Raw genomic sequence first — 56,231 nt, 5'->3', positions numbered from 1 at the left:
CGGCGTCCTCGAGGAAGGCGACGAGATCGGGCAGATCGGGCTGCCGGTGGGCCGCGGCCCGGAACGCGCCCAGGATGCGGGCGGCGTCACCGATCGCCTCCAGGCCCTTGCCGCGCACGTCGCCGATGAGGACACGGGTGCCGTGCGTGGTGCGGGCCGTCGCGTACAGGTCTCCGCCGATCTGCGCCTCGGCCTCGGCCGCCAGGTAGAGGGAGGCCAGCCGCAGCGGGCCGATCCGGTGCGGAAGCGGCCGCAGTACGACCTCCTGAGCCGCCTGGGCCACCGACCGGAGCTGGATCAACTGCCGTTCGTGACGTTCTCGCAGGTGCGCGAGGAAGGTCACGAGTACCGAGATCAGGGCCAGGGCGAGCACCTGGAGGGCGTGGTTGAGGTCGGTGAGGCTGGTGCGCGCCATGGCGACCGTCATCTGGGCGAGTACGGCGATGGCACCGACCATCGCCGTCGTGCGGGGACCGGCGAAGGACGCCGTGATCGCGGGTGCCGCGACGAGGAAGGGGCCGAGGTGGACGTCCGGAGGCGCGAGGATGTCCTCGACGGTCACGACCGCGATCAGGACGAGCGGCAGCACGAGCCGTCTGCTCGACGCCGTCTGCGACCAGACCGCGTCTCCCGCGCGCCGGCTGTGATCCATGGGTCCTGCCTCCACCGATGAGGCGCACGTGCCGGCTCAGCAGCGTTTCGCGTTGCGTGTCGCTCGCCCCGGGGGCCCGAAGCGGTTCCTTACGGCCTGCGGATGGGGGGCCTCAGGCGACTGCGTGGACGTTGCGTTTGGCCGCGGCCGCGACGTGGACCCCGGTGATCTTGACGATCTCGTGCCAGAACGGCTTGGCCGTCAGATAGGCACCGAGCGCGGACATCGCCCCCAGCGAGACGTCGACGCTGAGGCGTCCCCGGTCCCCCCAGTAGACGTCCCGCAAGTCGAGCAGCAGGGCGAACTCGTCGCAGATGAGTGCGGTGCCGCACCCGTACGCCGTGGCGACCACGGGGTGCCCGATGGCCCGCTCGTCACCGCGGACGGCGATCAGCCCCACGCCGGCCAGTGCGGCGATCCCGAAGTTGTAGTGGTGCAGGTGCTCCCCGCCGACGGACATGTTGCCCCACGGAAGCCATCCACCGCGGATGCCATGGGTGATGGTCCTGACGGTGCCGAACGTGATCCCGAACGACACCCAGGTCATCAGCAGGGACCTCTGCACCGGGGTCAGATGCGTCTGCGCGGTCTGCCGCCACCGGCGCACGAGCTGCCGTCCTCCCCGGTCACGGCGCTCCGCTGTACTCGTCCCCATGGCTGACGACCTTCCCTTCCGCCGGGGGTGCGTGGGCATCGGGTCCCGGACCCACGGGTACCTCATCACGGGTGCCGACGCGCCAGGCGTCGGCTTCCCTCGGGACGCTTCGGCCGGCGTGCGGCCCCTGCCGCTCGCCGCCCGCGGTGCTACACCCGCATCGATGACGGGACGTGCCGCGGTTCGGCCAGCAGGCCGAAGATGGCCAGTACGGAGATGGCCATGGTGGTGAGCGACCACCAAGGGAAGGTGGGCAGGAACATCATCTGGGCCACCAGGCAGAACGAGGCCAGTGCGATGCCCGTGCGCCGCGCACCCCTGGAGCCCACCATCACGCCGATGCTGGCGAGGATCTGCGCGATGCCGACGAGGATCCAGATCCATCCCCAGACGGTGTAATTGAAGATGAGCAGGCGGTTGCCGTGGTCGGCGACCGTCTCGTAGTAGCCGTGGTCCAGGATCGCGACGAACCCGTTCAGCAGATCGAAGAGCCCGGCGATCATCAGCAGGATCGCGGCGAACGCCACCCAGTGCGAACGCTCCATGGGCGGCACGGCCTCGTCCCGCGAGGGGGTGTGTTGCTGCATGAGATCCATTCAGCGGCGGAACCGCGCGGGCCGCAATCAGTGCTGACCCGTTGGTGGGGCCGCCGCAGGTGATCGGAGCGGCCGGCGGCGTACGTGCACGACGCGACGGTGTCGCGGGGGTGACCGGCTCGCGCCGAGCACGCCGGTGCGTCTCGGTCGGCACGCACCCGATCCGCGGGCCGCTGGTCCACGGACCCGGCTCAGAGAGTGATCAGTCGTATGAGGAGCGCCGCCGCCGTCCCCGCAGTGAGGACCGATCCCACGACGGTGAACACCAGGTCCACCGTCGTGGCGTCCCAGCCCCGGATCTCGAACCGACGGGGCTTGTCCGGATCGTAGGTGACCGTGACGAGAGCCCCGACCCCGAACGGCGCGTTGACGGAGGCGCGGCCGAACCTGGAGGGGTACTCGCACGCGCGGCCGTCCCGGGTCGTCCATGCGGCGACGGGATGGTGGAACCTGGCGCCGTCCTCACCCCGCATGATCTCGTGCCGAACGATCCGCCCCTGCGCCGTGACACCCACGCGGCGGAGGATCCCGGCGCGGCGCAGTCCGTAAGCGCCGATGCCGAGAAAGGCCACGCCGATCAGCAGCGGGATGAGCGAGAAGAGCCATGCGCGTTCCATGTCTGGTGCGACGCGCCTGCGAGGCCGCCGGTTGCGCACGGGCCTGCGGAGATCATCCGTCCCCGTTCCGGCCGAGGGGACGAGCGGCACCCGACGGCCGGACCGAGACGCTCTCAGAGAACCTCGTCCAGGTGGACGGGCGGTTCCGACGGGCCCTTGACCTCAGTGAACCCGATGGTCCGGGACCTCACGGTGAGGCTGGTGACACGGAAGCTGTGCAGCCCGAGGTCGAAGGCGACTTCCGAGGCGTGGGTGAGGAATGCGCTGTCGCGATCGGCCATGAAGTGGCCCTTCTGCACGGCGGAGAGCTGTTCCGGACTGCGTCGTCAGCCGGCCCGGCCGGCTCCGGGACGGGCCCTCCACTCGCGGCGCAGGACGAAGCCGCGGAGCACCGCGATGGCGAGGAACGCCACTCCGAAGGCGGCCCGTTGCCACTCGCCGACCAGGACGAACCAGTACAGGGCGAGGCCCGCGAAGAAGAGGCAGACCGCGATGACGAGGGGCTCGCGGATGTAGAACGGCAGCACCCGCAGGACCAGGTTGATCAACATGGGGCAAGTCGAGCAGGCGCAGACCGGGCGCGCAGTGGTGGAAGCCACAGTTCCGGAGACGGGACGCGGCAACCCGGCCGGGCGGGGGACGCAGGATGGTCCTCGCGTCTCCCTCGTAGCGGATTCGGCCCGATGGTCCGCGGGCAACCGGAGGTCGGGGAGAAGGAGGCCTGGATGGCGCAGAGTTCGCGTTCGCAGAGCGTCCCGGCGTGGGTCAGGCCGGGCGCCCGTTGGGTCCAGTGGGTCGGCTGGCCGCTGCTCTGCCTGAGCGTGCTCGTTCTCGGGGTGCGCATCGCCGTCGGTGACCGTGCAGGAAGCATCGCGGTGGCCGCCTTCCAGGTTCTGCTGTGGGCGTTCCTCCTGATGCGAAACCGCTCGGCCCGTCGCAAGGGAAGGGACAGTCCCTGACGGCGGCTCCCGGGCTGTCGCCCGCTCGGTCGCCGACGCTCGGCACGGGCCGTCCGCACCGAGCCGTCCCCGCCCGGAGCGCATGCTCAGACCAGAACCGCGCCGGAGGACGCCCGTGAGGGCCGGCCCCCGTGAGGGCCGGCCCCGTGTGCTCTACTCCTCTGTCGTGAGCGGCGGGCCGACGCGGATGCTGGTGACACAGCCCAGGTCCTGCCGGTACTCCACGCCGCCCTGTTGGTAGTAGTAGCGGCAGCCCGTCAGGTCACCGGTGATCTTTCCGGTGACCCGGACCCTGACCGCCCAGAAGATGTCCCCGGTGTCGTGCGCCGCCACACGCGAAGGCCGGCCGGAGTGGTCGCGCAGCGTGGTCAGGTCCGGGATCCCGGGCGACCCGCCGACCGGCGAGGCGCCCAGGGGGTGTCCCTCGGTCTCCTGGTGACTGAACGCCCGGTACTCCTTCACCTGCAGTCCCGCGGGGACATGTGTGATCTCCCCCCGCAGGAGGGTGAGCGGACGCGCGGACACGTTCTCGGCCGGGGGCAGTGCGACCCAGTACTCCTTGCCGATCCGAGCGTGCGGACTCGTCACTTCGAGTGCGCCGGCGTCGTCGGCCAGCAGCGTCCCGGCCGGGTGGGCTTGCGCGGTGTCGCCGGAGACGGACCACAGCACCAGTCCGGTCGCGGCCGCGGCGGCCGCCACGGCCAGCCCGAGGGCAACGAGCCGTCGCCTACTTGGAGTAGAAGACTCCGGCCTTGCCGCTGCTGATCGAGTCATTCTTCCCCCAGACCCAGTGCTTGCCGGACCTGGTCCCGGCGGTGATCTTCTGCTTGTGGTTCGAGTCGTAGCCGGTCTTGGCCCCCAGGGACACGCCGTAGAAGCTCACGGCGCCACCGAACTTGACGCTCTTCCCCCGGGACAGCTGCGCATGGTCACCGGGGTTGAGGTAGTTGCGGTACGCCTTCCTGGACCGGTTGAAGTTCGCCGAACCGTCCTTGCCGGAGACGTCCTTGCCCACCTTGCCGAGCGCTCCGCCGGCGGGGGCCTTGTAGCGCTTGGGCTCGATCTTGTACCAGGTGGAGCGGACGCTGCCGGAGCAGATGTACTGGTTCTTGACCTTCACGTACTCGATCGGGACCTTGTACTGCTTGGCGTAGTGGGGGCCCTTGTTGGTGTATCCGACGGCGATGCTGACGCTGTGCGAGAGCTCCTTGGAAGCACCGAGGTTCCAGTTGCCGTTGCTCTTGACGGCGGTCTCGACGCTGGTGCTCATCGAGGACTCGTACTCGAAGGTGGCCTTGGCGTCCCAGCCCGCGTGGGCCTCGCCGACGACCGTGTACTTGATCTTCGAGGACACGGGGATGCGGATGGTGTCGCAGCTGCCCGAGGCCATGGGCGTGACGGGCGGACGGACGGCCTCGGCACCGACGTCCCTGCCGTCCACCGCATAGGGGTTGTAGTCGGCGGCCAGGAGACTGCTGTCGCTCTGCCACTCGGGGTCCTCACCACCCGGCACGGCAGGGCTGTCCTCGATCCGGGCCGCGTAGCTCTGCGACTCCGTCGAGGCGGCGAACCCGTCCTTGAGACCGCCCGCCGAGTCGACCGTGTTGGGGATCAGCTTGACGCGGTGTCCGTTGTCCGGGCCGGAGATGCTGGCATCGACGGCGGCCTGCCCGGTCATCGCGCTGAGGCCGTCGAAGCCGAGCATCCGCACCCCGCTGCTGGTGGTGCCCATGGCGACGGCCTGGAGGTTGAGGATGCCGTTGTTCCCGTCCGCGGCCTGCTGCGCGGCGGGCGGCAGCGTCTGCGGGAGGGTGAGCGACCAGGAACCGTCCGCGGCGGTGGTCGTGGTGCCGACGACGGTCTCCTTCACCTCACCTGTGGCATCGCTGTTCGCGTCGGGTGCGGTGACGGTGACCGGGAGGCCGGGTGCGGGCTGCCCGTTGCCCAGCGTGAAGGTGCCGGTCACCGTCCGGGAAGGCGGCGCGACGGAGTCGTCCGCGGCCGGTGCATCCGTCAGAACGTCGCCGGTGTCGTCCGGGGCACCGCCGAAGGAGGGCGCGGCGTCGGGGTCGGGCACGCCGAGGCAGGGGCCGGCGTCCGCCGTGATGTCGCCGACGATCCCGGACCGGACGTCGTCGTCGGCCTGCGTCCAGGGGCCGGTGGTGTACTTGCGGATCTGCCCGGTGGTGTCGGGGTCCGTGGTGACGGACTGGGTGTTCACGGCACCGCCGCCGGGGCTCCAGGCCCGGCTGACGTCGGTCAGCCCGGTGGCGATGTCGACCCGGCCCCACAGTTTCACGGCGGTGCCCGTCGAGCTGGGCAACGGGACGACCACCGTCTGCCTGATCGCTCCGTCCTTGAGCCACTGGACGGCGGAGTTGACCATCCACACGTCGTCTGCGCCGGCGAGTTCGGCGACGACGGACGAGCGGACTCCGTCGGCGACCTTGGTGAGTGTTCCGTTGCCGGTGGCGGGGTCGGACTGCTTGTAGACGTCGAGGGCGCCGTCGGCGGTCAGGACGAGGAACAGGGTGCCGTTGGTCAGGATCCGCTTGGCCGTGTGCCAGTCGAGGGAGTGGGTCCTGACCGGGGTGAGGAGGCTTCCGCCGGTGGCGGTCTCGTCCCGGTAGACCTTGACCTGACCGGTGGCGGTGGCCTCGTAGAGGATGCCCTGGCCGCCCCCCGTCGCGACCTTGCTGGTCATGGGCAGGTTAGCCGTGTGGAGGGTGTCCAGCAGGGCGGCGTCCGCGCTCTTCGGCCCCCAGTCCATGTACTTGTGGAGGACGCGCTTGGACGCGATGTTGTTGCTGTTGGCGGGCTCGAACACGTACGTCGGTACGGAGAAGGCGGTGCATTCGGCCTCGTCCGCGGCGGCGGCCGACGGGGCGGAGGCGACCGCCTGCGGAACGACGACGAGACCGGCGAGCAGAGCCGCGCCCGAGAGGACGTTCATCGGGCTGCGTCTGAGACGTCGGTGCGACGCAATGGGCATGGTGATCCCCCTGTGAACTGCGGTTTTGGTCGTTGGAGAGTCAATCACGCGGCCCACGCACCGAAGTTGATCATGCGGAAGCGAGCCCTCCACATGATCATCGGCCGCACCGGTTCGTCCGGCTACGGGATGATCTGTGCGCACGCTTTTCAGAGGTTCTTCTGAGGTCGGCGCCGCCTTCGCTCCCGGCACGTCACACGGCGCAGGGCGATCACCCCACGGGCCCTACGTCGACACAGCAGAGACCTCGACGGTCACGGACGGGAGATTTGCCCCGGCCCCGGCGTCACACCCCGTCGTCCGGCGCGGGCGGATGCGGCGGGGTGCCGAGGCGACGGGCCAGGAAGGGTTCCTGAGCCAGCACCGCACCCGCGCTGATCCCGACGGCGACGGCCACGCACACGACGATCAGCCAGGAGAGCAGCACGAACACCGATCCCGCGGAGCCGTACTCGGCCAGGGCCCGGTTCAGGGCCCGCGGCATGTAGAAGTGGGCGGTCACGGACAGGCCAGTGACGGCCCCCGCCGTGAGGACGGCACCCGGCATGAGAGCGGCCCAGCCGACGAGACCGCCCAGCAGGACGTGCGGTGTCCACCACCAGAGAGCCGTCAGGCAGACCAGCGTGACCGGCACTCCCAGCCATGCCCCGAGACCGAAGCCGTTGCGCAGCGGTCCCTGGACGAGCAGCGTGCCGACCCAGACGGCGATCCAGACGATCCACCGCCACGCGGCGATCCGCACCCCGGACCGCGGGAACATCCAGGCGCGCTTGCACAGCCGCTGCATCGCACGGCTGACCGAGGTGGCGGACAGCAGCACCATCAGAGCGCCGATCACGCCGGTCGCCTGCCGCAGACCGTCGTCCGGAGGATGGAACGCCTGCTCGAGCTGCGCCTTGGCGTTCCCGGTCAGGCCGAAGACCGCACTCACCGAGGCCACGAGCTCGTCCTGGACCGCCTGCGGGGCGTAGGCACTGACCACGAACAGCAGCGGGATCGCGGTCAGGAAGCACTCGGAGGCCAGGCGGGTGGCGGAGTCGAGGATGTTCACCTCGATCATGCGGTCCACGAGTCGCGTCATGACGGGCAGCCGCGATTCGAGCCGGGCGTGGAGAGCCTTGGCCCGTTCGGTCAGCTCGCCGGTCCGGGCACCCCACCACGAGGCGCGCAGCAGCAGCGGGCGGCGCCCTCGCCCACCGGACCCGCGTTCGTGCGGAGTCACTCGTCGACGCGGACGGCGCACGGCCCCGACACCGGTTTCCCGTCCTTCGGTCGGCCCCGCGCGGAGGTCTCCATGAACTGCTCCTCTCCGGGGTCCAGCGTGGCCGACGGCGCGTACCTCGGCATGTCGCCCGGCGCCGAGGACGGCCGAATGCCGTCTGCCGGACCGTGGCCGCTGGGCAAGAACGCGTCCGCATTGATCAGTTGACCGGTGCCCGGTCCCGGACGTGTCCCGTGGCGACGGGCGCACGGCGCCGGACATGCGGCCCGCCACGTCCGGTGCTGCAATGACTGTGGGGCCTTGCTCCGGTGCGCCGGGTGCGCCGCCGTGCGGCCGAGACGGCAGGCGGCCGGTCCCCAACCGCTGCAGAGGAGTGGCCGTGAACGAGGATCTTCAGGAACTGGGCCCCGTCGACTACCTGGTCGTCGAATTTCCCGGAAGCCGCATGACGGGTGAGGGTCTCCCCCTCCTCGTCGACCTGGTCGAACGCGGCATCATCCGCATTCTCGACCTCGTCTTCGTCCGCAAGGACGCATACGGCTCGGTGACGGGGATGGAGCTGCGCGAACTCGGGGACGCCATGGATCTGACCGTGTTCGAGGGAGCCTCCTCGGGGCTGCTCGACCAGGGCGACCTGGACGAAGCCGGCGCGGCGCTGGAACCCGGCAATTCGGCAGCCGTCATCGTCTACGAGAACACCTGGGCGGGCCCGCTCGCCGCGGCGCTGCGGCGGGGTGGCGCGCAGATGGTCGCCAGCGGCCGGATCCCCGTCCCGGATCTGCTCGCCGCCCTGGAGGCGGCCGATGCGACGGCTTCGTAGGACGGGGTCCGCCCTCGTCCGGCATACGGCCGGGGTGCCCTCGGCGCCCCGGTGACCGCAGTACTACGTGGGAGCTGATCGAACATGCCCGGACTTCTGCGCGGTGTCGCTCGCACCGCAGTCATCTCCGGCACCGCCACCGCGGTGTCCAACCGCGTGTCGCGAAGGCAGGCCGGCCGGTGGGCCCAGCAGGGCTACGCACAGCAAGAGCCGTCCCAGGCGGCCCCGCCTCCCCCTGCCCCGGCACAGCCCGTCGAGGACGACATGAGCAGCAAGATCGACCAGCTCAAGGAGCTGGCCGAGCTGAAGAAGACGGGCGTGCTCACCGAAACGGAGTTCGAGGCGCAGAAGCGCCGGATCCTGGAGTAGCGCCCCCGGGGGCTCCCCCGGGGGCGAATGCCCTCCTGGCCTGAGCTTTCGAAGGCCGAAGCCTCCTTCCTCGAATTCCTCGAAGGACGGAGGCCGGAGGACGGAGGCCGGGACGGAAAGAAGAAGCGGCGCGCTGAGACTGCGCGTCGCTTCTTCCTGTGCGGGTTCGGTGCGGGCAGCCGTCGCCCCAGGACCACTCCACGCGAGGGGACCGGGCCGTCACTCCGCCCGTGCCTTCACACGTCCGCTCTTGACCGCGTCGAGCAGGGCCTTGTGGTCGCGTTCGTTCTGGTCGGCGTAGCTCTCGGCGAACCGGGCCAGGGCCTGATCGAACGTGTCGCTGCCGCCCAGGTAGGCGGCCATGGCGATGCGGTCCCCCGAACGGGCGTGGGCCCGGGCGAGCGTCGCTCCGCAGAGTTCGCCGAAGAGCTTCATCCCGCGCGGCACCATCAGGGACGGCTCGACGACGAACTTCCAGTCCCGCAGCTGGCGTACGTAGAAGTCCCGTTCACGGTTGTCGATGCCCTGCACGCGTTCCCAGCCCAGGAAGATGTCGCTCGCGGCCTGCATCAGCCGCTGTCCGGCGACCACCCGTTCGCCTTCGGTGGCGAGCCGGTTGTCCCCGACGTGCTCGGCCAGTACCGAGACATCGGCCTCCTTGGCCTGGAGGAAGAGCGGATCGTCACCGTCCCGGCCGAGCAGCAGCACGATCCAGCAACGAGTACCGACACTGCCGACGCCCACCACCTTGCGCGCGACGTCGACGACGGTGAACCGGTCGAGCAGATACCGGCGGTCGGTCTGCAGGCTCCCGCGGTAGCGGGTGAGCAGCGTCCGGATGCTCGCCTCGAGTGCGTTCCGCTCCAGCTCCGGCAGCAGGTCGGCGAGGGGCGTGACGACGGGCGGCGCGGCGGCGATCCGGCGCTCGCCGTCGACGACATGGGTCAGTTTCTCGAAGGCCTGGACACTGTCGTGCGTACGTGCCTTGGCCAGCGACTGTTCCAGGCGCTTGCGTCCCCGCTCGTGCAGTCGCCCCGAGGCCAGCTCCGTGAGCTGGTCGGCGTCGGACCGGGCGTACCAGACGTCGAGCGTGCGCATCCCGGCGAAACGGCGCATGTTCTGGCGATAGGACCTCACCGCGGAGAGCACGATCGCCCTGCGGTGGGCATCCGAGAAGTCGTTCTCGCGGCAGGCGATGACCAGGCTCGCCGCGAGCCTCTTCACATCCCATTCCCAGGGGCCGGGCAGGGTCTCGTCGAAGTCGTTGATGTCGAAGAGCAGACGCCGCTCGGGGGAGGCCAGCAGCCGGAAGTTGAGCATGTGGGCGTCTCCGCACAGCTGCGCGCGGAGGCCGGAGTCGATGGTCGTGGCCAGATCACTCGCCATGATGGCGGCGGCGCCCCGGTAGAAGCGGAAGGGAGACTCCGACATCCGTCCGTAGCGGAGCGGGACGAGTTCCGGCAGCCGGGTCGCGGACTGCTTCTCGATCACGTCGACCGGGTCCGGCCTGTACCGGGAGGGGGAGAACTCGGCGTGCGCGGACCGCGGGGCGCGTGCTCTCGCCGCCTTGCCGCGGGCCGCCCGCTCGAGCGGCGAGAGCTGCACCTGCCGCGTGGTCGTCATCGGCTTGTGCTTCATCGTCGGCCTCCTGAGCGGGGTGGCGTCGGGGCCCGCGGCGCGCATACGGGGTGGGCGTCCGGGCCCTGGCAGCCGCGCCCCTGGTCGGCCGACGGTGCCGCCTCACCTGATCGGACTAGTTCCAATCTGTACTCTCCGGATGCTCTTCGCACCTCGGGGGCGTCGGCGACCGATCACCGCCGAACGCGGCCCGCACCGCGGACGATCCCACCGGTCCTGGTGAACCCCGGGCGTGTCGCGCCGCTACGGGCAATAGTGGAGGCGCGTACAAGGAGATCCTCTTACTCCATGCCGAGGGAGGCGCGTTGGCCGGCCAGGGCGGCGGTTCGCAGGTGGTGGTCGTCATGGGCCCCTCCGCATCCGGGAAGTCCACGGTCGCCCGGCGACTCGCCGAAGAGCTCGGCGTGCCGTTCATGGAGGGCGACGACCTCCATCCGGCCGCCAATCGCGCCAAGATGGCGGCAGGCCACCCCCTGAACGACGCCGACAGACGCCCCTGGATCGCCGCGCTCTCGGCCTGGATCCGGTCCGCGGCGAGGGCAGACGGCGGCGTCGCGACGTGCTCCGCGCTCAAGCGGGCCTACCGGGACCAGTTCCGGAGCACCGGAGCGAACGTCTGGTTCGTCTTCCTGAAGGTCGATCCCGAGGTGGCCGCGCAGCGGATCGCGCAGCGGAAGGGCCACTTCATGCCGCCGGAGCTCATCCGTTCCCAGTACGCCGCTCTGGAGCCGCTGCAGGGCGACGAGCCGGGCGTCACGATCGACGCCTCCGGGAGCGCCGCAGAGGTCGCCGACACCGTGCTGCGGGCGGTGACGGAGCAGGGCCGCTGAGCCGCCCACGCGCTCCGTGATTCCCGGGTACGCCAGTGCCCGTGCGACTTCACCGCGCCGCGCCGAAGTCGCCCCTTTAGGCTGATTGGGCGCGTTCCGCGCAATGCGGCTGAAAGGTGCGCCCTATGGACGAGTACCCGCTCATCGAGAATCACGGCCTGCTCGGCGATCTGCAGACCGCCGCCCTGGTGACGACCGATGGAACCGTCGACTGGATGTGCCTCCCGCGCTTCGACTCCCCCAGCGTCTTCGGCGCGCTCCTCGACAAGGACAAGGGCGGGCACTGCACGGTACGGCCGCGAGCGGAGACCCACGCCACCAAGCAGCTCTACCTCCCCGACACGGCGATCCTGGTCACCCGGTTCATGACCGAGGCGGGCGCCGGCGAGGTGCTCGACTTCATGCCGGTGACCGGCAGGACCGCCACGGACCGGCATCAACTGATCCGCATGGTGCGCTGTGTGCGCGGAACCATGACGTTCGACATCGAGGTGGCTCCGCGGTTCGACTACGGACGCCGGCCCCACAGCCTGCACGCCACCGAGCACGGCGCCGTGTTCGAGGTGGGCGGCGAGGCGGCGCTCACGGTGCACGCCATCCGCGAGCCGGACGACGACAGGCTGCTGGAACTCCTGCTGGACCGGCAGGACGACCTCCATTTCACGCTGACCCTCCAGGCGGGTCAGCAGCGCGGACTCATGCTCGAGTCCGCCGCCGACGGCCCGCCGCGCCAGATACGTCTGGCGGAGTACCAGGAGATCTTCGACAGCAACGTCACGTTCTGGCGCTCATGGCTGGCACAGTCCCAGTACACGGGGCGCTGGCGGGAGACCGTGGAACGCTCCGCGATCACGCTGAAACTGATGACCTACGCTCCCAGCGGCGCGCTGGTGGCGGCCCCCACGGCGGCACTCCCGGAGCAGCTGGGCGGCGAACGCAACTGGGACTACCGCTTCACCTGGATCCGCGACGCGTCCTTCTCCGTGTACGCGCTGCTGGGACTGGGCTTCACCGAGGAGGCGCAGGCCTTCATCAACTGGCTGAGCGACCGGGTCCGAGAACGGGCGGGCAGCGAGGGCGACTCGGGCCCCCTCAACATCATGTACAAGGTCGACGGCTCGTCCGACCTGGACGAACAGCTCCTCGAACACTGGGAGGGCTACGCGGGTTCCGCGCCGGTGCGCATCGGCAACGGCGCCGCCACCCAGCTCCAACTGGACATCTACGGCGAGGCGCTGGACAGCATCTACTTCGCGCACGGACACGGCATCCAGGCGGGCCACCACGGATGGAACTCACTCCTCACGAATCTCGACTGGCTCGTCGACCACTGGGACCAGGGAGAGGAAGGACTCTGGGAGACCCGCGGCGGCCGCCAGGACTTCACCTACGGACGGGTGATGTCCTGGGTGGCGTTCGACCGTGCCCTGCGGCTCGCCGAGGCGTACGGCCGGCCCGCCGGGACGGCACGCTGGCAGGCCGCCCGGGACCAGATCTACGAGCAGATCATGTCCCAGGGCTGGAGCGACCGACGGCAGGCCTTCGTCCAGCACTACGGGAGCGACGTGCTCGACTCCTCCCTGCTGCGCATGGCGACGGTCGGATTCGTCACCCCGGGCGATCCGATCTGGGCCTCGACCCTGGACGCCATGGAGGACGAACTGGTCAGTGACAGCCTGGTCTACCGGTACGACCCCGCGGCCTCGCCCGACGGCCTGCGCGGCTCCGAGGGCACCTTCTCGCTGTGCACGTTCATGTACGTCGACGCCCTCGCCCGCGCGGGACGCACCGAGAAGGCCCGGCTGACGTTCGAGAAGATGATGGGGTACGCCAACCACCTGGGCCTGTACTCGGAGGAGATCGACCTGACGGGGCGCCAACTGGGGAACTTCCCGCAGGCGTTCACCCACCTCGCCCTCATCGACGCGGCACTCACCCTGAACGCGGCACTCGACCGGCAGTGAGTGCCGGCGGACTCGGCGTCGTACCCGGTCCGACGGCCGCACGTGTTCGAACAGCGGGCCCCACCACGGTGGGCCCCGAGACCACGAGGATCACGCCGAGCATGCTGGCCACGGCCGAGGGCACGCCGAACAGAGCCGTCCCGAGGGTCCCGACGACCCCCGGGTGGGCGAGCGCCACGGTCAGTGCCGGCCCAAGCAGGATGTCGTTCTCGCTCACCGCCCGCCCGCCGGCCGGTCAGTGCTCGTCAACGGCACCACCGCGCCTCAGATCGGCATCGGTCAGGGTTTCCAGTTCGCCCTGGGTGTCCAGCCGGTAGAGCAGGGCGACCGCGGGGAAGACCAGCACCGCCGCGACGAGCGTGACCAGGGCCAGCCAGCGCAGGGTGGTGTCCGCGCCCGCTCCCTCGGCCACGGTCAGGGACGTCGGCACGAGGTACGGGCGCTGGGCCATGCCCCAGGCGATGACGGCCGAGGCGACCACACCGACAGCGGCGACCCGGGACCACAAACCGGAGGAACGGATCAGCGCCCACGCGGTGGCGCACGAGGCCAGCACCGCGAGGACGACGAAGACGAGACCGACTCCGTGCGTGAGCCCGTGCCAGACGTGGGGCGCGTCCCCGTGGGTGACGAAGAGCGTGATCACCGCGAGGACGGCGACCGCGGCCAGAGCACCCAGCGCCCGCGCCCGGAAGTACACCGCGAGATCCGGTGCCTCGAACCGCCGGGCGTCCGCCGCGAGGAACACCGCGCCGAGCAGTGCCGTCGTCGTGACCGCGAGCAGACCGAACAGCACCGAGGTGGGGTTGGCCCAGGCGTCCGCCGAGGCCTCGGTGCCCTTGGACACCCGGCCCGACGCCACTCCCCCGGCCGCGGCGCCGAAGAAGAACGGCGTCAGCAGCGAGGAGACGGCGAACACGGCGCCGTACAGCCGTCTGCCGGACAACCGGCGAGCGGCCTTGCGGAGGGCGAAGCCGGCGCCGCGCAGCACCACGCCCACCGTCGCCAGTGCCAGCGGCAGCCACATCGCGGTGAACACCTGTTGGAAGAAGACCGGGAACCCGGTCCACATGACGACGAGGACGAAGATCAGCCACACGTTGTTCACCTCCCACACGGGAGCCATCGCGTGGTCGATCAGCCACCGGGGCCGGCGGCCGCGGCGCGCGCCCCCCGCGGTCAGGTCCCAGAAGCCGGCACCGTAGTCGGTGCCGCCCGCGCAGGCGTACGCCGCGATGGCCAGCAGCAGGACGACGGCGATGATCCCGGCCATCAGGAACGGCCTCCCGCGCCGGGAGGAGTCGTGCCGCCGCCCGCGCCCGCCGCGTCCCCGGACAGCGCCGCGGAGCGCGGCCCGTACGGGCTGTCGGTCTCGGGCGGGTCCTTGTGCCCCGCGCCGGCGTCGGCCTCGTCGGCCAGTCTCCAGCGTCTGCTCATCTTCAGCAGCGCGACGAGGAAAGCGCCGAAGACGAAGACGTAGACGGCCACGACCAGGCCGAACATGATCCACAGGCCACTGGAGCGCGTCGCCGTCACCGCGTCGGCCACCCGCATGTTCTGGTAGACGATCCACGGCTGGCGCCCCACCTCGGTGGTGATCCAGCCGCATTCGACGGCGACGACGGAGGCGACGCCGGCGACCGCCGCGCACCTGTAGAACCAGGGCGACGCGGGCAGCCTCCGGCGGCGCCAGAGCACCACGGCGTACCACAGGGCGAGCACGATCAGGACCGATCCGATGCCCACCATGATGTCGAACGTCCAGTGGGCGATGGTCGCCTGAGTGGGCGTCGGCCGATCGGCCGCCGGGACCGACGTCAGGCCGGTCACCTTGGTGTCGGGGTGGAACCCGGCCAGAATCGAGTCGAGTTGGGGGATCTTGATGCCGCCGGACACGCTGCCGTCCGGATGCAGCCGGCCGAAGAGGTACTCCGGGACATGCGTGTCCGTCTTCCAGACGATCTCCATGGCGGCGAACTTCACCGGCTGCTTCTGGAAGACCTGCCGGGCGATGGAGTCGCCGAGCATGAACTGCACGGGCGTGCACAGCGCCGCGACCGAGAACGGGACGGCGAACCCGAGCCGGTGGTAGCGGTCCCGGCGGCCGCGGAGCCAGCCGGCCGCGTAGACGCCGGCCACGACATAGCCCGCCGTCACGAGCATCGCCACGACGAAGTGCCAGTACTGCGGCCCGAACATCGGCGTGAAGATCGCCTTCCAGATGTTCACGTCGACGGGGTTGCCCGCGGCGTCGAGTTTGAAGCCCCGGGGGGTGTTCATCCAGGAGTTCGCCGCCAGGATCCCGAAGGCACCCAGCAGGGCGGCGGCGGGCAGGGGCAGCCCCAACAGGAAGTGGGTGCGGGCGGGAAGCCGCCGCCAGCCGTAGAGGTAGATGGCGATCAGTACGGCCTCCAGGAAGAAGGCCCACGCCTCGACACCGAACCCGATGCCGAAGACGTCACCCCATCTGCCCATCAGCCCCGGCCACAGGAGCCCGAACTCGAAGGAGAGCACCGTGCCCGTGACGACCCCGATCGCGAACTGGATCGCCATGACCGCGGACCACCGGCGGGCGAGCAGCAGGGCCGTCGCGTCCCCGCGGCGCAGACCGTAACCGTGCATGATCAGCGTGATCAGCGGCAGCGCCACGCCCAGCGGTACGAGGATGATGTGGGAAGCGAGGGTGAAGGCCATCAGGGACCTGGCCGGAAGCATCTGTGCGGGCGCGTCCGCCAGGATCTGGACGGTGGTGTGCATGCGTTGCTCTCCCGAGGCCGACGCGGACGAGGTGGGTCAGCCGCCGGTGGCGAACCCGGGGAAGAGCGTCATTCCGCCGTCCACGTAGAGCGTGGTGCCGACGACGTAGTCCATGAGGTCGGAGGCGAGGCCGACCGCCGCGTGGGCGATGTCCTCGGGGTCGCCGACCCGGTCGTAGGGGATAAGGCGCAGGAGGTCCTCGCGGGCTTCCGGTGTCTCCCACGCGTCCCGGTTGATGGGGGTCATGATGGCGCCCGGAGCGATCGCGTTCACGCGGATCTTGTGCGGGGCGAGTTCCTGCGCCAGCGTCTCCATCATCATCTGCACACCGCCCTTGGAGGCGGCGTAGTTGACGTGCCCGGCCCACGGGATGATCTGGTGCACGGAGCTCATGCAGATGATCTTGCCGGCTGCGCGGGAGACCTCCGGGACGACTCCGCGCCGCATGAACTCCTTGGCCGCCTCGCGGGCGCACAGGAACTGCCCTGTCAGGTTGACGTCCAGGACCTTCTGCCACTGGGCGAGCGTCATCTCGGTGAAGGGCGAGTCGCGCTGCAGCCCGGCGTTCGCGACCAGGAGGTCGATCGTGCCGAACTCCTGGACCATGCGGTCCATCATGGCGACGACCTGGCCCTCGTCGGAGACGTCCGCCTCGATGGCCAGCGCACGCACGCCGAAGGAGGCGATCTCCTCGACCACCTTGTCGGCTTCCGCGCCTCCCGCCACGTAGTTCACGACGACGTCGGCACCCGCACGCCCGAGCGCGATGGCCGTGGCCTTGCCGATGCCCGAGTTGGCGCCGGTCACCAGTGCCTTCTGGCCCTTGAGGAGCTGCGGGGGGATCACGCTCTTGGACGCTTCGCCGGGGGAACCCACAATGACTCTTCCTCCACTGGATGTTCCGATGCGGCCCGGGCCTGGGCCCGGACATTCACCGGCCACACAATCACCGCCGGCGCCGGGCGCCGCGCGGGCGCACGGCGCGTTACGCCGAACAGTGGGGGATTTCGCTCGCTCGGAGGCCCGCCGTCGCGGCGTCCCGGCGTCCGGCTCTCAGCTCAGGCGCTCCACCAGGTGGTCGCCCACGCGAAGGGCGTTCGCCATGGCCGTGAGGGACGGATTGACCGCCCCGATGCTCGGGAAGAAGCTGGTGTCGACCACGTACAGGTTGTCGACGTCGTGTGCCTTGCAGTCGACGTCCAGGGCCGACGTCGCGGGGTCGGTGCCGAACCGTACGGTGCCCGCCTGGTGGGCGGTGGCGCCGATGGGCATGCCCTTGTGCAGGTAGATGCTGTGGGGCAGCAGATGGTGCTCGTGCATGCCCAGCCGGCCGAGCATCTTCTGCAACTTGTGCTGCAGGCGCTTGAGTCCTGCCGTGTTGTTGTCCTCGTCGAGTGCGAGGTGGATGCGGCCGTCGCCGTCGAGCGTGACCCGGTTTCCGGGCTGCGGGAGGTCCTCCCCGCACAGCCAGAAGTCGACGGCGTGGTGGGCGAGGACCTCGAAGGGCATGTCCGGTGCCACCGCACCGGCCCAGCGCGGCGCCTCGCCGTGGATCTGTTCGGCGTCCGACTTGCCGAGCATCTGGATGCCGCCGAGGGGGTAGTCCCAGTCGTCCGCGCCGAGATACCAGTCGTGCAGGGCCAACGTCTTCTGGAACTGGGTGTCGTTGGGCTCCTTCGAGACCGCCATCAGCGCGAGGTTGTTGTGCCGCATGTAGTGACGGCCGACGACGTCCGAGCTGTTGGCCAGGCCGGTGGGGTGCCGCTCGTTCGCCGAAGCGAGCAGCAGGGCTGCGGAGTTGACGGCGCCGCAGGCCACGACGACGACGTCCGCCGCGAAGCGGACCTCCGCGTCGTCCGGGAGTTGGGCCACGACGGCCGTGACCTCGCGGCCCGTCGCGTCGGTCTCCAGCCGGGTCACCCGGGCGTTGGTGATCATCTCCACGTTCGGGTGGCGCAACGCCGGTTCCACGCAGATCACCTGGGCGTCGGACTTGCCGCGGACGAGGCAGGGGAACCCGTCGACCCGGTTGCAGCGGATGCAGGCGCTGAAGTGGTCGACGCGCCCGTTCTCGTCCTGGGTGAGGTCGACCCCGATGGGCAGGTGGAAGGGGTGCAGGCCCTGCTTCTCCAAGTCGTCGCTCAACTGCTGGATGCGCGGCTCGTGTTGGACCGGCGGGTAGGCGTACTGCGCGCTGTACGGGCCGCCCCACGGGTCCTCGCCGTGCCGGCCGTGCACCCGGTAGAGGTGCTCGGCCTGTGTGTAGTACGGCTCCAAGTCCTCGTAGCGGATCGGCCAGGCGGGAGAGAGGCCGCCGTGGTGGCGCAGTTCCCCGAAGTCCTCGGGGCGGAGCCGGAACAGGGCCGCGCCGTAGAACTTGGTGTTGCCGCCGACGTAGTAGTTGACCTCGGGCGGGAACTCGTTGCCGTGCCGGTCGAGCCAGAACTCCGGGGCACGGTACTTGCCTCGCACGAACACGGCCGTCGAGTCCCAGTTGTCCCGCTCACGCGGCAGGAAGTCGCCCCGTTCCAGGATCAGCACCCGCTTGCCGGACGGGGCGATCCGGTGAGCGAGGGTGCCCCCGCCCGCGCCGGTCCCGATGATGATCACGTCGTACCGGGTGGAGTCTGGCATCACGGCCACCGTCCTCGCTCGTGCGATCCCCAACCGGTGCCGGAGACCTGCTTCAGCCGCTCCCCCGTTCGAACGTATACGCCCCGGGCCTGGGCGGCACCCGGAGCGGCGGGCGGTCCGGATGCCGTCACAGGACGGCGATCGGGTTGACCGGGCTGCCGGTGGCCGCGGGCAGCCTCAGGGGCGCGACCACGCACAGGAAGCTCCAGCGGTCCAGCTCCGCGCACACCGGCGCGAGTTCCTCGAAGTCCAGGTAGTCCATGAGGTGCAAGCCCAGGGCGTTGACGGCGAGCACGTGCACGGGGAACGCCACTCCGGGCACCGCGCTGGGTGCCGTGTCGTTGTTGCCGTCCGACCCCAGCGCGGCCACGTGGCGCTCGGCCAGCAGATTCATCGCCTCCGGATGCAGGCCCGCCCGCGCCGTCGCCGCGTGCCAGGCGCCCAGACGCAGGCGCCGACGGCGGTGCCCGACGCGCACGAACAGCATGTCGCCGGGTCCGCAGGTGACCCCCTGCTCGGCCTCGGCGGCCAGCAGGTCCTCCGTGGTGACGTGCTGACCGGGTTCGAGCCAGGGCACGCCCTTCAGCCGGGGGATGTCGAGCAGGACACCCCGGCCGACGAGGCCGTCCCGTACCAGGTCCAGGGTCAGCGCGCGGGCACCCTCGGACGTCACGGAGCCGGCCGGGACGCCTCCGTGGAGCTCGCCCTCGTACACCACGTGGCACAGGGCGTCGAGGTGGCTGTCGGCGTCACCGTGCACGTTCATGGCGAACCGGTCGCGGGCGAAGTGCAGCCCGTGCGGGTCGAGTTCACCGTGCGCCGGTTCGGTCATCGCGTGGCGGGCCGGGTCCGGGTTGTCCGGTCCCGGAGTCGTCTCGATCGGGGCGGCCATCGAGACGGTGCGCCCGTACCGGACGTGAGCGGCGGCGGCCACCACCCGTTCGGGGGCGAGCCGCCGAAGAGGTCCCTGCCCGGCCTCCGCCCCGGCCGGGGTCTGCCCGCGGAGCCGTTGGTACAGGGCCTCGAAGGCCGTGTCGGGCATCACCTCCCGCGGCGCACCGGGCGACGGTTCGGAGTTCGTCGGGTCGGTGCTCGGGTCCGCGCTCACGACGGTGCGGGCCTCGACCGGTGGCGGGGACGCTGTTCGCACGGCCCGGGTCGGCATGTCGGCCGCTCGGGCGGCCTTGCGTGATCCGTCACGGGAACTCCTCAGCACAGCCGGACCTTCCCTCAGTGTCGATCGGAGGCGGCTTCGGCGCATCCCGGTGGCGGCGGGGGCCGTGCGCTTCCGGGTTGCCGGCGCCCGGAGCCGTGCGCGGCCAGGTCCACCCGGCACCGACGCTCGGTGCGGCCCGGGCCATCGACGTGACCAGCCCCGTCACCCTCCCCCGGGGGCCGGAAACCAGGGGGCGACGCCGGCTTCCGATTGCCGCTCGGGCGTTCTCCCCTGCGTCCTGCCAAGGGACTTGGGCTCGAACTCCGTGTCCGCGCCGGCGCTCGGCACCGCTCCTCCGCCACTGCGGCCGGACCGTCGGCCGCGGGCGGGAGCCGGATCACCGAAGACCCGGCTACCGCCCGCACCCGCCCCCGCCGGCCCGTCCGAGCCCGGGATGACTCCCGCGCACCCCGGGGCGGCCGGTGAGGACCCGCCGGGGTGAGGACGGCGTGTGAAGGGGAGCCACGCCGTCCTCACGGTGCCGCCGTCCGCCTCCCGCGACGGGCCGCCTCACCGGCGAACCGACCCGGAGTTCTCGGCGTCCGGACGACAGGGCGCATTTATGCATCCCTTGACAGTTTGCGCCGCGCTCGTCGGGCCGGGAGCCCCCGTGCGCGGATTGCTACAAAAACAACCGTCACCCCTGTGCGCCCCTCCGTGGAGCCGACAGCGATGATGATCCGTGAAGGGCAATGAGGGGGGACACGTTCATGCGCAGATCCACGGGTATCGCCCACCGCGGCTTCGTGACAGCTGTCGCCGTGCTGGTCACCGTGCTCACGGCGGCCGGGTGCAGCGCGGACTCCGATGCGGCCGGATCCGGCGGCAAGGGATCCGCGCACACCACGGACCCCGGTGGCGACGGCCCCTCGAAAGCCGCAGGATCCACTCCGACCTGGGAGTTCGAGCACATCGCGGACTTCCATGGAAAGCTCTCCGATGTCGCCGCCCTGGCCGCGGACGACATCTGGGCGGTCGCGACCGAGACCACGGGGGCGTCCTCCGTCTACATGCTGCACTACGACGGGGAGCGCTGGGCGCGCGAGCCCCTGCCCGTGGACCTCCCCGCAAGCGCCTCCCCGCCGACTCTCGAGGAGATCGGAACCGAAGCCCTGTGGCTGCGACCGCTGACCACCGGGGACGGCACCGCGCAGGACGCTTGGGCGAAGTGGGACGGCACCCGCTGGTCCGCCGTGCCCGACCCTCCGCAGGGCAACGTCGGAGAACTGGAGGCCGATGCCCCGGACGACATCTGGACCCTGAGCGGCGAGCAGACCGCCGAGCACTGGGACGGCACCCGGTGGACCACGACCCGGCTGCCGTACCGAGCCGCCGACATCGCCGTGGTGGGAACGGACGACGTCTGGGCCGTCGGCAGCCGGGCGACCGGACCGGGGACCGAACTGAGCTACGGCGAGCGGTACAGCCAGCCCGCCTCCATGCACTGGGACGGCACGTCCTGGAGGGCCGTCGACACTCCGCAGGCCCGCTTCGACCCCCTCCCGGCGGAACCGAGCGCCGGGCTCGGCCAGGTCTTCGTGTCGGACGACGGGACGGTGCGGGCCTACGGCAGCAACACCTTCAACCACGGCGAGGTCGAGGTCGAACCGGCGGACGAGTTCATCCAGTTGCGCTGGGACGGCGCGAAGTGGGTTGACGAGGAGCCCGCCCCCGGCGGGTGCGCCGACCGGCGGCCGGTGGCCCGGGACGGCAAGAGCCTGTTCCTCGAAGGCAACTGGTACCTGGCCGACGACGGCCGCTGCGTCAAGATCGGGCGCCACCGTCTGCCCGTCTCGACCGGCGCCCGCAAGGAATCGCACCAGTCCTTGTGGCTGGAGGAGATCCACCCGGTACCCGGCACCGACGCGTGGCTCGGCGCGGGACACGTCCAGGTCAACCAGTCCGGCAGCCCCTTCGACGCGCCCGTCGTCGTCCGCCTGGAACGCAGGTCCTGACGTCCTCGTACGACCGCCGCCCGCTCTTCGTGCCCACGTCCGGGGGCCGCCGGGCGGCGAGGCGAGGGGGCCTGTCGCTGCACAGGACACGGACCGTGCCGGGGCCCGCCGCGGGGGGCGGTCCTGCGACCGCTAGATTCGACCGTCATGCGATCACGTGAGTACGACCTCGACTTCCGCGACCGGGCCGGGCGGATACGCGCCTGGGGCATCGGCCTGCTCGCCCTGGCGGGGCTGCTGTGGGCGTGGTGCGCGGTGCTGGTGCTGGCACCGTACGAGGTCGACAGAAAGCCCGACGACAAGTTCCCCGCCGAGTGCGAGTCGCGGCTGTTGACCGATCGCGGCACGGCCAACGACGGCCTGCAGCACTACGACTACTGCCAGAACGAACGCGACTGGCCCGAGGCGCTCGCGGTGCTCGGCCTCTCCGTCCCGGTGTCGGTGGTCGGCGTCGCACTGTTCACGACCGGCAGCCTGAGCCGGCGCATGAGTGCCCACAGTGAGGCGATGCGCGAGCTGGACCGGATCGCCGAGGCGCGGCAGCCGTAGCCCGCGGCGCCCCGGGGCGAGTGGACCGCGGTTCAGAGCCGTGCCGTGAGTGTGCCTCCTCGGACGGCGTCGGCTAGGCGGCGGGGAGACGGCCGCAGAGCCAGTTGCCGGGGTCCGTCGGTTCGTCGCTGGTCCAGAACTGCCGCCACAGGGAGGCGAATTCGGCGCGGTCGAGGTGACCGGTGCCCTGCGGGTCCAGCCGCTCGAAGACTCCCGTCAGATCGACGGGCCGGCCGTTCCAGGTCTCGACGAGCCTGCGGTGCTCCTCCGGAGAGATCCGGCCGTCCTTGTCGGCGTCCACCGCGTCGAAGAGAGTGTCGGCGGTCGCGGTGACGGCGTCGTCCATGGCGGGCAACCGGTCCACGACGGCGAGCAGTTCGCCCATGTCGACCGTGCCGTCCCCGTTGGCGTCCCCGGTCTCCAGTAGGGCCGCCCACCAGCCCATCAGCAACGTCTCCACCCGTGCGCGCAGGTGCGTACCCGGTTCGACCCCCGGCAGCCGGCTCCAGCGGGCGACGAGGGCCGTGAAGTCGCCCTCGCGCAGGTAGCCGTCACGGTCCGCGTCGAACGCCGCGAACATCCCCTTGAGTTTGCGCTCCTGAAACGCGCTGGCCACGAGCGGCCTCCCTCGACGCCGAACCGAACCCACGTACCGCCCCCACGGCCGCCGACGCGTGCCCCTGCCCCGTCGGCACCTCTGCGGACAGCGGGTAACTATAGGTCGCGCCGGGCCTCGGGCCCCATGAGCACATGTGCACGAAGGGTCACCCTGTCCCGGCCGCGGGAACGTCGAGCGGCGGGCGGCACGGCACCCGTACGGCGGATGGTCAGGGAGAGCAGCGCGGCGGCGCCGCACGCGGCGCCGAGCGCCGTTCCGCGCAGCGGAGTAGCCAATGCCCGCGCCCGCCGGGCCCTCGCGGGTGGAGCCGACCGGGCTCCACCCGCCGTCACGCCGGTCAGACGAGGACGTTCTTGTAGAAGAGGTTGGAACGGCGGTCGCCGGACTCGCCGGAGGCGAAGCCGAGGAACAGGCGCACCTCACCGGCGACCGTCTGGTACACGGCCAGGCCTTCCGGCTCGCGGAAGGTCAGGGTGGAGCCCGCCTGGGTGAGGACCGGGCCCTGGGCGATCTTTCCGGTGTTCATGTCGATGGCGGTGACCTCGGAGTCGACGATGTTCCCGTTCGCCTCGTAGCTGGTGCCCGTGAGCACGTAGAGGTACTGGCCGTACGCGGTGTAGCCCTGGAAGACCGACGACGCCGTGTCCAGGGTCGGCATGACGAAACGGGCCAGCGGGCTGCCGAAGTCACCGGCCGCGGCCGCCGACAGCGAGTGCACGGAGATGTACCGGTCGCCGTCGAGGAGGTAGCGCACGATCAGCCTGTTGTTCACCGGGTCGGTCGCGCAGGTGTAGGAGGTCGCCCCCGCCACGGGGGTGTACTTGGTCAGCGCGGAGGAACCGGCCGTGAGCGTCGTACCGCTGGTGAACTTGAAGCGGGCCAGGCGCGTTCCGTAGCCGCTACTGCTCGTGTCGGTCTCCGTCCACAGGTACGTCGCGGTGCCGACCGCCTGGGCGCCTATGGACACCCCGTGACCGAAGCCGGTGAGGTGCATGTAGCCGACCTGGTTGCCGTCGAAGTCGAGCTGGGTGACACACAGGTCACCGGCCGTCTCCGACGTACCGTCGCGGCGCTGGACCACGAACAGGCGCCGGTTGACGTTGTCGAAGACGAAGCCCTGCTGCACGGTGCTGTCGTGCAGGGTCTTGCTGCGGAACAGGTCGTACGACGGCTGCGTGAGGTCGAAGCGCGAGGACGCCGGCACCGCGGCGGAGGCCGCGCCCGCTCCCATACCCAGCCCCAGTGCGGCCAGGCCCAGACCGCCCCCCGCGCGCAGCAGGTTGCGGCGGCTCGGGAACCCTGTGGTGCCGTGGGACGGCGTCGATGAGGACATGTCTTCTCCTTGACTGCGCAATGGCAAAGCGGATCTGAACCTATGACAGGTGTCCGCCGCCGAGATCATCGGGTCCCGCGCTGCGCGGCCGGCGCTCGGAGCAAGTCCCGTCCGGACACCCTTGGTTGCACCGAATCGGGGCCTCTTGACGTCGCCGACGCGATGCGGGGCGAGCCGTTTGGCGGTGAAGACCGCCGATGCGGGGCTGAGTTCAGGGCTCCTCGTGCCGCACGAGATGGGCACTGGCGGTGCAACGGATGCGCTTGGTGCGGCCACCGCCGGCAAGGACCTCGACGGCCTCGGCGCTCACCCCGGCAGCCGCCTTGAGTGGGAGCCAGTCGGCACCCCCTGCACCGCCGGTCCCGCCCCTCGTCATTCAGCTGCGTGGCTCACTTCGGCGAGTTGACCGGGAGCAGGTGCCCTGAGGGCCGCTCCGCGGGGCCGGGGTGTGGGAGATGGTGGTCTTCGGCGCAGCGTTCGTGGGTGGACCGACGTGGGCATCCGGTCAGCCGCGTGGGCGGAACTCCGGGGTCGTCGGCGGCCGGCCGGTGAGGTTGGTGATCATTTCGGCGCACAGGTCGCGGAGCTTCACATTGCGATGCTGGGAGGCCGAGCGCAGGATGTGGAAGGCCTCGGCAGCCGTGCACCGGCGCTGGCCCATGATGACGCCGAGGGCTTGGTCGATGACGCTGCGGGACTGCATGGCCGTTTGCAGTTGGTCATTGAACTCCTGCGCTTCGCTGATGCGTTGGGCCACCGCGATACCGCCGGTGGCCTGGGCCGCCAGGGAGCGCAGCGCGGTGAGGTCCTTGTCCTCGAAGGCGTCGGGCGGGCCGCCGTACAGGTTGAGGGCCCCGGAGGAGTCCGTGTGGGCCGCGATCGGCAGGGACAGCGACGAGCGGATGCCGCAGGCGGCGGCGTAGGCGGGGTAGTCGCCCCAGCGGTCCTCCCGCAGCATGTCGTCGACGGCGATCTCCTGGCCCGTGCGCAGGGCCTGCAGACAGGGGCCGTCGTCCTGGCCGTACTGCTTCTCGTCCAGCTTCGGTGCCGTGGGCCCCGCGGTGACCACGGTGATGGGCCGGCCCTCTCCCTCCAGCGTCACCCCGATGCCCTCGGCCCCGGACAGTTCCATGGCGGCGTCGGCGAGCGTCTGCAGGAACGCTTCCAGGGAGTCCGTCTCCAGCAGCCACCGGGTGATGTGGCTGCTGTCGTACGCGTCGTCGGCGTTCATCGTCTGTTCCTCCACGGAAGGCCCGCGGCCCCCTTCGGGTCGGTGTCCGGTGACCCGGTCGACGACGGGGTGCCCCGCTCGCCGGAACACCTCCGGTGCGGGCGCCGCCGACACGAGGTGCGTCACTGCCGGACGGCGCCGGTTCTCTGGTCTTCCGCGAGTACCACGTCGGGGCCGCGCGGAACCTCTCCGATGCACCGGTGGCCTCCGGTCCTCGGGGTCCGGGCGCGGGCGGGGCGCCCGTACCGCCCGAGCGTGCCCCACCGCACCGCCGCCCGGACCGTGCGACCGAGCCGTGCCGGGCGGACACGCCGGGTTCGCACGCCGGGCCCGGTGCGCCGTGCACCGCCCTCGCACGACGGCGTGCCGACCGTTTCCCACGGGCGTAACGTCCATTAGGGGCGAGAGACCGGGTACGTCCGGGGTAGGTGGAGCAGGAGGGGGACTCGCGGCCGTGTCCGCGGTCCCGCCCGGGAAGCCGTCCCGCGATGCTGGAGGTGCTTGTGACCGGCGCGGGTGATCCGGGCGCCGCCGCGGGTGCGCTGGATGCCGAGTTCGCGGAGACGGTGCGCCGGACGGGCGCGACCGTCGGCGCGCTGTACCTGCTCGCCCCGGACGAGCGGTCGCTGCGGCTGGACGCCCTGTGCGGAGCACCGGCGGAGTTCGCCGCGCCGTGGGCCCGGGTGTCCCTGGCCGCGCCGGCGCCGGTGGCCGCAGCCGTCCGGGAAGGGCGGATGGTGTGGGTGGGGAGCCAGGAGGAGATGGCCCGCTCGTATCCGCGTACCGCGATGGTGCTGCCCCACCCCCTGGTGCTGGCCGCCGCCCCGGTCACCGGAGCGCGGCGATGGGGGGCGCTGCTCCTGATGTGGCCCGCCGGACGGCCGCCGTACATGACTGCCCGCGAGCGGGGCCACATCGCCTCCAGATGCCGGCGTCTGGCCCGGCTGCTGGAGGAGTCGGCCGAGCGGGGCGGGCCTCCCGTCCACGACCAGGGCCCCCGGGTCGTCCCGGCCGCCGACGGCCGCCGGCCCGCGGACCCGGGGACGGCCGCCGCCGACTTCGTGGAGCGCCTGCCGGGCGGAAGCTGCTCCCTGGACCTGGAGGGCCGCTTCGTGTACCTCAGCTCCGGCGCCTGCGACCTGCTGGGCCGTGAGGCCGGGCGGCTGCTGGGCACCCTGCCCTGGCAGTCCCTGCGCTGGCTCGACGACCCCGCCTACGAGGACCGCTACCGTGCCGCGGTGCTCAGCCGCGAGCCGATGTCGTTCACCGCGTGCCGCCCGCCGGACCAGTGGCTCGACTTCCATCTCTATCCGGACGCCAGCGGCATCAGCGTCCGCATCGTGCCCAGCGGTGCCCCCGGCCCGCCGCTGCCGGGGTCCACCAGGCCCACGCGCACCGTCGCCCCGTCCCGGGCGGGCCACCTCTACCAGCTCACCCACCTGGCCGCCGCGCTGACCGAGGTCGTCGGCGTCCAGGACGTCATCGATCTGGTCGCCGACCAGATCATGCCCGCCTTCGGCGCGCAGGGCCTGGTGCTGTCCACCGCCGACGCCGGACGGCTGCGCATCACCGGCTACCGCGGCTACCCCGCCGCCACCATCGAGCGCCTGGACGGGCTGCCCCTGGACACCGACTTCACTCCGGCCGGTCGGGCGCTCAGCGACGGCGTCCCCGCGTTCTTCGCCAGCGCCCAGGAGATGCAGCGGCTGTATCCCGAGGCGCCGATGGTCAGTGGGAAACAGGCCTGGGCCTTCCTGCCCCTGATCATCTCGGGCCGCCCCGTGGGCTGCTGCATCCTGTCCTACGACCAGCCCCGCGCGTTCCCGGCCGAGGAACGCGCCGTCCTCACCTCGCTCGCCGGACTGGTCGCCCAGGCCCTGGACCGGGCCCGCCTGTACGACACCAAGCACGAGCTCGCCCACGGCCTCCAGCAGGCCCTGCTCCCCCGCGCCCTTCCCCGGTTCACGGATCTGCGGGTCGCCGCCCGCTATCTGCCCGCGACCCGTGGCATGGACATCGGCGGGGACTTCTACGACCTGCTCCGGCTCGGGGACAGCGCCGCCGCGGCCGTCATCGGCGACGTCCAGGGCCACAACGTCGCCGCCGCCGCGCTGATGGGCCAGGTCCGCACCGGCGTCTACGCCCACGCCACCCTCGGCACGTCACCCGACCAGGTCCTCGCGAGGACCAACCGGCTCCTCACGGACCTGTCCCCCGACCTGTTGACCAGTTGCCTCTACGCCCACCTCGACCTGGCCCGGCGCCGCGTGACGCTGGCCAGCGCGGGCCATCCGCCGCCCCTGCTGCGCCTGCCGGGCGGCGAGACGCGGCCCGTCGTCGTCCCACCCGGGCCGCTCCTGGGGATCGACCCCGACGCCGCGTTCCCGGTCACCGAGATCCCGCTCACCGCGGGCATGATGCTCGTCCTCTACACCGACGGCCTCGTCGAGACGCCCGGGGTCGACCCCGACGAGTCCCTCGACCGGCTCGCCCGGCACCTCGCCGACGCCGACGACCGGGATCTGGACGTCCTCATCGACGACCTGCTGAGGAAGACCCGCACCACCGCGCAGCGCACCGACGACATCGCGCTCCTCGTACTGCAGGACACGTCGGACCGCTGACGGCCGAGGCCCGCCACCGCCGCCCGGCTCGCGGGAGTCCGTGGCGCCCCGGGCAGCACATCCGGTGGCCGGGCCCCCCGTACAGTGGAAGGTGCGGTTTCGCCCTGTCCGACCGGTAACGTCCCGCACTCCCCGATCCGGAGCGTCCATGCACCACCCGCCCAGCACCCCGGACGACGGCTCCGACACCCTGTTCGGGCTCGACGCCCTCCGTCCCGCGCCCGCCGCGGCGCCGGGCGACGGCCGGCCGTCCTTCCGGGACTCCCCCACGGCACGGCGCCTGCTCCCCGTGCGCGAGATCCACGCCGAACCCGCGGCGGCAGCCTCTGCGCGCGGCCGGCAGATCATCGCGCGGTTCCCCGAGGCACGCGTCGTCGAGGTGGAGTCCCACTGGCGTATCGCCGGGCTGCACGGCAACGAGGGAAACGTGGCGCGCTGGGTGCGCGTCAAGGGCGAGACCCTCGTCCTCGGTGAGCGCAAGTCGCCGAGCACGCGCCCCAACGGCCGGTCCGCCGACTGGATCGCCCCCGGCGCCTCCAACGGCTGCGCCATGGCGTGCGCCTACTGCTACGTCCCGCGCCGCAAGGGATACGCCAACCCGGTCACCGTTTTCACCAACATCGACCGGATCATCGTCCACATCGGCCGACACATCGCCCGCCAGGGGCCCAAGGCCGAGCCGAACCAGTGCGACCCCGACGCCTGGGTGTACGACATCGGCGAGAACGGCGACTGCTCGGTGGACGCTCTGATCTGCGACAACACCGCTGATCTGGTGCACGCCTTCCGGCAGTGGCCGACGGCCAAGGCGTCCTTCGCCACCAAGTTCGTCAACCCGGACCTGCTGGCACTGGACCCGCGCGGTCGCACCCGCATCCGCTTCTCCGTGATGCCCCCGGAGGACTCCCGGCTGCTGGACGTGCGCACCTCACCGGTCGCCGAACGGATCGCCGCCGCAGCGGACTTCCTGGACGCGGGCTACGAGGTGCACTTCAACCTCTCGCCCGTCGTGATCCGGCCCGGCTGGGAGGAGGCCTGGGCCGACCTCCTGCGGCACCTCGACGACGTCCTGCCGGACCGGGTGAAGAACCAGGCCGCGGCCGAGGTGATCATGTTGACGCACAACCGCGAGCTGCACGAGGTCAACCAGGGCTGGCACCCCCGTGCCGAGGACGTCCTGTGGCGGCCGGACCTGCAGGAGGCCAAGCGCTCCGAGAACGGCGCGGCGAACGTCCGTTACGCGGGGTTCGTCAAGGCGCGGGCGGTGGATCGCCTCCGTGACCTCGTCGCGGCCCGGGCTCCCTGGCTGCGGATCCGGTACGCCTTCTGAGCCCCGCTCCGCCCTCGCCGTCGCGCCGTCGCGCCCGGGGCAGCGAGCGGTTCCCGCCCCCACATGCACGGCCGGACGGCCCCTGGCCGTCCGGCTGTGGCCGCTCTCATGCGTGCGGCGGTGCCCACACCCGTTCCGCGTACTCCAGGAAGTTGCGTCCGAGGATCTTCTCGATGCGCTCGGAGCGATAGCCGCGCTTCTCCAGGAGGCGGACGAGATCGCGGAACTGGTCCACTCCCCGCAGGTCGAGGACGAAGGGGAGCGTGTCGCTGCGCTCCCCCGCCGCTCCGACGCCGGCCTGCCGGCGCAGGGCCACGTGCTCGGCGAGGTGAGCGCGGTAGGCGTCCAGGTCGTCGATCGACGTGATGGGGCCGTCGGTGCCGATGCCGACGTGGTCCTCGCCGCACACGTTGACCGCGTGGTCGATGTGCTCGACCACGTCGGCCGCGGTGGCGTGACCGGAGAGGCTGAGGAAGGGCATGAAGTAGATGCCCACGAAGCCACCGCGGGAGGCGACCAGGCGCAGTTCCTCGTCGGTCTTGTTGCGGGGCAGGTCGGCCAGGGCACGGCAGCCGGTGTGGTTGATCGACACCGGGCTGCGCGAGATCGCCGCGGCCTCCAGGCAGGTCCGTTCCCCGCTGTGCGAGAGATCGACCATGAGGTGGTGGTCGTTGAGGGTCTCGACCACACGGCGGCCGAAGTCGCTCAGGCCCCGGTTGGCCGGCGCCATCGATCCGTCGCCGATGTGATTGGCCTGGTTGTAGGTGAGTTGGACGATCCGCACGCCCAGCTCGGCAAAGGTGGCGACGCGGCCCGGGTCGTCACCGACGGCGACGGCGTTCTGGAAACCGTAGATGACTCCGATCCTGCCGTCGCGCCTGGCCCGGTGGACGTCGGCGACCGTCCGGATCTTGGTGAGGTGCTCGGCGTTGTCCCGGATGATCGCGTCCCACACGGCGATCTCGTGCAGGGTGTGCTCGTACGGGGGCAGGTCGCCCATGGTGTAGCCGAGGGTCACGTTGACGGCGGTGAGGCCGGAAGCGCGGGCGTCGGCCAGGGTCCGGGCGTCGATGGTGAGTTGCTCGCTGGTGGCGTTGAGCTGCGCGGCGGCCTCGGCCGACCGGGCGGCGTTGGGGTTGTCGAGCTGCCCCAGCGCGTTGATGATCATGGGCATGGACGTCATCGGCCCTCCTCGGCCTCGTCGTGGCGGCGCAGCCCGTCCGCGGGTACGGGCCGCTCGAACTCGCTGCGGGCGAAGCGGCGGCCGCGTTTGACGGTCGTCGTGACACTGCGCAGATGGTCGATGTCGTCCAGCGGATTGTCCTGCAGGACCACGAAGTTGGCGAGCTTGCCCGGTTCCACGCTGCCCATGACGTCCTCGGCACCGGCGCTGCGGGCACCGATCAGCGTGGCCGACCGCAGCACGTGTTCCGGAGACATGCCGCAGTGGTCGACCAGGAACGCGAGCTCCTCGTACAGCGCCGGGAACGGGGCTTCGGGGTCGGTCTCGTAGTCCGTGCCGGTGGCGATGTCCACGCCAGCCCGGTACGCCTGCGCGGTGAGGCGGGCCGCGAGTTCACTGTTGGCGCGGGCCCGCTCGGCGGCTTCGGGGCCGTCGCCGGCCAGGGCGTCGCTCGCCCACATTGCGGTGGTCGCGTCGAGGACGGTGCCGCGCCGGCGCATCAGGGCGAAGAGTTCCTCGACGAGCGGGTCGTCACCGCCGGCGAATCGCTTGTGGTCGACCGGCGGCTTCGTCTTGTAGCTCGTCAACCGCCCCTCCGCTCCCGCGAAGGCGAGCAGGGTCACGTGCGAGACGCTGTCCACGCCGGCCAGGACGACCTGCCGGGGCGAGGCGGGGAACACGGTCGCGTGGGCCCAGACCGGGATGCCCTGACGGTGGGCCTCCTCGGTGATCGCTGCGACGGCTGCGGCGTCGAGGTCCGCGTAGACCTTGATCGCGGCCGCGTGGGTGCCGCGCGCCACGGCGACGGCCAGGCGCAGGTCCGTGTCGTCGGTGACGGCCTGCATCCACGGCACCGCGCCCGGGGTCTCCCCCTGCGAGACCTGGTGGGTGCGCGGGTCGTCGAAGAAACTCGGGCCCGCCATGAGCGCGGCGTAGCGGATGTCGGGCCCGGGGATCTCTCCGACGAGGGTGGCCCTGGCGAGGTCGCCCACCTGCCGCAGGTCGTCCGCCATGTCGCGGATCGCGGTGACGCCGCTGTAGACGAGCCTGCGCAGTACGGCCTCGGCCGCGGGGCGGTCGGGAGGCGTCGCGATGTGCTGGTGGGAGTCGATGAGACCCGGGACGACGAAGCGTCCGCCGAGGTCGATCACGGTGGCGTCGGCGGGCAGTCCGGCCGCGATCTCGGCGTCGTCGCCGACCGCCCGGATCCACGCGCCGTCGGTGACGATCGTCGTCGACGGCCGCAGCGGGCCACCGTGCCCGTCGAACAGCGTGGCGCCGCGGTACACCACGACGGCGCCCTCCGGCGGGGGCGCGTGCGGCGGGCCCGGTTCGACCGGTGCCTCGTGGATCATCTTCACCTCGGAGGGGCTTGTTACGCTCTACGTAACATCTGTATCGTCACTGGAAACCGAGGCCACCGTACGCTGGCCACCCCCGGCGCCACAAGGAGTGGTCCGACGTGCCCGAAGCACCCCGATCAGCGGTGGACAAGGCGCTCGACCTGGTCGAGGCCGTGGCCCGCTCACCCCATCCCCTGCGCCTCACCGACCTGGCCGAGGAGGTCGGCCTGCACCGCGCGACCGCCTACCGGGTACTGGTCGACCTCGTGCGCCGCGGCTGGGTGCTGCGCGCGGGCGACCGCTACCTCCCCGGCACCGCCGTTCTGGGGCTGTCGTCCTCCGCGGCCCGGAATTCGCTGACGGCTCTCGCGCGCCCCATCCTGACGGACCTGTCCGCCGGCACGGGAATGATGGTCAACCTGCAGGTACTGGAGGCCGACCGGGCCCGGGTGATCGACGCCGTCCGCCCCGAACGCCTCGCCATGATCACGCACTTGATGGGCGAGGCCCTGCCCGTCCACCGGTTCGCCGGGCCCCTCGCCCTGGTCGCCGCGCTCCCCCCGGCCGCCCGCGCCCCCTACCTCCGGCCCGCCGAGGCGGCCGGACATCCACTGACCGGACCCGAAGGCCTGCTGGCCGACATCGAACGCACCGAACGCGACGGATTCGCCGTGGAGCACGGTCGCAACGAACAGCCCGTCGCCTCCATCAGCCGCGCCGTCGTCCCCTCCCCCGGGGCACCGGCCTGCGCCCTGACCGTCGTCGGCCTGGACACGGAGTTCGACGAACGCCGCATCGCCGTACTGCGACGGCAACTTGCCGCAGCAGCCGACGAGTTGCAACGCCGCCTGGCCGGTCCCGGCGCACCCGGTGAATCCGTGGAGGAAGCACGATGAGCGGGATACTGGTCCTCGACCGCGCGCAGACCCGCGCCGCGCTCGACCCCCGGCGGGTGATGGACGCCGTGGCGACCGCGTTGACGGCCATCAGCGCGGAGGAGGCGTCGGCGCCGCCGCGGATCGCCGCCCGCGCCCCCGGCGGACTGCTGGGCGCCATGCCCGGCTACGTCCCCTCGCTGGGACTCGCGGCGAAACTCGTCTCCGTGTTCGCCGACCGGGCCCGGCCCGGGCGCAGCACCCACCGGGGCGTCGTGGCCCTGTTCGACGCCGAGGACGGCCGGCCGCTGGCCCTCATGGACGCCGAGTCCCTCACCGGGATCCGCACGGCCGCGTCCGCCACCCACAGCGCCCGCGCTCTGGCGCGACCCCACCCCCGCACCGTCGCCGTCATCGGCACCGGCGCGCAGGCGCGTGCCCAGATCGCGCTGCTCGCCGTACTCGACCCGGCGACCCCGGTGGTGGTCGCGGGCCGGGACCCCGGTCGCACCGAACGCGCCGCGCGCCTGCACCCGGCCGCGCGGAGCGCACCGGACGTCGAGACGGCGGTCCGCGCGGCGGACACGGTGTTCTGCTGCACCGGCGCCGTCCGCCCGGTGATCGAGTGGGCGTGGCTCGCCCCCGGCACCCATGTCAGCTCCGTGGGCGGCTCGCACGGCCCCGAACTGGACGCCGACACCGTCCGCGACGCCACCCTGTTCGCCGAGTGGCCCGGCGCCGCCACGGCCCGCGTCCCGGCCGGGGCCCACGAGTTGCAGGACCTGCCGGCCGGACGGACGGTCGCCCTCCTCGGCGCCGTGCTGTCCGGGGATCACCCCGGCAGGCGCGACGCATCGGAGCTGACCGTCTTCAAATCCACCGGGCACGCGGCCCTGGACGTCGCGGCCGCGCATGTCGCCCACGCCGTGGCCCGGGCCGAGGGCTGGGGCACGACCATCGACCTGTGAACGGCGGGCCGTCCCGGAGTCCTCGGGGGCCCGCCGACGTGTTGCCGACGCCGGTCGGTGAGCCCGACGACCGCCCGCCGACGCCCATGGCAGGTCCGGTACGACGGGCCCGCGCTCACGCCCCCGCGCGGTCGTTCCGGCGTGAGGCAGCCCACCTCGGGCGGGGTGGTGCCCGACGGCCCACGCGACAGCTCGCACCGCGCACAGCCACCCCGGGGGCTCGCCCCTCCGCTTCGGAGCCCCGTGATGCCGGTCGCGCAGCATGAAAAACCCCACTCCGGATGATTGGAGTGGGGTTGTACGGAGCGCCGGGCAGGCCTTGCACCTGCATCTCCCCGCAGGAAGCGGGGCGTCTTGCCTTGGACCACCAACGCGTGGCGCAGCACCGGCAGTTCGGCGACGCGCTCAAGATCGATCATACCCGAGCCGGGATCCGGCGCACAGTCCGGCCGAGGTCCGTTTGGGCCCGACGGCCGGTCGAGAGGAGAATCGGGCGGGCCGCCCCACCGACTGCGGGGGTCGGTCGAAGGGGTGAGACGTGGAGCGTATCGGGGCGTACGTCGTCGAGCGCGTGCTGGGCGAGGGCGGGATGGGCATCGTCTATCTGGCACGGTCGCGCGGCGGCCGGGCGGTCGCGGTGAAGGTGGCGCGGCCGGAACTCGGCCAGGACCCCGCGTTCCGGGAACGGTTCCGCGCGGAGGTGAGCGCCGCACGCCGGGTGGGGGGCTTCCACACCGCTCCCGTCGTGGACGCCGATCCGGACGCACGCCCGCCGTGGCTGGCGACTGCCTACATCCCCGGCCCCACGCTCGCCGAGCATCTCACCGCTCATGGGCCCATGGACGAACCCGCCGTGCGCCGCCTCGGCGCGGCGCTCGCCGAGGCCCTGCAGGCGATCCACTCCTGTGGGCTGGTGCACCGCGATCTCAAGCCCGGCAACATCGTCATGGCCGCAGACGGGCCGCGCGTCCTCGACTTCGGCATCGCGCGTGCGGTGGAGGATTCCCGGCTGACCGTGACCGGTACCAGCGTGGGCACTCCGGGGTTCCTCGCTCCGGAGCAGGCCGAGGGACGAGCCGTGGACGGGGCCGCGGACGTGTTCGCACTCGGAGCGGTGCTGGCGGCGGCCTTCGGCGGCACCCCGTTCGGGCAGGGCACACCGGTGATGCTGATGTACCGCTCGGTCCACCAGGACCCGGACCTGGCGGCGGTCCCGCCGTCCTTCCGGCCCGTCGTGGAGGCCTGCCTCGCGAAGGAACCGGCACGACGGCCGAGTACCGAGCAGTTGCTCGACGCCTTCGGTACGAGCACCGCCCCGGCCCCCGGCCACACGCCGACGGTGCTGTCCGTGCCGGCCGTGCCGCCCCCGCCGGCCTATGCGCCTACCGTCACCGCCCCGGCCGCGCCGTCCGTGCCCCACGGCCCGCAGGAGGCGGAGGAATTCCTCGCCATGGACCACAAGAATGCGGTGGTGGCGGACGCCCAGGGCATCTCGCTGGGGGTCAACGGCCGTCCCGTGGACTTCCCTTGGCCGCTCGTCCATACGGTCACTCGTACAGAGACCGGCCGGGGGTACGGGCTCACCATCACCGTCGTACTGAGGAACGGGGCCAGGCACTCCTGTCGCGTGGTCACCGGAGACGAGGACCAACTCGACACCTGGATCGAGGACTTGGACAGCGTCGTCGCACGCCACTGCCCCCCGGTCTAGCGAGTGCCGTCCACGTCGGCGCCGGCAGGCCGCGCCCACCGCGTCACGCAGCGGTGGCCGCGGCGCACCGGTCAGCGCTGGAAAGGCATCGACCAGCAGTTGGACGTGGCCGCCCGGCCGGCGAGGCGGTCGGTCAGCCAGGACACCGCGTCGCCCTGGTCGGTGATGAGCGGCACCAGGTGATTGGTGATCAGTTTGTCGCCCAGGTTCGGCAGTTCGACGGCCTCGTAGGTGACGTTCGCACCCTTGCGGCACCAGTCAACGGCCAGTTGGCGCGCCTGGGCGTGGGGGACGATGTCGTCCTGGGTCCCGGTGGCCAGGCGTACCGGACCGGTGGGCTTGAGGGTGCCGATGCGCTGCTTGTCGAGAGCGGTCTGCGCCTTGGGCTCGGCCGCGATGACGTCGGCGACCGACTTGCCGCCGATCGTCCATTTCGTGCTCCTGGTGAACCCGTAGCCGAGGATCGCGTCACCGACGCACATGGTGGAGATGTCCTTGAGCGCGGCCCTGCCGGTGGCGTTGATGTTGGCCTCGACGACCGCCCGGAGGTCGGGGTCGGACTGGGCGAATCCGTTGATGGACCAGCCCAGCGCACCGGCCAGGGCACTTCCGTCGATGCCCTTCATGACCGCGGTCAGGTCGGCGGGCGGCGCACCGGCATAGGTGCCGGCGAGCTTGACGTCGGGCGCGTAGCCGGCCTGCAGCTCCGCCGCCGCGGCACTGGCCCCGCCGCCCTGGCTGTAGCCGTACAGGCCGACGCGCGAGTCGGGTGTGATCGACGCTCCGGGCACGGCGCGTGCCGCGCGGGCCGCGTCCAGCAGGGCGTGCCCCTGGTCGAGGCGGTTGACGTAGGTGTGGAGCCGTTCCGTCGTGCCGAGGCCGACGTAGTCGGTGACGACCACCGCCGCGCCGGCCGAGAGGAGCCGGTAGACGGCCAGGGCCTCGTAGCCGACCGAGACGGTCTCGCCCCGCAGGCTCAGCGGGTACTGCAGCGCCAAGGAGGGCGCGCACTGATCGCCCTGGCCCATGGTCCCCGAGGCCAGCGCGACCAGCGGGCGTGGGCCGCCGCGCCTCCAGGCGGCCGAGGGTTCGATGTAGGCGCCGGTCACGGCGACGGGCCGCCCGTCGGAATCCGTGGACTTGTACATCAGGCGGGTGGCGGTGCCCGGCATCGGCCGCCCGCCCAGGCCGGGCAGGCTCAGGCCGAGGGGCAGGGGCTCCTGGCGGATCACCGTGCCGTTGACCGAGGGCAGTTCGGCCGGCGGGTTGTAGAAGGCGGGGATGGTCACCCCGCGGGACACGACGGGCTCCGGCCCGCCGGCGGCGGTCGCCGGCAGGGCTTGCACGCCCATACAGGCCGCCGCGGCCACCGTGACGGCCAACAGCCTGGTGCGGCGCGGTCGTTGCCGGCGGGCGGCGGCCGCCGCCCGGTGCGAGTCCGACGGGTCGTCAGAGTCGCGGAAGGGGGAACGCGAACGGGTGCTCGTGCGGCTCACGGCTCACTCCTCGCTCTGCTCCGATGCAGGTGAGCGGAAGCTAACACCGACCCCTTACCGCCGGTAACTGGTCAGTAAGTTACGCTACGGTAACTATTCCTTGGATCAACCACGTACAGGTGGCACCCACCCGTCTCGACCCACGACAGTGCCGCTACTGACGAGTAAGTTGTCGCCGAGGAAAGGACACCCCCCATGCCCCGCACACTCACCGTGACGCGCAGCATCCTCGTCGAGGCGTCGCCCTCGTCGGTGTACGAGGAGGTCAGCCGCCCGGCCCAGATGGGGCGCTGGAGCCCCGAGAACCTCGGCGCGACCGTCCCGCAACCGGACGCACCGGCCCACGTGGGCCTGGTCTTCGAGGGGCACAACAAACGCGGCCCGTTCCGCTGGACGACACGCTGCACCGTGATCGCGGCGGAGCCCGGCCGCCGCTTCGCCTTCCGGGTCCACGCGATCGGGCTCAAGCGACCCCGCCTGCGCGCACCGATCGCCACCTGGGAGTACCGGTTCTCGCCGGACGGGTCCGCGACCCGCGTGACGGAGTCCTGGACCGACGACCGGCGATCGTGGCCGACCTTCGTGGCACACGCCTTCGACCGGACCGTGACCGGCGGAAAGACCTTCGCGGCCTTCCAGGTCGGCAACATCGACCGGACCCTGCGCAACCTGAAGCGGGAACTCGAAGCCGCACGGCCCTCCCGACCCCGCCCATAAGGCGGCCTTATGAGGTCATCAGCCGGACCCTCGTACCAAGTTAGGATTGCCTTAGTTTAGGCTTCCCGACGAGCCAGCCTGTCGTCGCTCGAAGGGAACCTGATCATGCCGCGCCCTCTGCGGGTAGCCATCGTCGGAGCCGGCCCCGCCGGTATCTACGCCGCCGACGCGCTGCTGAAATCCCAAGCGGCCGGCGAGCCCGGGGTCTCCATCGACCTCTTCGAGCGGATGCCGGCCCCCTTCGGCCTGATCCGCTACGGCGTGGCTCCCGACCATCCGCGGATCAAGGGCATCATCACCGCCCTGCACCAGGTGCTCGACAAGCCGCAGATCCGTCTCTTCGGCAATGTCGACTACCCGCGCGACATCGACCTGGACGACCTGCGGGCCTTCTACGACGCGGTCGTCTTCTCCACGGGCGCGACGGCGGACCGGGCACTCGACATCCCGGGCGTCGACCTCGACGGCTCGTACGGCGCGGCGGACTTCGTCTCCTGGTACGACGGGCACCCGGACGTCCCCCGCACCTGGCCGCTGAACGCCGAGAAGGTCGCCGTCCTCGGCGTCGGGAACGTCGCCCTCGACGTCGCGCGCATCCTGGCCAAGACGGCGGACGAACTCCTGTCGACCGAGATCCCGCCGAACGTCCACGAAGGACTCAAGGCCAACCCGGCCCGGGAGATCCACGTCTTCGGCCGCCGCGGCCCGGCGCAGGCGAAGTTCAGCCCGATGGAACTGCGGGAACTGGACCACTCCCCCACCATCGAGGTCATCGTCGACCCCGAGGACATCGACTACGACGACGGCTCGATCGCCACCCGGCGCGGCAACAAGCAGGCCGACATGGTCGCCAAGACGCTGGAGAACTGGGCGATCCGCGACGTCGGCGACCGGCCGCACAAGCTGTTCCTGCACTTCTTCGAGTCGCCCACCGAGATCCTCGGCGAGGACGGCCGCGTCACCGGTCTGCGCACCGAGCGCACCGCGCTGGACGGCACCGGCAACGTCAAGGGCACCGGCACCCACACGGACTGGGACGTCACCGCCGTCTACCGCGCCGTCGGCTACCTCTCCGACCAGCTTCCCAAGCTCCCCTGGGACCTGGAGACGGGCACCGTCCCCGACCGGGGCGGCCGGGTCATCGAAGCGACGGGCGAGCACCTGCAGTCCACCTACGTCACCGGGTGGATCCGCCGCGGGCCCATCGGCCTCATCGGACACACCAAGGGCGATGCCAACGAGACCGTCGCGAGCCTCCTCGACGACCACGCCAACGACCGTCTGCACACCCCCGTCTCCCCGGCTCCGGAGGCGGTGGAGGCGTTCCTCGCCGAGCGCGGGGTCCGCTACACCACCTGGGACGGCTGGTACCGGCTGGACGCCGCGGAGAAGGCGCTCGGTGAACCGCAGGGGCGCGAGCGCGTGAAGATCGTCGAGCGCGACGAGATGCTCGACGCCAGCGGCGCCTAGGTATCGACCCGGCAACCGACCGCTCGGCCCCGCCCGGGCCGGGCGGCGGCACGTCCGACGGACGGCACTCACCGGCCCCGGACCGGACCACTGCGTTCGGAGCACCACCGAGCGGACCGTCGAGCGGCCCATGAGGCGGCCCGCCGGATGCCCCCCCCAGCCGCCCGCCCCGCCGGTGCGCAGGGCCCAGCCAAGCCACTGGTCGGCGCCGCTGGTGCCCTGGTAGACGGCCGAGCGCCCCATCCCCTGCGGCCTGCCCGCCCACGCGGGCGGCGTGACACCTGCGGGCGGCCGGTACCGGGCGTACCGCGAAGGGCGAAGCATCGCACGGCCGGTGGTGAGCGACGCGCGCCCCCCTGCCCTGCCGCGTGATCGGTACGGCCCATACTGGGGGACGAAAGCCGTCTCCCATCTGCAGAGTGATTCATGGCCAAGCTCCCCACCGCCCGTGCCTCGGCCCCCGACACCGTGTGGCTGGCCCGCGGGCGCCACGTCGGCCCCCACGCGGAAGAGGTCGTCCGACGGCGTCTGCGCGAGCAGAAGAACGATCTGGTGATCCACGACTACCTGGAGTTCGAGGACACCCGTGACGGCACGGACCGCCGTGTCTTCGAGGCACGCTGGCAGGTCCTCGACGCCGTCACCGTGCGCGCGAGGCTGACACTCGACGCGGAGACCGGCACGGGGGACGAGCGCACCTGGTCGCTCGTGGCCGAGGCGGAACGGCCCTGGGAACTGAGCATGCCGTCACCCGCCACCATGTTCTGGCCCGAGGACGCGGACGTGCCCTGGGACCACGACCTCGTCCCGGGACTGCGCTTCCGGGACATCAATCCGCTGCCCGCCGAGGACAAGGCACTGCGGCGGCTGCTCACCACCGCCGCGCGCCACACCTGGAGCATCCACGTCGTCGTCCACGAGGCGATGACCACCGACGAGCGCGGTCGCCTGCCGCTTGCGCGGCTGATGCCGCCGAGCCTGCGGCACCGCATCGTCGAACACCGCGCCGCCCCCGACCAGTACCAGATTGTCAACTGGGCGCTCTACGACCTGGGTGTCCGCGTCCCGCGCGGCGGTGCCGTCGTGCTGCCGGGAACGCCTCCCCGGCCCGGCTACGACAAGGACGAATTCAGCGTACGCAGCGTCTTCCTGGACGGGTCGGAGCCCACCGAGCTCATCGACGCGGTGACGCGTTTCGCCGCCCTGCCCCGCCCCCTGCTCGACGATGCCTCGGCCGCGGTGTCGGACCTGCGCGACCAGTGGCATCTGATGACCGTCGAGGAGGAACTCGCCCAGGCGCGCGCCCTCGTGACCTCGTACGCCGAGGCACTCGACGCGATGACGAAGTCCCGCGATCTGTACCGCGAGGCCGCGGAACTCGCCCATGAGGCGCTGGCCGCCTTCCAGGAGGCACCCGGGGCGGGGCCGTCGGCCGCGGGAAGGCTCCGCACATCCCAGGGTTCCCCGCTCCGGGGTTTCGCGAAGACCCTGGAGCGCCTCAAGGACTCCGCCGCCTCGCTCCGCCTGCCGGCTGCGTCCGCCGTACCGCCTGCCCGGCCGGAGGCGGACCCGGACGTGCACGCGGACGCCACCTGCCCCCAGGACGGTGGCAGGTAGCCGGGCCGCGTGCCGTCGGGCCCTGAGCCCTCGTCAGGTGCCCAGGCCGAAGCCCTTCGTGGTGTAGGCGCACTCCGTGTAGATGTAGCCGGACGACAGCTTGGCCGTGTCCGAGGCGGGGGTCGTGCCATTGGTGCTCGACTTCGGCTTGTGCAGGAAGTACGTGGTTCCGACCGGCAGACTGATCGTGCGCTGCGGGTACTTCTTGCCGCTGTCGCTGCAGGGCTTGAACCCCACCAGCAGTGTGCTGGAGGTGGAGTAGGCCGTGCAGCTGCCGCAGCCCTTGAGCGTGACGCTGCCGGTGACCGGCCCCGTGAACAGGACCGTGATGTCGTCGGGGCTGTCGTTCTTGAGCGTGACCGAGATGCTGCCGCCGGAGGCGGTCGTCGGCACGCGCTTGCCCGCCGCGGGGATGGTCTCGGCGATCTCCGCCGCGATCGCGATCTTCTTGGCGCGAGCCGCGTTCTTGTGTCCCTTGTTGTCCTTGACGAAGTCGTTCATCGTGGAGAGCGCTTCGGCGAAGTCGCCGTCCTTGTACTGGTCCACACCGCAGTCGTACGCGCCCGAGTCGGCGCTTCGGTCCGCCCGGCCGACGTCCTTGGCGAGCGCCTGGTCGGCTCCGGCCTCCTCCCCCCGCAGGCCCGCCACCTGGGAGCTGAGGGCCTTCAATCGCTCGACGGCGGCGCACGGTTCGTCGCCGCGCACGTCCTTCACGGCCTTGTCGACCGCGGAGCCGACGGCGGGCTCGATCTTCGTCGCCGGGTCCGACTCCGGGAAGGTGTCCAGCAGTTCGCCGAAGTGCGTCGGCCAGACCGCGTCCCCGGCGGCGAGGCCGTCCGATCCGCACTCGTACAAGGAGGTGGCCAGGCGGTCGTCGGGCCAGGTGGCCAGGGACCCGAGATCGTCCTTGTCCGTGGTCCGCGACAGCGTGCGCAGGTACTTGAGGGGCGGGATCGCGTCGCAGTACTTCTTCTGCTCATAGGCGGCGCCGACCGTCGTGTAGTAGGTCTTCATGCGATCCGGCACGCGGTCGGCCGCACGGGAGTCGGGGTGGTCCTCCCGCAGGTCGCCGTACACGCGCCACGCGTCGCGGAAATCGGACTGGGCACCGGAGAACGGCTTGCCCTCGGCGGCCAGGACGAGCCGGTCGGCCCGCTCGAGCCGGTCGAGGAGCATCTCTTCCGTGGCTTCGTCGCGCGCACTGTCGTACAGCACGACACCGCCGGCCGGAACGGCGAGGAGCAGCAGGCCGAGGGCGATCGCGAGGGGGGCGGGTGCCGGCCACACCAGCCGGGTGCGGAGTCCCACGATCGCGCCGTGCACGGCCGCGAGTACCAGGAAGACGACGTAGGCGGTGAGGGCGCCGCCCGACACTCCGTCCGGATCGGCCGGCAGGGCGACGAAGAGCAGGAGTGCGGTCGCGGCCCAGCAGACTGCCGCGAGGATCCACCGGCGTACGAACACGTAGCCGAGCCCGAGGCCGCTCAGGTTGAGCAGCGCCACGGCCGCGGCACGCACGGGGTCGGCCGGCGCAGGCGGTGGCGCGGTCGGCATCGGAGGCACGACGAATCCGTGCACCGTCCCGTAATGATCACCTGACATGGCGGCTCCCCCCGGTCAACTACGCCCGCATGTCTGCGATTTGGCAGTGTACGTTCCGTGGCTCGGTCGCGACAGTGGGTGCACGAAGTGATCTCGTGGGAGCGGTGGGACGGTTCGGCGGACGTTTCCGTTTTGTCATGCACCTGTACAGACGGCGGCGGTCGTGCTGTCATGCCAACTGCCGCTCTTTCCAACGTTGTACAAGCTCTGAGGGCACGCCGCCAGTCCTTCTCGGCCGATTCCGTCGTGGACATCGACGGAGCCCGTCCCCGCCGACGGGACGACCGGCCGACGGAGGCGTCCGCGGCTGCCGTCGCGCTGTTCGACGTACGTGCACGTCCTTGCGCCCCCCTCGATCCTCAAGGAGTCACGATGCGCAGCACCGCCGTTCCACGCCCCGCGACGGCCTGGCTCAGACGGCGCGCGAGACGGATCACCACCGCCTTCGCCACCCTCACCCTGGCGTGCACGGCGGCCCTGACCGCCACCGGCGCCGCACAGGCCGCACCCAGCGCCTGGACCCCCAAGCCGTCCCCCATGACCACACCGTGGACGAACCAGGTCCCGGTCGACAAACCGCTGCCGGAGTACCCGCGCCCCCAGCTCACCCGTCCCGACTGGGCCAACCTCAACGGCATCTGGGACTTCGCCGTCACCTCCGCGGACGCGGGCCAGCCCTCGTCGTTCCCCGACCAGATCCGGGTACCGTTCGCCGCTGAGTCCGCGCTCTCCGGGATCCAGCGCAAGATCACCCAGAACGACAAGCTCTGGTACAAGCGCACGTTCACGGTCCCGGCGGGGTGGAACGGCCGCCGTGTCCAGCTCAACTTCGGTGCCAGCGACTGGCGTACGACGGTCTGGGTCAACGGCACCCAGGTCGGGGGCGTGCACAGCGGCGGGTACGACTCCTTCTCGTACGACATCACCGACCGCCTCAACGGCGGCACCAACACCGTCGTCGTCTCCGTCTGGGATCCCACCCAGACCGGCGGCCAGGCGGTCGGCAAGCAGCGCATCAACGACGTGGCCCCGCACCCCGGCGGCGGCATCTTCTACACCGCCGCGTCCGGTATCTGGCAGACCGTGTGGCTGGAGCCCACGGCCGCGGCCCACATCACCCGGCTCGACATGGTGCCCGACCTGACGAACAACACCCTGAAGGTCACCGTGAGGGGCGCCGGTGTCTCCGGTCAGAGCGCCAGGGTGACGGTGTCGTCCGGGGCGACCACGGTGGGCAGCGCCACCGGCGCGGTCGGCAGCACGTTCACGGTGCCGATCCCGGGCCCGCACCTGTGGACCCCCGAGGACCCGTTCCTGTACGACGTGAAGGCCGACCTTCTCTCCGGTTCGGCCACGGTCGACTCCGTGGGCAGCTACACCGGCATGCGCTCCGTCGGCACCGCCAAGGTGGACGGGGTCCTGCGTCCGGTCCTCAACGGCAAGTTCGTCTTCCAGACCGGCACGCTCGACCAGGGCTACTGGCCGGACGGCGTCTACACCGCGCCGACGGACGACGCCCTGAAGTACGACCTCCAGAAGCACAAGGACCTCGGCTTCAACATGGTCCGCAAGCACATCAAGGTGGAACCGCAGCGCTGGTTCTACTGGGCCGACAAACTGGGCCTGCTGGTCTGGCAGGACATGCCCGCGATGGACACCCGCACCCCGGACAGCGCCGCCCGTACGCAGTGGGAGGCCGAGTACGACCGCATCATCGACCAGCACCGCAGTTCACCCTCGGTTGTGATGTGGGTCGACCAGAACGAGGGGTGGGGTCAGTACGACCAGGCCCGGATCGCCGACCACGTCAAGGCGTACGACCCCTCGCGGCTGGTCGACAACATGAGCGGCATCAACTGCTGCGGCTCGGTCGACGGCGGCAACGGTGACGTCCTCGACCACCATGTCTACGTCGGTCCCGGCACCACCGTGCCCAGTGCCACCCGCGCAGCCGTCCTCGGCGAGTACGGCGGCCTGGGCTTCAGGGTGGGTGGTCACGAGTGGTATCCCGGCGGCGGCTTCAGCTACGAGGACCAGCCGGACCAGGCCCACCTCGACAACCGGCTGGTCGGACTCCTCGACGCCCTTCGGGAGGTGCGGATGCCCGCCGGCCTCTCCGCCTCCGTCTACACGGAGATCACCGACGTGGAGAACGAGGCCAACGGTCTGCTCACCTACGACCGGCAGGTCGTCAAGGTGGACGCGAGCCGGGTCCGGGCGGCCAACCGCGCCCTCATCGACGCGTCCCGCGGTCCGGCCGCACCCGTCGTCCTGCCCGCGAACCAGTACAGGTCACTGCGGGTGACCACGCCGGGCTACACGAACCGCTACCTGCGGCACCGGGAGGGCGCCGCCTACACCGACGTGGTCGACGCGAACAGCAGCGCCCTGCTCAAGAGCGACGCCACCTGGAGGATCGTGCCGGGACTCGCCAACAGCGCCTGCTACTCCTTCGAGTCACGCAACTACCCGGGCCAATACCTGCGGCACCGCGACTTCCGCGTCTACAAGGAGGCGGGCAGCGGCGACGTGTTCCGGGCCGACGCGACCTTCTGCGCCGTACGCGGCGCGGGCGGAGCCGTCCGTCTCTCGGCGTCGAACTTCCCCGAGCAGTATCTGCGGCACTACAACGCCGAGTTGTGGCTCGCCACCCCGGGCGGCACCCAAGCCTGGGACAACCCCGCCTCCTTCACCGACGACACCACCTGGGCCGTCGAAACACCCTGGGCGCCCTGACCGCGGGGTGCGGGGCGGCGCGGCGCCGCCCCTCACCCGCGGTCAGTCCGCCGTGTGACGCACCGCCGGGCGGCGCACGACCAGACGCTCCACGGTGTAGGACATCTCGTGGGTCCGCGGGTCGGGGCGCGGGTGGTAACGGCCGCCGCAGACGGAGAGGTTGACGATGAGGTAGGCGAACCAGTCGCGCCCCACGCCGCGTCCGTCGGCGAAGGTGCGCACGCCGTTCACCCACCAGACGACGGAGCGGGCGCCGAACTCCACGCGCAGGTCGACATGCCCGCCCGGACGGACGGAGTCGTCCTGGTGGTAGAGGTGGCCGCCGCGTACGTGGTTGGACAGTTCCAGCAGGTCCGGATGGTCGGGGTGGTACTCGAACACGTCGATCTCCTGGCCGCCGTCCCGCCAGGTCCAGACGGCCGGCCAGGCGCCCAGCTCGGTGGGCAGCAGCACCCGTGTCTCCAGCACGTCCCCCGTGCGGCAGACGAAGCCTTCCTCGCTCTCCTCGGTGGTCAGCAGGCCCGTACTCCACAGGCCGTCGGGCCGCCGGGTGGCACGGAAGGTCCCGCTGCGGGAGTAGGCGGGGTCGGACACCAGGTAGTCGAGCTTGTCGTCGGCCCGGTTGACGGGGCCACCGGCGGGATAGGCCCACGACCGGCCGGCGACCCATTGAGTGTGCGAACTGAAGTCTGCGGTGAAGACGACATCGGACACAGGCCGACCCCTTGCCTGACGCAGGAACAGGACTTTCGGCTTCCGTTACCTCCCCGGTGAGCCGCCGCGCATGCCTCGGCCGCTCCCGCGGCGGCCGGAACAACCCGATGGAGTGAACGCGCCCACGAGGCGGTCCGAACGAGGGCGCGAGTACGCCGGTGGATCGGGAGATCCGGCCACCGGAATCCGGGCGAGTGTCCGAAACCGGAGCGTCCGCCCGAGTGACGGTGATTCGCACATATCCGGGCGGCACTGCGAAGATCACCGCGAACTGCTCGACTGCGGCCGTGCGTTGACGCGGCCGCCTGCCCCGGGAGGGTCAATGGGCCACGGACTCGCACTGCGTGAAGCCATCGCCACAGCGGAGACGACACCGCTGATCGGCGTCTACGACATGTACTCGGCCTCCCTCGCCGCGCGCCACTACGACGGTCTGTTCGTCTCGGGATTCGGCTTCGCGGCCTCCCACTACGGGCTGCCCGACATCGGCTTCATCGCCTGGCCGGACATCGTCGCGTTCACGGAACGGCTGCGGCTCGCCTTCCCCCGCCACCATCTGCTCGTGGACATCGACGACGGCTACGCCGACCCGGAGGTGGCCTGCCATGTCGTCCAGCGGCTCGAACGGGCCGGCGCGTCCGGCGTGATCCTCGAGGACCAGAAGCGGCCCCGCCGCTGCGGTCACGCGGACGGCAAGCAGATCCTGCCCCTGGAGGAGTATCTGGAAAAACTCCGCATGGTCCTCGACAGCCGCGCGGAGATGATCGTGGTGGCCCGCACGGACGCCACGGACGATGCCGAGATCGAGCGTCGCGCGGCGGCTCTGGCCAAGAGTGGAGCGGACGTCGTCCTGGTCGACGGGGTGCGCACCGTGGAGTCCGTCTGCCGCATCCGCGAGGTGACCGGCGGGGTGCCGCTGCTGTTCAACCAGATCGGCGGAGGCAAGTCACCGCGCCTGTCGCTGTCCGAGCTGACGGAGCTGGGCGTCGACGTGGCGATCTACAGCACCCCGTGCCTGTTCGCCGCGCACGACGCCGTCGACCGTGCCCTCACGGCGCTGAAGGACGCGGACGGTCGGCTCCCGGAGCCCGTTCCGGGAGCCGCGGACGTCAAGGCGTCCACCCGGCTTTTGGAAGCCAACGTCAGCAGGCACCACGCGAGGCGGTGTCTCCCGGCCTGACGCACGGGGCCGGACCCGTCCGGTCCGCGGCTCCGACGGCCCGGCCGGAAACCGGCCGACCGCCTCCCCGAGACACCCGCCTTGTCGGCAGCACTCCGGTCACGTCGCGTCCCACAGACGCCGGTAGAAGGCGGTGCGCAGCGGGTCGGGGGCGATGCCGTACGCGTCGAGGAGTTCGTCCTCCCAGCCGGGGCCGTAGTTCCAGTACGTGTTCCCGGTGGCCACGGCCAGGTCGGCCCACCGGTCGGCGACACCGAGTGCGCCCATGTCGACGTGCGCGGACCAGGAACCGTCCTCGCGCAGCAGCGTGTTGGGCGCACAGGGGTCACCGTGGCAGACCACCAGGCGGTCGACCGGCGGCGGCTCGGCAAGGTCCGCGGGCAGCGCCCGACCCGAGCTGCGGGCGCGCTCCAGACGGCTGCCGACCGACCAGTCGAAGGGGCACTCCGCCACGGGCAGCCGCTCGTGCAGGGAGCGGAGCCCCGCTCCCAGAGCACGGACGGCCCTGCGCGGTTCCGCCTTCCACCGGTCACTGACGGCGCTCTCCCCCGGCAGCCCGTGGGTGACGAGCCAGGCGCCCTCGGCGTCCGCGCCGTGCTCGCGTACCCGCGGCACGGGCGTGTGAGCGACGGCCCAGCGCAGGCGTACCGCCTCGGCCGCCAGATCGAGCCCGGAACCCGCCGGAGCCCACTTCGCGAACTGGCGGTCCGCCCCGTCACCGATGCGGAAGGTCAGCCCACCCCGTTCGTTCTGCCACACCGGCAGGAGCGGGCGCCCCTCGGACAGGGCGGCGATCCGCTCGGGCACCCGCACGCGTGACGGCGGTGGTCCGGAGTAGGGCATGGAGGCAGGATCCAGTTCGCTTCACTTCCCTCGCAAACGGATTTCCGGGACCGCCGCCGTGCGAAAACGGGGGCGCCGTCGCGGCCGCTGCCCGCCAGTCAACCCCGCCGGGGCGAACCCGCTTCTGCGGACGGTGCGGCGGGGGAGGCACCCAGGGCATCACGCATCTGCCGCATGCGTCGGTTCTGCCGGTTGCCCGACACGACGAGCGTGCTCAGGCAGAGCACGAACAGCAGGGCGAATCCGATCACCTGCCGCGGACCCGACGTCACGGCGGTCAGCGCCACGACGGAGCCGAACAGCAGGCCCAGGAACACGGTGGCGGGCACCCGGTGCCGTTGGCGGTGCAGTCGGCGCGTGACGAGCTCCCGCATGGCCTCCCGCTCGACGGGGTCCGTGGGAACCTCGCCCCGGCGCAGCTTCCGGTCCAGCGACACCAGGCCGGTCGCCGAGCCGCCCGCGACGCGCTTCTCGCGTCGCCGAACGACGGCCAGCACGCCGACGCCACCGATCGACGTGGCGGCGACGCGCATCAGCACCGCCGGCAGGGACTGTCCAGGGCTGATCAGCATGATGACGGCGGTGGCACCCAGGAGCCCGAGGGCGATCTGCAGCCAGAGCCGTTCGGCCACGAACGTGTTGAACTTCTCCACGGTGCGCCCCCGCCTACAGTCGCGTCCTGCGTCGGGCGGCCGCATACCGCAGCCCCAGGGCCACGGCCAGCAGAACCCACGCGACGGCGCAGTACGCCCACGCGGTCACCCCGCGCACCGCGCCGACGGCACTCCAGATGCCCCAGAGCAACAGGACGACGCACAGAGCCGTCCACGCGATGTCCGCGATGCGGGTACGCAACTGCGCCCGCTGCGCAGTGCCGGGTTCGAGGTCGCCGAGCCCGGACGCCTGGTCCGTCCCCCGTTGCGTCATGTCAGTACTCCCCTTGGTCGCCTTGAGGCTTCCCGGATACCCCGCACCCCCTGACCCACGCACGGCAAGTGACGTGTGGGAGTCGGGAGTTGGGGGATGCAGGCAAGGAGTACGTCGATGCCGTCGCCCGGGCCGGGCGCGACTCGCGGAACCGGGGCGCGTGCGGCGCCCGTCAGGGGATGCGCGCCACCCCGGCGTAGATACCGCTGCCCTCGGGCTCGGGCGCGGGCGTCGTACGGAACCACTCCGGGGCCGTGACCAGACCGGGCTCGACCAGTTCCAGTCCGTCGAAGAAGCGGGCGACCTCCGGGTGGGTACGGAACCCGAGCTGGATCCCGGCCTTCGCGTACTCGGAGGTGACCTGCTCCACCAGCTCCGGGTAGAGGTCGGAAGCCGCGTGCGACAGGACGAGGTAACTGCCGGACGGGAGGGTGGCGACCAGGTTGCGGACGATGCCGTGCGCGTCCTGCTCGTCGGGGATGAAGTGCATCAGGGCGATCAGGGACAGCGCGATCGGGCGGCCGAAGTCCATTACGTCGCGGGCCCGTTCGAGGATCATGGCCGGTTCCCGCACGTCGGCCTGGATGTAGTCGGTGGCGCCGTCCCGGTGGCTGATCAGCAGCGCCTCCGCATGCCGCAGCACGATGGGGTCGTTGTCCGTGTAGACGACCTTCGCGGTCGGTACCAGGCGCTGGACGATCTGGTGGAGATTGGGCTCCGTGGGGATGCCCGTGCCGATGTCGAGGAACTGGTCGACGCCCTCCGCGGCGAGCCACGCGGCCGCCCGGTGCATGAACTGGCGGTTCTGCCGGGCCGCGTCGCGCGCCTCGGCCGGCAGCTTCTCCCCGACGGCCTCGTCGACGGGATAGTTGTCCTTGCCGCCCAGAAGCCAGTCGTAGACCCGCGCGGGATGTGCCCTGCTGGTGTCTATCTGCGGGGGGTGCGGTGTGTCGGTCGTCATGGCGGGCTCCGGCGCGCGAAGGGGGGTTCGGTGCTTCCGATCACCGTAGTTTTGCACACCATCTCACGCGTCTTGAACGGCAGTTGGGAGCAGTCGCGTCTCCGCCGCCGGCAGCCCCTTGGCCCACCAGTGGTCGAAGCGCCGGTAGGCCTTCGGGTCGCGGACGGCGAGGAACGCGGTGAGCGACGCGGCCTCTTCCGCGAGGCCCGCCCAGGCGTGGACCGGCAGGTGGTGGAAGGCGGTGGCCTCGATGCCGCCGTCCACGGTGCGCCACACACCGCAGACCTGGCCGTCGACCAGCAGTGTGGGCAGCACGTCGCCGTTCACCCGGGTCACGTGCTTGCGGTACGGGGTCGGGATGAGGCGGCTGCGGTCCGCGTAGGCCAGCAGCACGCTGTCCCACATCGCCATCAGCCGGGGTGGCGCCGGTGTGTCCTCGTCCGGCCTGGGCGCACCGGGGATGTCGTACAGCACGGTGCCGTCGGGGCCCTCCAGGACGTCGAGTTCGTCGCCGAGCGACTGCACCGCCGCTCGGACCCGGGAGCGCTGGACCAGCGCGAACTGCGCCATGTCCGGCACGGACGCCGGTCCGAAGCCCTCCAGATAGCGGCGGACGAGCATGCGCAGACCGTTCGCCGCGGCGTCGGGATCCGCCAGTACGGGGAGCCGGCCGGTCGCCGCGACGTACGACGGCCGGGTGCCGAACGACCAGGGTCCGCCCGTCGGCGCGTGCCACAGGGGTACGTACTGCCGCAGCATGCGCTGGGCCGCGGACTCCATCGGCGCGCCCAGGCGTTCCGTGAGCCGGCCGCCCAACTCGGCTACGGTCCGCGGCCGGTCGGCGTACTCCAGCAGGTCCTCGACGAGTACCCCGGCGTCGGCGGCGGTCAGTCCGGACGCGGTGAACCGGGGGTCACCGAGCCTGGCCCCGCGCAGGCTCGGCTCCATCGCCTCACGGAAGGCCACGTAGTCGTCGACGTGGACCGCGTGCAGGGTGAGCCGCATGAGCGTCGACTTGACGGTCCGGTGGCCGGCGAAGGCCGCGTCCAGGGCGGCGGGGTCGAAGTCGCTCAACCGGTTCCAGAGCGCGACGTACGGCGAGGCGGGCTGTTGCGCCTGCAGCGCGACCACACCGCGCACCGCGTCCTCGACGCCGAGGGCTTCACGCCGCAGCAGCAGTTGGCGGGCAAGGCTGGCACGGTTGAGCGCCCGGGCGGTCATCTTCATGGGGGAATTCTCGCCGATCACGGCCCGGCGCGGCCTGCGGTCCGGCGAGAGGGTGCCAAGCGTGAACGCGGCCGAGGGGGCCGCCGGGTGGGCGATCCTGTCGGATCCGTCCTCCTGTCCCGCAACCGGCGTGGATCATGGGACGGCAAGCACTCCGCGATTCGAACCCGCGGCCGGAGCCGGCGACACCCCCTGAGACGGACGTCCGGTCGACGGACCAACCGCCCGAGGAGAACCCCGACGTGTCGGACCACCGGGTCAAGCTGGAACTCGACGTCCGCACCTTCGACGCCGCACGCTTCGAGACGTACGCGGAGCGCTGCCGAGGCGCCGGGATCCGGTTGGCGACATGGGCGGGCCTGGGCGACACCGCGTCTCATCGGCGTGCGCTCTACGAACTCGACAAGGAGTGCTCGGCCGACATCCCGGGCCGCGGTGGGTTCCACACCTTCGAGGCATACATGGAGTGCCGGATCGAGGTCCCCTCATTCGACCCGCACGGGGTCGTGCTCGCCCTCGACGGCGACACCTGGTGCGGACCCGCGGCGACCTCGGACCGGCGCGCCGCCGGCTTCGTCTTCAACGAGAAGACCGGCGTCCGGGCGCCCTGCCGCGGCCGGGCCTGTCAGTGGCGATGAAGACGTACGGCATCGGGTTCGCCCGGCACTGCGGCGTCCACAAGATCCGCACGGTCCACCATCCGGAGAACACGAGGGCCATCGGGATGAACCGGCTCCCGGGGTACATAGATGCGGAGTGGGACTGACCCGAGCCCGACAGCGATCACGGTGGTGCGGCCTGGGCGGCTCGCTCGGGTCGGTCGGGGCGCTCGGGGCGCTCGGGGCGGTCCGCGGACTGTCGCGGCCCCGCTCGTCGGTCCGCTGCGGGTGCCGGCCGGCGGTTCGCGCGCCCCTCGCCCAGGTGTCCGCCCCGCCGTCCACGGGGCGGCCCTTCCCTTCTCGTGAGGACGGGGTCTGCTATTTCGCGGAGACCTTCACGTCGTCCGACGGGACGTCGGTCGCGTACGCGATGGTGAGGCCCGGGACCTCCTGGGCGACCCGGGCGACGACCGCGCGGTGCCAGGCGGCCGGGTAGCCGGACTCCGGGTGCGCGGCGCGGTATTCGAGGTCGTCCCGGTAGGCGACGATGCCCGGCTCGGGGAGGTCGGCGAGGCCGGCCACCGCCTTGGCCACGAACTCTCCGGTGAGACGCTCCAGATCCCCGAGGGCCGCCCGGACGGCTCCGGGAATGTGCTCGCCGCCCTGCTCCCACGCCTCGACCGTGCTCGGCGAGACCCCGACGTGCTCGGCCAGCCACTCCTCGGTCAGGCCCAGGAACTCGCGCGCGACCTTGAACTCCGCCGGAGTCATCGACCTGCCCCCGGGCACGCCGTCGAGGTTGCGGTTCTGGCTCATGATGTCCCTTCGGATGGTGAAAAGGCTCCGGTGCATGACCGGATACCCGGAGACCCGGGCGGCAGCCCGGCAGCCGGCCGGCTCACCATGTTCGGGCCGCCGATGGCTGCGGGGGCGCCTCGACGGGTCCACCGGCCAGCTTAGGCCAGAGCGCACCGGAGCCGTCCGCCTGCGAGGCTGGCCCCGGCGGCACCGCGCGGCCGGTCACCGGCCCGACAGCGTCGTAACCCCCTCTCGCCGCCGCTCCCCCGCCTTCCCGATCGGAGTACGCATCCCGTGGCCACGATGACGCTGCACGCCGAGGGCCCCCTCCCCGTGGACGAGGTGTGGCTGCGCTACGTCACCCCGCAGCGCTGGCCCTCGTGGTCGCCGCAGATCCGGGCCGTGCGCGTGGTCACCGGCCGCATCGCCCCGGGTCTGCGGGGCCAGGTCGTGTCGTGGGCCGGGGTCACCGCCTCCTTCGTCATCGAGTCGGTCGACGAGGACCGACGGGAGTGGACGTGGCGGGTGCGTCTCGGGCCGCTGCGGCTGCGCCTGCGCCACAGCGTCCGGCCGCGAGGGGACGGCACGGTGACGCGGCTCCGCATGGAGGGCCCGGCTGTCGCCCTCGCCCTGTACGCGGGCCCGGCGCGACTGGCCCTGCACCGACTCGTACGCCGGTAAGCGCGCCCGCGGCACTCCGGCGCGGAGCGGCCTGCGGACGCCCGGCCCGCTCCCCGTGCCGGGTGACGCGGGGCACCGGGAGCGTGCCGGGCCTCCGGCCGGGCCGGGCGGCACCTCACCGCGGTCCTGACGGGGCGCCGAGCCGCCGGCAGCGGGGGACGCCGGTCGCGCTGCGGCCGCTGAGATCCGGAGAGCCGGAAAGGGGGTCGCGGCCGTGGCGGATCCGCGGGCGCGTCGGCGTGGAGCGGGCCACCGCGCCGGCGTCCGCGCCGGGGCGGGGTGGGTGCCGTCACGTCGGTGACGTGCATGAGCGGCCTGGCCGGGGGCACGCGGAAGACCCCAGGGGGGCAGCCACCGCTTCCTCGCTCCGCCGTCCCGAGCGACACCCGGAGCGAGTACGGCGCGGGCGGCCCCCACCGTTCAAAGAACCGAGGTGTGTCATGGTCGTTCTCGCCATCGTCGCCGTGTGCGTCGTCCTGCTGGTCCTCGCCTTCCTCGTGCCGCGGCTCTCGCACGGCCCCCAGCGAGGCACGCAACGCACGCTCGGGGCCGGTTCGCAGGCCGCGGGCAAGGCTCCGGGCCGGCTCGGCCACTGGCTCAGCAAGCCGTTCCACACCAGCTCCAAGGCCGTCGGCCGCAGTGGGGCCACGGGGCGCCGGGCGCGCGGCCGCATGCCATTCTGACTGGTAGGCGGTCCTTCCCGCCGAGGACCTGGTTCCCGCACCGGGTCCCGGCTCGTACAGCCACCCATGTCGCGATCAGAGGGGAACCGAGTCCGTGACCGATCCGGTGAGGCCGGAGGCAGAAGCCGTGAACCGCGCGGACACGTCCGCAGAGGCAGAGCTGCTCGCCGGCCTCCAGGTCGACGAGGCGCGGCCCGAGCAACCCGTCCTCCTGGACGGCGACGGCAAGCCGCTGGACACCTGGCGCGAGAACTACCCCTACGAGACGAAACTGGGGCGCAAGTCCTACGAGCGGCAGAAACGCATCCTGCAGATCGAGCTGCTCAAGCTGCAGAAATGGGTGCGGGACACCGGCCAACGGGTCGTCGTGGTGTGCGAAGGCCGCGACGCCGCCGGCAAGGGCGGCACCATCAAGCGGTTCACCGAACGCCTCAATCCGCGCGGGGCCCGCGTGGTGGCGCTGGACAAGCCCACGGAGAAGGAGTCGGGGCAGTGGTACTTCCAGCGCTACATCCCGCATCTGCCCGCGCCCGGGGAGATCGTCTTCTTCGACCGGTCCTGGTACAACAGGGCCGGTGTGGAGCGGGTCATGGGCTTCTGCACCCCGGACGAGTACCGGCATTTCTACGCCCAGGCCCCCGTCTTCGAGAAGATGCTCACGGACGACGGGATCGTGCTGGTCAAGTTCTGGTTCTCGGTCTCCCGCGGTGAGCAGCGCACACGCTTCGCGATCCGCCAGGTGGACCCCGTGAGGCAGTGGAAGCTGTCACCCACCGACCTGGCGTCTCTGGACCTGTGGGACGCCTACACCGAGGCGAAGGTCGACATGTTCCGGGCGACGGACACGCCGTACGCACCCTGGACCGTGGTGAAGACCAACGACAAGCGCCGAGGCCGGCTGGAAGCCATCCGGCACCTCCTGCTGCGCTGTGACTACGACGCCAAGGACGAGAAGGCGATCGGCTCCGCCGACCCCCTCATCATCGGTGCCGCCGACACCCTGCTGGAGCGCGGCGAGGAACCCACCGACCTCTCCCCCACCCCGCTGTCCCCGCACAGCGACGGACCCGGTCAGCACCCCGAAGGGACGAACTGACCCGCGACCGCGCACGGCGGCCAGGACGCGGGGCAGAGGCCGACGCGTCAGCCGGCCGACAGGCCGGGGACCCACGCGTTGCAGGCCACCCGGTCGGGGGCCAACAGGTCTGCAGGCCAACAGGCCAGGGACCGGCGGGCCACCAGGCCGACAGATCGGGCGGGGCCGGGAGACTTCCCGGCCCCGCCGATTTCCGTCCACCGCGTCGACGGTGGCGGCACACCGTTCACCCCCTTCCCGTCGGCTCCCCGCCGACCGGGCGACAGCACCTGACCTCTCGTCAATTCCCTTTCACGGACAGCGATGCGGCCGACCCGCTGAACTCGTCGATCATGGGCACACGGCAGAAGTGATCTTCGAACTGTCCGTGAGAGGGGAATGACCAGCATGGCCACACCGGTGCGCCGCATACGGCCGACGAACCGCAGGCGAGGCTTCGATCTGCGGTCCACGGCGCTGCTCTTCGGGCTGATCGCCGTCGTCATCGGCATCCTGGGCTTCGCCGCCCGGGTCGCGATGGGCGTCCTCGAACAGCGCCCGGTGCTGGCCGTGGTGCTCTGCCTGGTCTGCTTCCCGGCCGCGGTGGCCCTGCGCAACGGGCGACGCCGCTTCTCCGCCAGGAGCGCCGCACGCCGGGCCCTCTCCGCACTGGAAGAGGGCACCTCCACCGCCCTGCACACCCTGGAGACCGCGCCCTTGGGCCCCCCGGTTCCGGCCGGTGCCCCGGCTCCCGTGGAGGAGTACCTCCCTGCCGGGGCCCCCGAACCGACGCTCCCCCTCGGCTCCGACACCATCGCCCTCACCGACCCCCTCCCGGAGCCCGCGGCCGCGACCGTCTACTACGACGCTCTCGACGCCGACGAGTTCGAGCAGGCGATCGCCGCCCTGTGCGAGCGCGACGGCTGTTCCGACGTCGAAGTCGTGGGCGGCGCGGGGGATTTGGGTGCCGACGTGGTGGCCACCGCGCCGGACGGGCGACGGGTCGTCATCCAGTGCAAGCGCTACTGCGACAGCAACAGGGTCGGCTCGCAGGACACGCAGCGCTTCGGCGGCACGTGCTACACCGTGCACGCAGCGGATGTAGCCGCAGTGGTGACGACCAGCGAATTCACGGCGCCCGCCATCGAGTACGCCGAGCAGTGCGGCATTCTGTGCGTCGATCGCGAGGCCCTGCTGGCGTGGAGCGACGGCACGGGACCGGAGCCCTGGGCTCTCCCCACCGACGAGCCGGCCCTCTGACGG

51 protein-coding genes (1 of these 51 cut by a window edge) are annotated in these 56,231 nt (G+C 71.6%); 22 read left to right on the top strand and 29 right to left on the bottom strand.

Annotated elements, in window-relative coordinates:
* From ACZ4NT_RS06725 to ACZ4NT_RS06700, 6 genes are all read right to left on the bottom strand, one after another.
* Positions 1-652 carry the 5' portion of a PP2C family protein-serine/threonine phosphatase gene (locus tag ACZ4NT_RS06725; RefSeq protein ID WP_121407987.1) on the bottom strand. Its footprint begins 476 nt before the window's first position, so only the first 652 of its 1,128 coding nucleotides appear in the window; its start codon is at positions 650-652; its stop codon lies beyond the left edge, outside the window.
* Between the two features lie 112 nt (positions 653-764).
* Entirely contained in the window at positions 765-1,307 is a 543-nt protein-coding gene (locus ACZ4NT_RS06720; protein WP_121407988.1) for a hypothetical protein, read from the bottom strand.
* Between the two features lie 149 nt (positions 1,308-1,456).
* Positions 1,457-1,894, bottom strand: coding sequence for a DUF7144 family membrane protein (locus tag ACZ4NT_RS06715; protein WP_147464419.1), 438 nt, complete (start codon positions 1,892-1,894; stop codon positions 1,457-1,459).
* A 200-nt stretch (positions 1,895-2,094) separates the two neighbouring features.
* On the bottom strand, positions 2,095-2,520 hold the full coding sequence (locus tag ACZ4NT_RS06710) for a DUF3592 domain-containing protein (RefSeq protein WP_121407990.1): 426 nt from the start codon (positions 2,518-2,520) through the stop codon (positions 2,095-2,097).
* 113 nt (positions 2,521-2,633) lie between these two features.
* Positions 2,634-2,801, bottom strand: a complete 168-nt coding sequence (locus ACZ4NT_RS06705; RefSeq protein ID WP_183117157.1) for a hypothetical protein — start codon at positions 2,799-2,801, stop codon at positions 2,634-2,636.
* Between the two features lie 45 nt (positions 2,802-2,846).
* Positions 2,847-3,071 (bottom strand): hypothetical protein, encoded by a 225-nt coding sequence (locus ACZ4NT_RS06700; protein WP_121407992.1) that lies wholly within the window; start codon positions 3,069-3,071, stop codon positions 2,847-2,849.
* 174 nt (positions 3,072-3,245) lie between these two features.
* On the opposite strand from ACZ4NT_RS06700, the gene ACZ4NT_RS06695 reads away from it, so the two are divergent.
* The gene (locus tag ACZ4NT_RS06695; protein ID WP_147464420.1) at positions 3,246-3,479 is read left to right on the top strand and encodes a hypothetical protein; all 234 of its coding nucleotides are present in this window, start codon (positions 3,246-3,248) and stop codon (positions 3,477-3,479) included.
* Positions 3,480-3,632: 153 nt separating this feature from the next.
* Here ACZ4NT_RS06695 and ACZ4NT_RS06690 read toward each other — a convergent pair whose 3' ends face one another.
* The 3 genes from ACZ4NT_RS06690 to ACZ4NT_RS06680 all read right to left on the bottom strand — a co-directional run bounded on the left by ACZ4NT_RS06690 (position 3,633) and on the right by ACZ4NT_RS06680 (position 7,693).
* Positions 3,633-4,178 (bottom strand): hypothetical protein, encoded by a 546-nt coding sequence (locus tag ACZ4NT_RS06690; RefSeq protein WP_121407994.1) that lies wholly within the window; start codon positions 4,176-4,178, stop codon positions 3,633-3,635.
* 28 nt (positions 4,179-4,206) lie between these two features.
* On the bottom strand, positions 4,207-6,432 hold the full coding sequence (locus ACZ4NT_RS06685) for a hypothetical protein (RefSeq protein ID WP_121407995.1): 2,226 nt from the start codon (positions 6,430-6,432) through the stop codon (positions 4,207-4,209).
* A 325-nt stretch (positions 6,433-6,757) separates the two neighbouring features.
* Positions 6,758-7,693: a YhjD/YihY/BrkB family envelope integrity protein gene (locus ACZ4NT_RS06680; protein ID WP_467723930.1), complete on the bottom strand. Its 936-nt coding sequence runs from the start codon at positions 7,691-7,693 to the stop codon at positions 6,758-6,760.
* Between the two features lie 379 nt (positions 7,694-8,072).
* On the opposite strand from ACZ4NT_RS06680, the gene ACZ4NT_RS06675 reads away from it, so the two are divergent.
* Together ACZ4NT_RS06675 and ACZ4NT_RS06670 are read left to right on the top strand one after the other, a co-directional pair.
* Positions 8,073-8,513 carry a DUF6325 family protein gene (locus ACZ4NT_RS06675; RefSeq protein WP_220784198.1) on the top strand — a complete coding sequence of 147 codons (441 nt, stop codon included), beginning with the start codon at positions 8,073-8,075 and terminating at the stop codon, positions 8,511-8,513.
* 84 nt (positions 8,514-8,597) lie between these two features.
* Positions 8,598-8,882, top strand: a complete 285-nt coding sequence (locus tag ACZ4NT_RS06670; RefSeq protein WP_121407996.1) for an SHOCT domain-containing protein — start codon at positions 8,598-8,600, stop codon at positions 8,880-8,882.
* A 219-nt stretch (positions 8,883-9,101) separates the two neighbouring features.
* Here ACZ4NT_RS06670 and ACZ4NT_RS06665 read toward each other — a convergent pair whose 3' ends face one another.
* On the bottom strand, positions 9,102-10,520 hold the full coding sequence (locus ACZ4NT_RS06665; protein WP_121407997.1) for a DUF2252 domain-containing protein: 1,419 nt from the start codon (positions 10,518-10,520) through the stop codon (positions 9,102-9,104).
* 305 nt (positions 10,521-10,825) lie between these two features.
* On the opposite strand from ACZ4NT_RS06665, the gene ACZ4NT_RS06660 reads away from it, so the two are divergent.
* Together ACZ4NT_RS06660 and ACZ4NT_RS06655 are read left to right on the top strand one after the other, a co-directional pair.
* Positions 10,826-11,350, top strand: coding sequence for a gluconokinase (locus ACZ4NT_RS06660; RefSeq protein WP_467723927.1), 525 nt, complete (start codon positions 10,826-10,828; stop codon positions 11,348-11,350).
* A gap of 125 nt (positions 11,351-11,475) precedes the next feature.
* Positions 11,476-13,314 carry a glycoside hydrolase family 15 protein gene (locus ACZ4NT_RS06655; protein ID WP_121407998.1) on the top strand — a complete coding sequence of 613 codons (1,839 nt, stop codon included), beginning with the start codon at positions 11,476-11,478 and terminating at the stop codon, positions 13,312-13,314.
* Between the two features lie 235 nt (positions 13,315-13,549).
* On the opposite strand, the gene ACZ4NT_RS06650 is transcribed toward ACZ4NT_RS06655, so the two are convergent.
* The 5 genes from ACZ4NT_RS06650 to ACZ4NT_RS06630 all read right to left on the bottom strand — a co-directional run bounded on the left by ACZ4NT_RS06650 (position 13,550) and on the right by ACZ4NT_RS06630 (position 19,747).
* On the bottom strand, positions 13,550-14,587 hold the full coding sequence (locus ACZ4NT_RS06650) for a cytochrome d ubiquinol oxidase subunit II (RefSeq protein ID WP_467723925.1): 1,038 nt from the start codon (positions 14,585-14,587) through the stop codon (positions 13,550-13,552).
* A complete protein-coding gene (locus ACZ4NT_RS06645; protein WP_467723924.1) occupies positions 14,587-16,071 on the bottom strand; it encodes a cytochrome ubiquinol oxidase subunit I in 1,485 nt (494 codons plus the stop codon). The genes ACZ4NT_RS06650 and ACZ4NT_RS06645 overlap by 1 nt, the downstream gene beginning before the upstream one ends.
* Positions 16,072-16,107: 36 nt before the next feature.
* Positions 16,108-16,914, bottom strand: a complete 807-nt coding sequence (locus ACZ4NT_RS06640; RefSeq protein WP_183117190.1) for an SDR family oxidoreductase — start codon at positions 16,912-16,914, stop codon at positions 16,108-16,110.
* Between the two features lie 210 nt (positions 16,915-17,124).
* The gene (locus tag ACZ4NT_RS06635; RefSeq protein WP_467723923.1) at positions 17,125-18,705 is read right to left on the bottom strand and encodes a GMC oxidoreductase; all 1,581 of its coding nucleotides are present in this window, start codon (positions 18,703-18,705) and stop codon (positions 17,125-17,127) included.
* Positions 18,706-18,832: 127 nt separating this feature from the next.
* A complete protein-coding gene (locus ACZ4NT_RS06630) occupies positions 18,833-19,747 on the bottom strand; it encodes a cyclase family protein (protein WP_467724167.1) in 915 nt (304 codons plus the stop codon).
* Positions 19,748-20,631: 884 nt separating this feature from the next.
* On the opposite strand from ACZ4NT_RS06630, the gene ACZ4NT_RS06625 reads away from it, so the two are divergent.
* Both ACZ4NT_RS06625 and ACZ4NT_RS06620 read left to right on the top strand, forming a co-directional pair.
* Positions 20,632-21,876 (top strand): hypothetical protein, encoded by a 1,245-nt coding sequence (locus ACZ4NT_RS06625; protein WP_467723921.1) that lies wholly within the window; start codon positions 20,632-20,634, stop codon positions 21,874-21,876.
* Between the two features lie 147 nt (positions 21,877-22,023).
* Positions 22,024-22,425 (top strand): hypothetical protein, encoded by a 402-nt coding sequence (locus ACZ4NT_RS06620; RefSeq protein WP_467723919.1) that lies wholly within the window; start codon positions 22,024-22,026, stop codon positions 22,423-22,425.
* 73 nt (positions 22,426-22,498) lie between these two features.
* Here the strand turns inward: ACZ4NT_RS06620 and ACZ4NT_RS06615 are convergent, their stop codons facing one another.
* The 3 genes from ACZ4NT_RS06615 to ACZ4NT_RS06605 form a co-directional block, all read right to left on the bottom strand.
* Positions 22,499-23,041, bottom strand: a complete 543-nt coding sequence (locus ACZ4NT_RS06615) for an EF-hand domain-containing protein (RefSeq protein ID WP_121408004.1) — start codon at positions 23,039-23,041, stop codon at positions 22,499-22,501.
* A 340-nt stretch (positions 23,042-23,381) separates the two neighbouring features.
* Complete coding sequence (locus ACZ4NT_RS06610; protein ID WP_467723916.1) at positions 23,382-24,377, bottom strand: phage baseplate protein; 996 nt, start codon at positions 24,375-24,377, stop codon at positions 23,382-23,384.
* 505 nt (positions 24,378-24,882) lie between these two features.
* Entirely contained in the window at positions 24,883-25,608 is a 726-nt protein-coding gene (locus ACZ4NT_RS06605; RefSeq protein ID WP_121408006.1) for a GAF and ANTAR domain-containing protein, read from the bottom strand.
* 488 nt (positions 25,609-26,096) lie between these two features.
* On the opposite strand from ACZ4NT_RS06605, the gene ACZ4NT_RS06600 reads away from it, so the two are divergent.
* Positions 26,097-28,232 (top strand): SpoIIE family protein phosphatase, encoded by a 2,136-nt coding sequence (locus ACZ4NT_RS06600; RefSeq protein ID WP_467723913.1) that lies wholly within the window; start codon positions 26,097-26,099, stop codon positions 28,230-28,232.
* A 148-nt stretch (positions 28,233-28,380) separates the two neighbouring features.
* A complete protein-coding gene (locus tag ACZ4NT_RS06595) occupies positions 28,381-29,562 on the top strand; it encodes a spore photoproduct lyase family protein (RefSeq protein WP_467723911.1) in 1,182 nt (393 codons plus the stop codon).
* A 106-nt stretch (positions 29,563-29,668) separates the two neighbouring features.
* Here ACZ4NT_RS06595 and ACZ4NT_RS06590 read toward each other — a convergent pair whose 3' ends face one another.
* Both ACZ4NT_RS06590 and ACZ4NT_RS06585 read right to left on the bottom strand, forming a co-directional pair.
* Positions 29,669-30,745 (bottom strand): dipeptidase, encoded by a 1,077-nt coding sequence (locus tag ACZ4NT_RS06590; protein WP_467723909.1) that lies wholly within the window; start codon positions 30,743-30,745, stop codon positions 29,669-29,671.
* Entirely contained in the window at positions 30,742-32,100 is a 1,359-nt protein-coding gene (locus ACZ4NT_RS06585) for an amidohydrolase family protein (protein WP_467723907.1), read from the bottom strand. Before ACZ4NT_RS06585 ends, ACZ4NT_RS06590 begins: the two co-directional genes overlap by 4 nt.
* Before the next feature lie 107 nt (positions 32,101-32,207).
* Between ACZ4NT_RS06585 and ACZ4NT_RS06580 the strand changes: the two genes are divergently transcribed.
* The 3 genes from ACZ4NT_RS06580 to ACZ4NT_RS06570 all read left to right on the top strand — a co-directional run bounded on the left by ACZ4NT_RS06580 (position 32,208) and on the right by ACZ4NT_RS06570 (position 35,642).
* On the top strand, positions 32,208-32,984 hold the full coding sequence (locus tag ACZ4NT_RS06580; protein WP_467723905.1) for an IclR family transcriptional regulator: 777 nt from the start codon (positions 32,208-32,210) through the stop codon (positions 32,982-32,984).
* Positions 32,981-33,931 carry an ornithine cyclodeaminase family protein gene (locus ACZ4NT_RS06575; RefSeq protein ID WP_467723903.1) on the top strand — a complete coding sequence of 317 codons (951 nt, stop codon included), beginning with the start codon at positions 32,981-32,983 and terminating at the stop codon, positions 33,929-33,931. The genes ACZ4NT_RS06580 and ACZ4NT_RS06575 overlap by 4 nt, the downstream gene beginning before the upstream one ends.
* 538 nt (positions 33,932-34,469) lie before the next feature.
* On the top strand, positions 34,470-35,642 hold the full coding sequence (locus tag ACZ4NT_RS06570; RefSeq protein ID WP_467723901.1) for a serine/threonine-protein kinase: 1,173 nt from the start codon (positions 34,470-34,472) through the stop codon (positions 35,640-35,642).
* Positions 35,643-35,713: 71 nt separating this feature from the next.
* On the opposite strand, the gene ACZ4NT_RS06565 is transcribed toward ACZ4NT_RS06570, so the two are convergent.
* A complete protein-coding gene (locus ACZ4NT_RS06565) occupies positions 35,714-37,027 on the bottom strand; it encodes a lipase family protein (RefSeq protein ID WP_467724165.1) in 1,314 nt (437 codons plus the stop codon).
* A 306-nt stretch (positions 37,028-37,333) separates the two neighbouring features.
* Here ACZ4NT_RS06565 and ACZ4NT_RS06560 point away from each other — a divergent pair, with 306 nt between their 5' ends.
* The 3 genes from ACZ4NT_RS06560 to ACZ4NT_RS06550 all read left to right on the top strand — a co-directional run bounded on the left by ACZ4NT_RS06560 (position 37,334) and on the right by ACZ4NT_RS06550 (position 40,942).
* Entirely contained in the window at positions 37,334-37,855 is a 522-nt protein-coding gene (locus ACZ4NT_RS06560; RefSeq protein ID WP_467723899.1) for an SRPBCC family protein, read from the top strand.
* A gap of 105 nt (positions 37,856-37,960) precedes the next feature.
* Positions 37,961-39,325, top strand: coding sequence for an FAD-dependent oxidoreductase (locus tag ACZ4NT_RS06555; protein ID WP_467723897.1), 1,365 nt, complete (start codon positions 37,961-37,963; stop codon positions 39,323-39,325).
* A gap of 426 nt (positions 39,326-39,751) precedes the next feature.
* Complete coding sequence (locus ACZ4NT_RS06550) at positions 39,752-40,942, top strand: hypothetical protein (RefSeq protein ID WP_467723896.1); 1,191 nt, start codon at positions 39,752-39,754, stop codon at positions 40,940-40,942.
* Between the two features lie 33 nt (positions 40,943-40,975).
* Here the strand turns inward: ACZ4NT_RS06550 and ACZ4NT_RS06545 are convergent, their stop codons facing one another.
* Positions 40,976-42,544 (bottom strand): hypothetical protein, encoded by a 1,569-nt coding sequence (locus tag ACZ4NT_RS06545; protein ID WP_467723894.1) that lies wholly within the window; start codon positions 42,542-42,544, stop codon positions 40,976-40,978.
* A gap of 372 nt (positions 42,545-42,916) precedes the next feature.
* Here ACZ4NT_RS06545 and ACZ4NT_RS06540 point away from each other — a divergent pair, with 372 nt between their 5' ends.
* Complete coding sequence (locus tag ACZ4NT_RS06540; RefSeq protein WP_467723892.1) at positions 42,917-45,280, top strand: AbfB domain-containing protein; 2,364 nt, start codon at positions 42,917-42,919, stop codon at positions 45,278-45,280.
* Between the two features lie 42 nt (positions 45,281-45,322).
* On the opposite strand, the gene ACZ4NT_RS06535 is transcribed toward ACZ4NT_RS06540, so the two are convergent.
* Positions 45,323-45,994, bottom strand: a complete 672-nt coding sequence (locus ACZ4NT_RS06535) for a beta-glucanase (RefSeq protein WP_183117158.1) — start codon at positions 45,992-45,994, stop codon at positions 45,323-45,325.
* Positions 45,995-46,316: 322 nt separating this feature from the next.
* On the opposite strand from ACZ4NT_RS06535, the gene ACZ4NT_RS06530 reads away from it, so the two are divergent.
* Positions 46,317-47,174: an isocitrate lyase/PEP mutase family protein gene (locus ACZ4NT_RS06530; RefSeq protein ID WP_467723890.1), complete on the top strand. Its 858-nt coding sequence runs from the start codon at positions 46,317-46,319 to the stop codon at positions 47,172-47,174.
* Positions 47,175-47,273: 99 nt separating this feature from the next.
* Here ACZ4NT_RS06530 and ACZ4NT_RS06525 read toward each other — a convergent pair whose 3' ends face one another.
* The 5 genes from ACZ4NT_RS06525 to ACZ4NT_RS06505 all read right to left on the bottom strand — a co-directional run bounded on the left by ACZ4NT_RS06525 (position 47,274) and on the right by ACZ4NT_RS06505 (position 51,132).
* Positions 47,274-48,017, bottom strand: a complete 744-nt coding sequence (locus tag ACZ4NT_RS06525) for a phosphotransferase (RefSeq protein ID WP_467723888.1) — start codon at positions 48,015-48,017, stop codon at positions 47,274-47,276.
* 98 nt (positions 48,018-48,115) lie between these two features.
* The gene (locus ACZ4NT_RS06520; protein ID WP_467723886.1) at positions 48,116-48,670 is read right to left on the bottom strand and encodes a hypothetical protein; all 555 of its coding nucleotides are present in this window, start codon (positions 48,668-48,670) and stop codon (positions 48,116-48,118) included.
* A gap of 13 nt (positions 48,671-48,683) precedes the next feature.
* On the bottom strand, positions 48,684-48,944 hold the full coding sequence (locus ACZ4NT_RS06515; protein ID WP_121408023.1) for a hypothetical protein: 261 nt from the start codon (positions 48,942-48,944) through the stop codon (positions 48,684-48,686).
* Between the two features lie 172 nt (positions 48,945-49,116).
* Positions 49,117-49,905: an SAM-dependent methyltransferase gene (locus tag ACZ4NT_RS06510; protein ID WP_467723884.1), complete on the bottom strand. Its 789-nt coding sequence runs from the start codon at positions 49,903-49,905 to the stop codon at positions 49,117-49,119.
* A 63-nt stretch (positions 49,906-49,968) separates the two neighbouring features.
* Positions 49,969-51,132 carry a winged helix DNA-binding domain-containing protein gene (locus tag ACZ4NT_RS06505; protein ID WP_121408025.1) on the bottom strand — a complete coding sequence of 388 codons (1,164 nt, stop codon included), beginning with the start codon at positions 51,130-51,132 and terminating at the stop codon, positions 49,969-49,971.
* A gap of 242 nt (positions 51,133-51,374) precedes the next feature.
* Between ACZ4NT_RS06505 and ACZ4NT_RS06500 the strand changes: the two genes are divergently transcribed.
* Positions 51,375-51,770, top strand: a complete 396-nt coding sequence (locus ACZ4NT_RS06500) for a GNAT family N-acetyltransferase (RefSeq protein WP_467723882.1) — start codon at positions 51,375-51,377, stop codon at positions 51,768-51,770.
* A gap of 339 nt (positions 51,771-52,109) precedes the next feature.
* Here the strand turns inward: ACZ4NT_RS06500 and ACZ4NT_RS06495 are convergent, their stop codons facing one another.
* On the bottom strand, positions 52,110-52,547 hold the full coding sequence (locus ACZ4NT_RS06495) for a helix-turn-helix domain-containing protein (RefSeq protein ID WP_467723880.1): 438 nt from the start codon (positions 52,545-52,547) through the stop codon (positions 52,110-52,112).
* A gap of 285 nt (positions 52,548-52,832) precedes the next feature.
* On the opposite strand from ACZ4NT_RS06495, the gene ACZ4NT_RS06490 reads away from it, so the two are divergent.
* The 4 genes from ACZ4NT_RS06490 (at position 52,833) to ACZ4NT_RS06475 (ending at position 56,228) form a co-directional block, all read left to right on the top strand.
* Entirely contained in the window at positions 52,833-53,210 is a 378-nt protein-coding gene (locus ACZ4NT_RS06490; RefSeq protein WP_467724163.1) for an SRPBCC family protein, read from the top strand.
* Positions 53,211-53,650: 440 nt separating this feature from the next.
* The gene (locus ACZ4NT_RS06485) at positions 53,651-53,893 is read left to right on the top strand and encodes a DUF6411 family protein (protein WP_121408027.1); all 243 of its coding nucleotides are present in this window, start codon (positions 53,651-53,653) and stop codon (positions 53,891-53,893) included.
* A 94-nt stretch (positions 53,894-53,987) separates the two neighbouring features.
* A complete protein-coding gene (gene ppk2, locus ACZ4NT_RS06480; protein WP_121408028.1) occupies positions 53,988-54,989 on the top strand; it encodes a polyphosphate kinase 2 in 1,002 nt (333 codons plus the stop codon).
* A gap of 387 nt (positions 54,990-55,376) precedes the next feature.
* Entirely contained in the window at positions 55,377-56,228 is an 852-nt protein-coding gene (locus ACZ4NT_RS06475; RefSeq protein WP_467723877.1) for a restriction endonuclease, read from the top strand.
* Positions 56,229-56,231: the final 3 nt, after the last annotated feature.

The organism is Streptomyces sp. NPDC026417 (genome assembly GCF_055567695.1).
The sequence above is the reverse complement of the archived record's forward strand: the minus strand, read 5'-3'. Positions and strand labels throughout refer to the sequence as shown.

Bases quoted from the DNA above. Each gene is read 5' to 3' on its own strand.
- ACZ4NT_RS06590 (WP_467723909.1), bottom strand. From the start codon at position 30,745: ATGACGTCCATGCCCATGATCATCAACGCGCTGGGGCAGCTCGACAAC.
- ACZ4NT_RS06665 (WP_121407997.1), bottom strand. From the start codon at position 10,520: ATGAAGCACAAGCCGATGACGACCACGCGGCAGGTGCAGCTCTCGCCG.
- ACZ4NT_RS06560 (WP_467723899.1), top strand. From the start codon at position 37,334: ATGCCCCGCACACTCACCGTGACGCGCAGCATCCTCGTCGAGGCGTCG.
- ACZ4NT_RS06595 (WP_467723911.1), top strand. From the start codon at position 28,381: ATGCACCACCCGCCCAGCACCCCGGACGACGGCTCCGACACCCTGTTC.
- ACZ4NT_RS06505 (WP_121408025.1), bottom strand. From the start codon at position 51,132: ATGAAGATGACCGCCCGGGCGCTCAACCGTGCCAGCCTTGCCCGCCAA.
- ACZ4NT_RS06695 (WP_147464420.1), top strand. From the start codon at position 3,246: ATGGCGCAGAGTTCGCGTTCGCAGAGCGTCCCGGCGTGGGTCAGGCCG.
- ACZ4NT_RS06625 (WP_467723921.1), top strand. From the start codon at position 20,632: ATGCGCAGATCCACGGGTATCGCCCACCGCGGCTTCGTGACAGCTGTC.
- ACZ4NT_RS06685 (WP_121407995.1), bottom strand. From the start codon at position 6,432: ATGAACGTCCTCTCGGGCGCGGCTCTGCTCGCCGGTCTCGTCGTCGTT.
- ACZ4NT_RS06635 (WP_467723923.1), bottom strand. From the start codon at position 18,705: ATGCCAGACTCCACCCGGTACGACGTGATCATCATCGGGACCGGCGCG.
- ACZ4NT_RS06555 (WP_467723897.1), top strand. From the start codon at position 37,961: ATGCCGCGCCCTCTGCGGGTAGCCATCGTCGGAGCCGGCCCCGCCGGT.
- ACZ4NT_RS06585 (WP_467723907.1), bottom strand. From the start codon at position 32,100: ATGATCCACGAGGCACCGGTCGAACCGGGCCCGCCGCACGCGCCCCCG.
- ACZ4NT_RS06610 (WP_467723916.1), bottom strand. From the start codon at position 24,377: ATGTCCTCATCGACGCCGTCCCACGGCACCACAGGGTTCCCGAGCCGC.
- ACZ4NT_RS06510 (WP_467723884.1), bottom strand. From the start codon at position 49,905: ATGACGACCGACACACCGCACCCCCCGCAGATAGACACCAGCAGGGCA.
- ACZ4NT_RS06545 (WP_467723894.1), bottom strand. From the start codon at position 42,544: ATGTCAGGTGATCATTACGGGACGGTGCACGGATTCGTCGTGCCTCCG.
- ACZ4NT_RS06550 (WP_467723896.1), top strand. From the start codon at position 39,752: ATGGCCAAGCTCCCCACCGCCCGTGCCTCGGCCCCCGACACCGTGTGG.
- ACZ4NT_RS06490 (WP_467724163.1), top strand. From the start codon at position 52,833: ATGACGCTGCACGCCGAGGGCCCCCTCCCCGTGGACGAGGTGTGGCTG.
- ACZ4NT_RS06495 (WP_467723880.1), bottom strand. From the start codon at position 52,547: ATGAGCCAGAACCGCAACCTCGACGGCGTGCCCGGGGGCAGGTCGATG.
- ACZ4NT_RS06715 (WP_147464419.1), bottom strand. From the start codon at position 1,894: ATGCAGCAACACACCCCCTCGCGGGACGAGGCCGTGCCGCCCATGGAG.
- ACZ4NT_RS06485 (WP_121408027.1), top strand. From the start codon at position 53,651: ATGGTCGTTCTCGCCATCGTCGCCGTGTGCGTCGTCCTGCTGGTCCTC.
- ACZ4NT_RS06540 (WP_467723892.1), top strand. From the start codon at position 42,917: ATGCGCAGCACCGCCGTTCCACGCCCCGCGACGGCCTGGCTCAGACGG.
- ACZ4NT_RS06515 (WP_121408023.1), bottom strand. From the start codon at position 48,944: ATGACGCAACGGGGGACGGACCAGGCGTCCGGGCTCGGCGACCTCGAA.
- ACZ4NT_RS06600 (WP_467723913.1), top strand. From the start codon at position 26,097: ATGCTGGAGGTGCTTGTGACCGGCGCGGGTGATCCGGGCGCCGCCGCG.
- ACZ4NT_RS06720 (WP_121407988.1), bottom strand. From the start codon at position 1,307: ATGGGGACGAGTACAGCGGAGCGCCGTGACCGGGGAGGACGGCAGCTC.
- ACZ4NT_RS06705 (WP_183117157.1), bottom strand. From the start codon at position 2,801: ATGGCCGATCGCGACAGCGCATTCCTCACCCACGCCTCGGAAGTCGCC.
- ACZ4NT_RS06630 (WP_467724167.1), bottom strand. From the start codon at position 19,747: ATGCCCGACACGGCCTTCGAGGCCCTGTACCAACGGCTCCGCGGGCAG.
- ACZ4NT_RS06710 (WP_121407990.1), bottom strand. From the start codon at position 2,520: ATGGAACGCGCATGGCTCTTCTCGCTCATCCCGCTGCTGATCGGCGTG.
- ACZ4NT_RS06525 (WP_467723888.1), bottom strand. From the start codon at position 48,017: ATGCCCTACTCCGGACCACCGCCGTCACGCGTGCGGGTGCCCGAGCGG.
- ACZ4NT_RS06700 (WP_121407992.1), bottom strand. From the start codon at position 3,071: ATGTTGATCAACCTGGTCCTGCGGGTGCTGCCGTTCTACATCCGCGAG.
- ACZ4NT_RS06475 (WP_467723877.1), top strand. From the start codon at position 55,377: ATGGCCACACCGGTGCGCCGCATACGGCCGACGAACCGCAGGCGAGGC.
- ACZ4NT_RS06650 (WP_467723925.1), bottom strand. From the start codon at position 14,587: ATGGCCGGGATCATCGCCGTCGTCCTGCTGCTGGCCATCGCGGCGTAC.
- ACZ4NT_RS06670 (WP_121407996.1), top strand. From the start codon at position 8,598: ATGCCCGGACTTCTGCGCGGTGTCGCTCGCACCGCAGTCATCTCCGGC.
- ACZ4NT_RS06620 (WP_467723919.1), top strand. From the start codon at position 22,024: ATGCGATCACGTGAGTACGACCTCGACTTCCGCGACCGGGCCGGGCGG.
- ACZ4NT_RS06530 (WP_467723890.1), top strand. From the start codon at position 46,317: ATGGGCCACGGACTCGCACTGCGTGAAGCCATCGCCACAGCGGAGACG.
- ACZ4NT_RS06645 (WP_467723924.1), bottom strand. From the start codon at position 16,071: ATGCACACCACCGTCCAGATCCTGGCGGACGCGCCCGCACAGATGCTT.
- ACZ4NT_RS06655 (WP_121407998.1), top strand. From the start codon at position 11,476: ATGGACGAGTACCCGCTCATCGAGAATCACGGCCTGCTCGGCGATCTG.
- ACZ4NT_RS06605 (WP_121408006.1), bottom strand. From the start codon at position 25,608: ATGAACGCCGACGACGCGTACGACAGCAGCCACATCACCCGGTGGCTG.
- ACZ4NT_RS06575 (WP_467723903.1), top strand. From the start codon at position 32,981: ATGAGCGGGATACTGGTCCTCGACCGCGCGCAGACCCGCGCCGCGCTC.